Consider the following 56,805-nt stretch of genomic DNA (forward strand, 5'->3'; position numbering starts at 1 on the left):
CCAGGTCAGGCTCCCGGACAGGCAGCCAGACCATCGCGACGTCGACCCGGCCGGCACGCAGCCCACCGAACGGGTCGGTGGGGAGTATCTCGCGCATGCGCAGCTCGCACTGCGGATGCCGCTGCCGGAACAGATCGAGGACGCCCGCGATCCGATGGTGCCCGCTGGCCATCGTGCCAATGGTCAGGGTGCCGACCTGCCCGCGAGCGGCGGCCGCGGCCTCGTCGATGCCTGCCATGATCTCGCCGTAGCCCGCGTCGAGCCGGTCGCGTAAGCGCTCGCCGAGCGGCGTCAGTCGTACGCTGCGGCTGGTCCGCTCGAACAGGGCGCCGCCGATCCGGCGCTCCTGCTGCTTGATCGACTGGCTGACCCGCGCCTGTGAGATGCGCAGGCGTTCGGCCGTACGCCCGAAGTGGAGCTCCTTGGCCAGCGTCAGGAAGATCTCGATGTCTCGCAGCTCCACCCGGGCCGTCTCCCTCTGGTCACGACGCGCGCGGATCATCGTCCTGACCGGCGCAACCTGGAAGTTTACGGCCATGGCGACGGCCAGCCGCGACCTGTGGCGGCCACCCGTCGGCTCGAACGATAACCGGTGGGTTATGCGGCGATTCGATCTTTCGCATTGTTCCGCGCAGACGGTCCGGGCGATCGTGGGTGCCATGAGCAAACCCGTGATCGACACCGTGACGGTGTCGCATCACCTGGGGAGCTCGCAGTGGCAGGCTGTGTCACCAGGCGGCTCCGTGGTCGGGGTGGCCACCCTGAGGACGACCATCCCTCTCGGGCACGCTCTTCTGCTGCCTCCGGTCCGAGCCACGAAGCCGGCCGCCCCGGAGCTGAGCCTGTACGTGGAGCCGCGGTGGCGCCGCCGCGGGATCGGCTCCCTGCTGCTGGCCGCCGTCCGGCAACAGGTCAGCGAGCCACGTCTTGTCGCGGACGTACCCGAGGGCTCGCCGGGTGAGGCATTCTGCCGGCGGCACGGCTTCCGGCAAACCCGATCCAGGCGCCACGATCTGCTCACCTACGGCGATGTGCACCGGGCCTGGCTAGGTGAGCTGGTCGACGCCGAGCACCCCGGCTACCGCCTCACCCACTGGACCGGCGACCTGTCCGACGCACCCAATGTCGAAGAACTGCTGCGCAGCCCGGACCGCCCCGGCAACGCACTGCTCACCGCCGCGGACACCAACGGCGACCTGGCGGCCTACGCCGTGGCGGTCGTCGACGCGCTCTTCCAACCCCGAGCTCGCCAGTACGGACCGACCGTGCTTCCCGAGCATCGCGGACGGCGGCTGGGCCGTTGGGTCAACGCCGCTCTGATCCAGCGACTGCGCGAGGTCCACCCGTACGTCGACGAGATCGAAACCGCCGCCGAGGACGATCCCCACCTGGTCGCCCTACACGAGCACCTCGGCTTCCGCTTCTTCCGGCGAACTCACCTCTACGAACTCGCCCTGCCGTAACGCTCTCCTCGGGCCCGCACGACGGCCCAGCGTTCGTCAGCGCGTGAAAGCCGTGGTTGAGGTGGCCCGCCGGCTGCACGCGCGGGCCTATCGTGCCGGTATGAACGAAGACCCGCCGACGAGGACCACCTTCGACTTCGAAGCGTACGGTCGTCGAGTCCGTGAAGGACCATGCTTCGTCTGCGCCTTCGTCGCTGGCCGTCCCGACTACCAGCACCACAGCGTCTACGAGGATGAGCACACCATCGCGTTCCTCACCCGCTACCCGACGCTGCTGGGATACTGCCTCGTGGCACCGAAAGCACACATCGAGAGCTGGGTACATGAGATGGCGGAGCTGGAATTCCTCCGCTTCCAAAGCGTGGTCCACAAAGTTGCCCGCGCTCTGGCTGCCACGGTGCCTACCGAGCGGATGTACTCAATGAGCCTGGGCAGCCGACAAGGCAACGCCCATCTGCACTGGCACCTCGCACCCTTACCTCCCGGAGTGCCGTACCACCAGCAACAGTTCCACTCCCTCATGGCCGAAAACGGCGTTCTCGTAGTCGACGACGTCGCTCAGGCAGCGCTGGCACAGCGCATACGAGATCAACACTGAGGCGGGGGCACAGACCACCCGTCCTGGCGAACGCTGCTGACGCCTCGTCCGGTATGGCACCGGCGGCGCGGCACTTAGTTCGGGTTTCGCCGGCCTCCGCCCGGTCGGCGATCGCGGATAAGCGACGCGACGCCGTCGAGCAGGCGTTGCAAACCGAACTCGAACTGGTCCCCCGCGTAGGGTTTGGCGCCGGCGCGCAAGGCTCGTCGCAGGGCTGGATAGCGGTCGAAGTCGACCAGTTCACGCAGCGCGACGTTGCGCCGCTCGGCCTCGTCAGGTGTCACGTCACCGCCGCCGCGCTGGTGCAGTGTGGCCAGGCCCCTGACGTAGCCGTCCACGGACTCGATCACGGCGAGCTTCTCCGGGTCGGTGAGCCCGGTGCCGTCGAGGGCTTGGATGGCGGAGTCGAGCCAGCGCAGCATGTACGGGCCGGGCGCCGCGCCGAGGGCGGCGAGCTCGAGGACCCACGGGTGGTCTCGGTAGGCCGCCCAGTCGTCGCGGGCCCAGGCCGCCAGCTTGGCACGCCAGTCACCGGGCAGCTCGTGCGGAAGCGGCGCTTCGGCCATGGCCGCGTCGAGCATGAGCGCGGCCAACTCAGCCCGGCCGGGCAGGTACGTGTACAGCGATGCCGCGCCCACACCGAGCTTGGCCGCGACCTGGCGCATGGAGAGCGCCGCCAGGCCCTCAGTCGAGACGAGCTCGATGGCGGCGGCCACGATCGCCTCGACGGTCAACCCGCGTCGCGGTCCGCGGGATGGTCGGCCGGCGCTCGACCAGAGTAGGCGCAGCGCCCGTTCCTGCGCGCCCGGAGCGTCTTCCACCGGCTTCACCGTACGCGATGCCACTGGAAACTCCAAACGACGTTCGGTATTGTACGAACGGTGTTCGAAGTTCGTGTGGACGGCACATGACCACCCTCGACCCGACCGCCACCGCCCGAGCGCGCGGCCGCGAGAAGCGCACGCTGCTGGCTGCTGCCCTGACCAACGGGCCGAACGAGCTCATCGACTTCGTCCTGCCGCTGTGGGCCGGCGCCTCTCTGGGCATGAGCGGCGCCGCCATCGGCGTGCTGCTGGCCGTCGAGATCGCCGTCTCGGTGATCGTCCGGCCGATCGCAGGCGTCCTGGCGGATCGGCGGGAACGCCGCAACGTCGCCGGCGTCGGCGCGCTGCTCTACATGGTGAGCTGTCTCGGGTACGCGGTGGGTGGCGACCCGCTGGTCGCATATGGCGCCGCGGCGGTCGGAGGTGCCGGCGGTGCTCTGCTCTGGGTCAGCGTCCGGACCATTGTCAGCGAACGGCTGGAGCGGGACTCCGGGGTCTTCCCGCGACTGTTCAGCGCGCAGGAGACCGGCTCGTGGGTCGCCTTCGTCGCCGGCATGTCCCTGGTCGGCCCGCTTGGTTTCCGCGCCGTGTTCCTTGCCTGCGGCGCCGCCTGCGCGGCGGCAGCCGCGCTGCTGCTGACCGCTCCCCCGAGGCAAGGCGGCACGCCGGACACCGAAGGGCGGGCCACGGCCGGACTCCGCGCGGTGGGGCGCCGCCTGCGGCCGATGCTGTTCGCGGTCGCGATGACCATGATGGCCGAGGCCGCCGTCGCACTGCTGCTCATGCTGCACCTCCAGCGCGAGCTCGACTTGGAGGTCATCGAGGTCGCGCTGGTGTTCCTGCCCGGTGCCATCGCGATGAGCGCGGCCGCACCCTACCTGCACCGGTACACCGTCCGCTTCGGCCGCACCCGCGTCCTCGCCGCCGCCTCGCTGTCCAGCACCGCCTTCGTCGTCGGCCTGGCCTGGGCGCCGAACGCCTACACCATCGCCGCGCTCTGGATCCTCAGCGGCCTCGCCTGGGCAGCGGTTATGCCGATCCAGCAAGCCGTCGTGGCCGAGGCTTCCGGTGACAAGGTCGGCCGCGGCATGGGCGTGTACGAGTCAGCCAGCCTGATCGGCGCCTTCGTCGGCACCATCGCCGCCGGCGTGGTGTACGACCACGCCAGCTGGGTCGTGGCCTGCCTCGCCGCCGCCACGATACTGCTGGCCAGCACCGTCGTCGTGCCCCGCGCGGTCCGCCGTCTCGGCGTCGCCGAGTTTCCCCCACCCGCTCCGACCAGCCCTGCCCCAGACTCCGCACAACCCGCCGCGCCGGCGCCGATCGCCGACCCGAGCCCGGAGCAGGCAAGGCCGGAGCAGACCTCGGCGCGCAAGCGGGTCATCGACCTCGCCGGCCACCTCGGCCTGTACGCCGCCGCGCAGGTGGTACTCGCCTTCCTCGACCTGTCCTGGATCCACCACCTTTTCACTGACGACCCGCTCGAGGTGCTCAACGGCACCAACCGCGAACTCGGCGACGTCGCCGAGTTCGTCTACGGCGCGACCAGGGTGTGGGCCGTCATCCTCGTGATCGACGTCCTCTGGACACTCGGTACCGTGCTGACCCGCCGCCAACGCCGCGAACCCTCCTGAACCACGGCCACCAGATGCCGAGTGAACACCGACCGCGGACATGGACCTGGCCTTATACTACGCCACGTAGTAGATTGTGGTGGTGCGACGGCGTAGGGCGACGGTGGGTCCCACCCGCAAGGAATGCCGCGGAGTAGGCGCGGGCGGTGCGGCGCGTTCGCTGAGCGGTGGCCCGCGGACCGCGGCGGTCGTGCACGTGCTCGGTGCGTGCTTGCTGGTGGTGTGGCCGCGGCCGGGTCACGGTCGCGGATAACGGTCGCGAGCGGGCGGGTCACCCCTCATGCGGGTGGTCGCGGCGGCGAGCGATGACAGCGACCCGGTCGCGTTGTTCACCGTCGTGGACGGGGGTGCCGAGGTCGTCGAGCGCCGCGACGTACGCGTCGGTCCAGCCGGTGTCCGCGAGTGCGGCGAGGATGTCGGCGATGGGGTACGCGGTGTTGGTGATCGTCGTTTTGAAGGGCACGTGGCCGCCGGCGGCGTCGCGGACCGTGCCGGAGACGTGCAGTGGCCGGCGGTCGGTGGCGGGGTCGAGTGGCCCCCGGTTGACCGCGACCGACACGGTGTCGTCGTCCCGGCTGACCGGTGCGAGGTCGGACCGCAGGCCGCGCAGCGTGCACAGGTCGAAACCGAGCCAGCCGCCGGGAAGCACCGCCCGGTGGACGCTTCGCAGGTAGCCGCGCACCCGATCCAGCCCGCCCAGATGGTTGGGTATGTCGTATGTGGACAGTGCGAACGCGACCGGTCGGGGTATGGCGAAGTTGGTGGCGTCCGCTCGCAGCAGCGTTACCCGGTCGGCTGCCGGCGCCAGCCGTTCGCGGGCGCGGGCCAGCATCGCCGCCGACACGTCGAGGCCGACCACCTCGTAGCCGGCCGCGCAGAACTGCTCGGCGACGATGCCCGTGCCGCAGCCGACGTCGAGCAGGCTGCGTTGCGCGTCGGGTGCCACCCGCGCGTGGAACGCCAGCCAGGCCGCACCCATCCGGAGCGGGTACGGCGCCCAGAAGCGGTCGTAGGCGGTGGCGAAGTCCTCGACATATTCCGGCGTCATGTCAGCTCCTTCGGTCGGTATCGCCATACCTGCGGCGACAACAGTGCGGCCAGCCCGGCCACGGCGATCAGGCCACTGAGCCCGACCAGCAGCGTCGCGGCACCGGTCGTGGCGACGATCGGGCCCGCCGCCAGCAGCGCCACGGGTCCGAGGCCAATGGCGCCGATCCATTCGTACGCGCTGACCCGGGACAGCGCGGCCGGCGGCACCTCACGCTGGAACGTGGTCTCCCACAGGACACCGAAAACGTCGAACGCGACGCCGGCCAGGACGGAGGCGGCGACGACGAACGGCATCGGCGCCCCGGTGCCCAGCAGCAGCGCGGGCAGGCCGAGCGCGGTGGCCGCCAGCACCGCCGTGCGCAACGGGTGCGCCGGCCGCACCCGCATCGCGATCAGTACGCCGCCCAACGTGCCGGCCGCGTACCCGGCCAGGACCCAGCTCCACACGGCGGCGCCGCCGAGCCGGGTCTGCGCGAGCAGCGGCCCGGCGAGCCCGAACGTCACCCCGACCGCCGCGTTGATGAACGCCGCGGCGACCACGACCGTCCACAACCACTGCCGGCTCGCGAACTCCCGCCAGCCGTGCCGCAGGTCGCCGAGCAGGTCCCGGCGCGCCGTCCGGGCCGCCACCGGCAGCCGCAGCGCGACCAGCAGCACCGCGGCGAGCACGAACGTGGCGGCGTCCACGACCAGCGCCCAGCCGGCGCCGAGCCGTACGATCAGCACTCCCCCGACCAGGAAGCCGGCGATCATCGCGCTGTTCGTGCCGAGGCGCAGCAGCGCGTTCGCGGACTGCCGGTCCGGCTCGGGGACGACCTCGGCCACCACACCGGTCAGCGACGGCAGCAGCAGGGCCGACGCCGCGCCGGCGAACACCGCGCACACCGCCAGCGCGGGCACCGACGCCCAGCCGCCGAGCAGGAGTACCGCCATCGCGGCATAGGCGGCGCCGCCGGCGAGCTCGGCCGCGACAAGGACCCGGTACCGCGGCCACCGGTCACCGACCACCCCACCCAGCAGCAGCAACGCCAAACGGGGTATGGCCAGCGCGGCGAGGACCAACGACAGCGCGGTCGGCGACCCGTCGGGCAGGCCGAGGACCGCGAACGTGAGCGCGAGCGGGCCGAGGCCGTTACCGAACACCGAGATGGTCCGCGCGGCCACCAGCCGGACGAACCGCCGGTGGCGCAGCAGCTGGCCGGTGGTCACGGCCGGTCCGGTGCGACTCGCGGCCGCCATACCGTGCCGTCGGGCAGGTGCAGCGGCGGGCACCGGGCCACCACCGGACAGACGTGCGCGGGCAGGACCCGCAGCGGCCCACCGACTCGCGGGGTGCCGCTCGCATCAGTCATCCGCACGCCGGGCGCCCAGACCTGGTCGGCACCGGCCAGCAACTCGTCGGCATCGGTCGAGATGCTGCCATCCGGGGCCACCGCCGTGACCGCCGTCGTCACCGCGATCGCGACGTCCTGCGGCCGGCACGCGCCGAGCATGGCGTGGCCGCCGTCGAGCAGCGCGTACGCCCCGGAGCAGAGCTCGGTCACGCCGGGCACGCTGAGCGCACCGGGCGCGGTGACCGTGCCGCCGACGCTCACCACCTGGCACGGCAGCCCGGCATCGCGTACCGCCCCGGCGACGTCGACAAGTTGCCGCGCCACCCGCTGGCCGAGCGTGTACCGGTCGGCGGCGTCCCGAGCGGTCAGCACGGGCACGTAACCGGTGACCCCGTCCAGGCGCAGGCCGGGCGTGCTCGCGGCCGCCTTCGCCAGGGACACCACCTCCTCCGGTGCGACGCCGGTGCGGTGCAGGCCGGTGTCCACCTCGACCCGCACACCCAGCGTCACGCCCTGCTCGGCGGCGGCCGCGCTCAGCCCGGCCAACGCCTCGCCGCGATCGACGTGTACCGCCACCCGGGCGTGCCGGGCAAGCCGCGCGAAGCGAGGCCATCGCCAGGCGTCCCGCCACGGCCAGGCAATGACCACATCGGACACTCCGGCGTCCACATACCACCGCGCCTCGGCCGCCGAGTGCACAGCGATGCCCACCGCGCCGGCCGCGACCTGGCGGACGCCGATGGCCACCGTCCGGTGCCCCTTCACATGCGCCCGTACCACGACTCCGGCGGCACGCGCGGCCGCACCGAACCGGATCAGGTTGGCGTCGAGGCGTTCCGGGTCCACCGTCACCCTCGGGGTCATTCGCCGTACCCGTGCCAGGCATCCGGGGGAAACGAGAAGCCGGCACCGGCACCGGACCGCATCGCGCGTTGCCGGTCCCGCTCGGCCGGGTGCGGGACGCCGACACCGGTGACGCCGAGGAACACCTCGTCCGTCCAGGACAGCCCGAGCGCCTCCTCCACCATCGCGTCCCGGGTGGCCGCGGTGAAGAACACGCCGAGCCGCAGCGCGGCCGCGACAAGGTACACCGTCTGGCTCAGGTGGCCCAGATCCAGCAGCAGCGCCCGGTACGCGCGGCTCGACGCGTACTTCCACGTGGTGCGTTCCGGCACCGCGGTGTAGAGCAACAGGCACGCGGCCGAGCTGGCGTGCGGCTGCCCGCCGCACCACGCCTGGAGCGTGTCCGCGTCAACAGGTGCGGCGGTGAGGCGGGACAGCGCGTGCTCACGCGACGCGTAGTGATACACGCCGGGTGCCAACCCGTCGACGGCGCGGACCACCGGGTAGACCTCGATCGGATGCCGGGCGCCGCCGGACGGGGTCGTCTTCAACAGGGTCGGGCCGAGCCCGGGCACGTCGACCTCGTGGCGCACACCAGCCGTCCAGCGCAGGAGCGTGGCGAAGTCGACCACGGACATCGGCCGCTCGGCGTCGAACCAGCGGGTCGACCGCCGGCCCTCCAGCACCGCACCGAACGGCTCCGCCGGCAGCTCACCGTCGGGCAGCGGCACCCGCGGCCCCGCGTACTCCTTGACCGGACTCGGCTGTGGGGTCCGCACCGCCTTGGCACGCAGCACGGCGGCGTCCTCGACAGCCGTGCGGAACGAGTCGCCGGCCTGCGTGCGGCTGGCCAAGTGATAATGCGTAGCGGCCGGACCCATCGCGCGCCAGGCACCCAACCGCTCCTCCAGCGCGTGCTCCGGCGAACCCTCCGCGATCAGCACACCCGCGTCGAGTAGACGCCGAGCCAACGCGTCGCCATCAGCCAGGTCAGCCCACCGCGCATAGGATCGTAGCCGCCGCTCGGCCTCCGGGGTCAACGCGAGCTGCCGGTGGCGCACCGGATCGTCGCAGATCAGCTGGCCGTCACGCCACCAGAAAGCGACCAGCCGCGAAACGCGTACCCGCACGCCGTGCCTCCCCGAACAGACGTGAACCCCGGGCCAAACATCAGCCCGGGGCACTCATGCACCGACTCAGATGTCGATCGGTGGCTCCAGACAGGTGAGCTCCTGGTCGTAGTCGTCGTGCACGATTACCTCGAACGCCTCGTCCGCCTGCTCGGCCTGCATACCGCGCTCCCTCCCGTTGACTACAAAGGACACTCCACGGCGACCCTAACGACCACACCGACAACCGTCAATCGAGCCGAACCCGACGGGATACGGGGGGGCAGACCTACCTCGTCGCCTGTTCGAGGACCTCGGTCACGGTGGCGGCCAGGAGGTCCCGTTTGTACTCCGTCTGCGGCAGTCCGGTCGCACCGTCGGCCGCGCGGGCGCCCGCCTGGCCCAGCAGGTCGGGTGTGACCGTCGCCCCGGTGATCAGCGCCTCCACCGCCGGCAGGCGCAGCGGGATCGGCGCCACCGCGCCGACCGCGACCGCGGCGAACGCGATCCGGTCACCGTCCAGCACGACGCGGGCGGTCGCTTCGACAAGTGGCCATTCGGCGTAGCGGCGGCTGGTCGCCCGGTGATACGCGCCCCGCTCGCCGGTGCGGGCCTCGGGCAGGTGGACGGCGGTGAGCAGCTCCCCCGGGTCGAGTTGGTGGTCGCGGCGCCCGTCGCGACCGTCGCCGAACAGGTCGGCGACGCTCAGCTCGCGGCGGTCGGTGGTGACGGTGGCGTCGTACGTGAGCAGCGCCGCCCCGAGCGTCGACGGATGTACGGCGACGCAGGGCCCCAGGTCGAACAGCGCGCCGTATCGATGGTCGCCGGCCCGGGCCGGGCAGTCGTCGCCACCCTTCTTCAGGCAGCTGGTCTCCGGATGCCGGTAGTACCAGCAACGGTTGTGTTGAAGGAGGCTGCCCCCGACGGTGCCGACGCGGCGGATCTGCGGGGTGGCCAGCGCACCGGCGGCGAGGGCCAGCGCCGGGTACCGGTCGCGGACCGCTGGATCGGTGGCCAGGGTGTCGATGCTGACCAGGGCGCCGAGGGTGAGCCCGCCATCGGCGCGGCGGACGAGGTCGGAACCGGGAGCGTCCGGTCCGGTGCGGGGGACGTCGCGTACCTGGCCGCGGGACACGCCGGTGCGGCGGCGCTCGCTGAGATCGGTGCCGCCGGCGCGGTACTCCGCCAGGATGGGTTGGGTCGTGGCGCTCATGCGGTCACGGCTCCGGATAGGCCGGCCAGGACCCGGTCCGGCCGGATGGGCAGGTCATAGGGGCGAACCCCGGTGGCATCGCGCACCGCGTTGGCGACGGCGGCGGCGACCGGGATGGTGGCGACCTCGCCAAGCCCGACGCCGCCGCCAGGCACGTGGTCGAAGCCGTCGGTGTCGAAATGCAGGTCGATCTCGGGGGTGTCGGCGATCCCGGGTATCCGGTAGTCCTCCAGCCCGGCGGTCAGCACCCGGCCGGTGGTCGGGTCGAGGGCGCGCTCCTCGTACAGCGCCCATCCGATGCCTTGGATCACCGCGCCGCGGACCTGGGCCTCGGCGAGCCGCGGCTCGATGAGGCGGCCGGCCGCGGTGCCCGCGTGGTAGCGCAGGACACGCACGTGCCCGAACCGGGTGTCGACCTCGACCTCGGCCACGTGCACCGCGCCGGTCGATCCGCGACCGGCGTGCAGCTTGCTGGTGTAGCGCATCATCGTGCCGACCGCCAGCCCGATCAGTCCGGTTCCGGCGAACGGGCTGGCCACCGACCGGGCCCGCCGGCGGTCGTCCGGCGGTCGCGTGGCCGTGACCCGAAGCCCGTCGACACCGGCCAGCACGGCTCGCCAGTCGCCGGCTCGCCCGTCGACCAGGTCGCGGGCCCGTTGGTCCCGCTGGGCCAGGCGCTGTTGGAGCCGAGCCACGGCGGCCAGCGCCGCCGGGCCGATCGAGGCCGTGGTGCGGCTCCCGCCGGACAGCGGCCCGACCGGCAGGCGGGAGTCGCCGAGGCGGACCTCCACCTCGGCCGGGTCCAGTCCGAACGCGGTGGCCACGGTGCCGGCCAGCACGGAACGGCTGCCCGTGCCCATGTCCTGCGTCGCGCTGGCCACGACCAGCCGGCCGCGCTCGACGGCCAGTTCGACCGAGGTGCCGTGCTCCCACAGGTACAACCAGTTCGCGGCGGCGACGCCGACCCCGCGCCGGAAGCGGCCGGTGCGGGGCAGCTCTCCCCGGTCGCGCCAGGCCGGCAGGGTGGCCGCCCAGTCGTAGAGGCGCTGTCGCGGCGGATGCGGGTCCCACGTGCGGCGCAACACGATCGGGTCGCGGCCCAGCCTCCCGGCGACCTCGTCGATGCCCTGCTCCAGAGCGAAGCTGAGCAGCGGCCCACCCGGAGCGCGGAACGGCTTGCCGGGCGCCGTGTTGGTCACCACGTCGTAGTCGAGCAGTTCCTTGGCGTCGGCCGGATACATGAGCCGGGCGAGGCCGGCGACCAGGGTGCCGGTCGCGATGCCGGAGTCGGCGTAGGCGGCGACCCGCAGGGCCGACAGCGTGTCCCCGTCGCCGGCCAGCAGGGCCAGCTCGATCCGGCCCGGTGGCCGGTACCCGCCGTCGGTGAGCTCCTCCATCCGGTCGTAGGCGACCCCGACCGGCGCCTTGGCCGCTCGGGCCAGCAGCACGGCCGCGCGGGTCTCGGTGCCCATCGTGCCCTTGGCCCCGAAGCCACCACCGACGTGCTCGGCCCGCACGCGCACCTTGTCTTTCGGCAGACCGGTGAAGCGGGCCAGGTCGGCGGCGACGTGGGCGACGGCCTGGGTGGAGACCTGCACCTCGAGCGTGCCGTCGGGCCGGAACCAGGCGACCGTCGCGTGCGGCTCGAGCGTGGTGTGGCTCTGGGCGGCGGTGGTGAAAACAGCCTCGACCAGTCGGGGATCGCCCGCGGCCCGGGCGGCGTCGAGGCGCTGGCGGGCCTTGCGCCGGCCCACCGACAACGCGGCCGCCGGGCCGTGGACGTTGCCGCGCCACGGTGCCGGAGTCGCGCCCGCCCCTTCGCCGGCGTTCGGCGGGCGGCGACGGCCCGTCGCGTACACCTCGGCGGCCCCGGGCGCGCGGGCGGCATCGAGGCCGACCACGGCCGGCCGGCTGACGTAGCGGGGCGCGATGGCCGCCAACGCTCGCCGCGCGGTCGGCTCGTCGACCGCGGCGACGGCCGCGACCGGCTGCCCGACGTAGCGGAGCACGCCGTCCTCGGGCGCGAGCGACACGGCCGCGCGGACGCCGTCGATCGCCAAGGCCGGAGCCAGGTCGAGCCCGGACAGCTCGGCGTGCGGGTGCGGCGAGCGCAGGATGAGGCCGGTCAGCTGGCCGGAATAGCGAGTGTCCACTGTGTAGGCCGCCGCTCCGGTGACCTTGGCGCCAGCCTCACGGCGCGGGCCGGTCGGCGGGCCGGGGTCGTCGAAGCGACCGGCGCAGGCGGCCTGTACGGCCTCGACGATCTCGAGGTAGGCGCCGCACCGGCACAGGTGGCCGGCCAGTGCGGCCTCCACGGTGGCCCGGTCGGGAACCTCGCCCGGATGCTCGGCCCGCCACCGGTCGTGCAGCGCGGTCGCCTCGACCACGAACCCGGGGGTACAGAAGCCGCACTGTAGTGCGTTGTGCGCGGCGAACGCGCGGGCGACGGGGTGCTCGGCGGTGCCTTCGACGGTGGTGACGGCCCGATCGGCGAGCGCCCGGGCCGGCAGCAGGCAGCTGACCACCGGCTCGCCGTCGAGCAGCACTGTGCAGGCGCCACAAACCCCGGCCGCGCACACGACCTTGGTACCGGTGAGGCCCAGCTGCTCGCGCAGCACCTCGGCGGTCAGGGTGTCGTCGTCGACCCGCGCCGAGCGCGGCTCGCGGTTGACGAGGATCTTGATTTCGGCGTCGTTGGTGCGTGGTTGGTCAGCCATGCGGGTGTCCCTTTCCGCCGGACGCGCTCCAAACCCTGCGAATGAATGTTCATTCGCATCCGCGGAGCTGTCAAGGGCGGACTCAGGTCCGTCTCAGCTTCGGTGCGCGCCTCAGCCGTCAGCGCGCAGCATCGCCCAGACCGCCTCTTCGGCCTCGGCCACCAGAGCCGGGTCGGCGGCGGATCGCGGCGAGCCCGAGTCGCCCTGCCGGGTGAATCCGACCAGCGCACCGTAGGCCAGGGCGATGAGCATGTCGGGCGGCCCGGGCCGGATCTCACCGGCCTGTTGCCCGCGCACGACGAAGTCGCGGGCGAACGTGGTCAGCCCGTGGGCGGCAGCCTGCCCCGTCTCGTCGAGGTACGCCTCGTGCTGCTGGTACTCCAGGAACGCGAAGGCATCGGGGTGCTCGGCCGCGAAGCGGGTCAGCGCCCGCCAGATCTGCCCGAAGGCGGTCCGGCTCGGCGCCGCCGGGTCGACCGCGGCCACGGTCGCGCTCAGCGCGCGCCCCTTCCAGAGCTGGTACACCGAACTGCCCAGGGAATCCTTGCTGGGAAAGTGCCGGTAGATGCTCCCGACCGCCACCCCGGCCCGCTGCGCGACATCGGCCATCGAACTGCCCGCGAACGTGTTTTCGGTGAACGTGCGCAGAGCAGCGTCGAGGATGGCCTCCCGAGTCGCCGGTCCGTCCTTTTCCCTGCGCACGCCGCGATACTCGTTGGTCGCCCGCCGAGGTGTCAACGCGGCTGACCGCCGGTCCCGGCTCCAGCCGACCCGCCGCACGGCTGACGGCCCCGCTTGCCCCCTGCTGATGAAATCGACGTATGTCTCGTCCGATCCGGTTCAAGGACGCTGTGCGGCTGCTCGCCGGCGACGATGACGCGCTCCTGACGACCGTGGACCGGGTGCTCGACGTCGCGCTGACGGCCACCAAGATCACCCTCCAGATCGACCTGTTCGAACCGAAGAACGCCGTGATCGGGCTCCTGCGAGAGCTGCGTGGCCGAGCGGGTGAGCGGGCGGCCGGTGGAGCCCGCAAGGACCGCGCCGACGTCATGGTCGCGGCGCACACCGTCCTGGTGACCTCGGCGTTCTTCGACGAGCTGGCGACGTACGAGGAGTTGGCCACCGTCCGCTGGCGCGGCGAGGACCAGCGGATCCTCATCGCGTCACTGGTCGACGTCGAGCCGCCGGCTCCGTCGGCACACGTACCGCCGGAGCGGCTCGCGGTCGACCTCGCCGACTACTACGCGACGCTCGCGCGCAGGACCCAGCGGTTCCTGGCCGGGCTGGTGGTCTGGGACGAGCTGACCGAGTCCGCGCGGATCAGGGTCTCGGCGCGGCTGTCGGACGAGACACCCACCGCCGCGGTCCGGCGGTACGAACGAAACGTGCGCGAGCTCGCCGGCCAGGTGCCCGGGTTCGCCTTCTGGCTTGGGGTGTGGGACCACGCCGCGACGCGGGCGCGGGTCGGCGAGGTGCGGCAAGGGTTGGCCGAGGTCGCGCAGCGCCTGGCGGCCCAGGCACCGGCCGGTGACGTCGAGCGGCGGTGGCGGCAGCTCGCCCGTAGGTACGCGGCCGACCTCGACGCGCCGGTCATCGCGAGCGGCGAGCACGGCGCCCCACCGGACCTGGTGATCCCGTCGCTGGGTGCGGCCTACCTCGACCCGGCGTTTCGGGTGACCGTCGCCGGGCCGGTCAACAAGCTGGCCGAGGATCACTGGTGGGACGAGGCGACGGAGGCACGCGAAGACCTCGCCACCTTCCTGGTGCGGCACCTCAGCTCGCCGGAGGCCACCGTCCGGCCGCTGCTCGTGCTGGGACATCCCGGTGCCGGCAAGAGCGTGTTCACCCGGGCGTTCGCCGCGCGGCTACAGCACACCGGCTTCCGCCCGCTACGGATCGACCTGCGCCGGGTCTCGGCCGACGCGCCGATCGTCGACCAGGTCAGGGCGGCGCTGCGTGAAGCGCTCCAGAGCGACGTCGACTGGGCCGACCTGGCCGACGACAGCGGCGACGGCACGCCGGTGATCTTCTTCGACGGCTTCGACGAGCTTCTCCAGGGCGCCACCACGGGCCGGTCCGACTACCTGGAACGGCTCCGCGAGTTCCAGGACACCGCGCGGGTGACCCGTGACTGCCCGGTCGCCGTCGTGGTGACCAGCCGGACCGTGGTCGCGGACCGGGCGCGCATCCCGGCCGGCACGACGGCGGTACGGCTGGAACCCTTCGACGAGGGCCGGGTGTCCCGCTGGCTGGCGACCTGGAACGGCGCGAACGCGGAGTACCACGCGCGGCACGGCCTCACACCGCTGGGCGTGGAGACGCTCGCCCGCCACCAGCACCTCGCGGGCCAGCCCCTGCTGCTGCTCCTGCTGGCCCTCTACGACGCGACGGACAACGCGCTGCGCCGCGAGGTCGAGGCGCTCGCCGACGCCGACCTCTACGACCGGCTGCTGCGTTCCTTCGTCCACCGGGAGATGCTCAAGGGACACGAGCACGAAGACGACACCGTGGTCGCGGCCCTGGTCGAGCAGGAGATGGAGCGGCTGGCGGTCGCGGCGCTGGCGATGTTCAACCGGCGCAGCCGGCAGGTGGCCGACCACGACCTCGACGCCGACATCTCGGCCCTGATCGGCGCCGGCGACGACAGCGCTCGGCGCCTCGTGGGCCGCTTCTTCTTCGTACACGTGGCCGAGGCCCGGTACGAACGGGTCGTACGCACCTACGAGTTCCTGCACGCGACCTTCGGCGAGTACCTGGTGGCATGGTTCGTCGTCCGGGCCCTGCCGGAGCCCGCACCGCGGCGCGCGCTGGCCTCCGTCCGCTCCGAAGTGGACGATGCCCTGCTCGCGGCGGTGCTCTCCTACGACCTGCTCGCCTTCAGCACCCCGGCGCTGGAGTTCCTCGAACACATGCTCGGCGGCCTGCCCGACCGGCCGCGGACCCACGAGCTGTTGCTGGAGGCCTTCCGGCAGCGCTTCCTACACCTGCCGTGGCGCGGGTACGAGTCGTACCGGCCCACCGGCATCGACTTCATGGAGCGGGCCGCGGCCTACAGCACCAACCTCATGCTGCTCGTCCTCATGACCGCGGACGGTTGGTGCCTCCTGGCGGACCTGTTCGGGCCGGACACGCCCGACGAACTCCATCGGCTCTGGCGCCGGGAGGTGCGGCTGTGGCTGTCCCGGCACGGGCGCTCCAGCGTCGATGTGCTCGCCGGCCTTGTCGAGTACCACCGGGGCAACGCGCCGGCGCTGCGGATGATGTCGACGACGCCGGCGCCGGTGGACGACTCGCTCGGGATCCCCGTCGGCCGGCTCCAACGACGCAACCTGCTTGCCCCCGAGCCGGAGCTCACCGACCTGCTCAAGGCAGCGACGCCCGTCGTCGAAATCTTCCAGACCGAGCTGCAACCCTCCAGCACGAGCCGGATCGCACCCGCACACGCGCTGCTGAACGTGCTGTCGCAGCCCGCGCCGCAGGCGAGCGACTACATCAAGGCGGCCAAAGCGGCGGCCGGGTTGCCGCCGGCCCGCCAGCAGGTGTACGACCACCTGCTTCTGCGTCACCTTTCCGCCGCTTCACCGGAGGTGGGGTCGGTGGTACTGGAGACGCTGCTCCAGCTGAACCCGAAGGTGAGCATCGCCCACCTGCGATGCCTGGCCAGCTTGCCGCTGTCGCCCGCCGATCGCTTCCGCCTGGCGTCCGCCGCGGAATGTGATCTTGCCCTGGTCAACCGGGTCCTCAAGGATGCCGAGGCCGACCCACGACTCATCCCGATCGCCGTCGACATCTGGCAAGTCAACATATTCGACCGCAACGAGCCGTTGGGAGTCCGCCTTTCCGCTCTCCTTCGCGACCTACCCGACTCGATCCTCCGCACGATTCCGACAGAACGACTTCGAGAGCTCGGCTGGACCGTTCCCGCCGCGGTACTGGCCCGACGGGAAAGCCTCGCCGACCAGCCCTCGTAGACAGTCACCCGTATAGATGCTTGACGAATCTGAGCAGGGTGCCGCTGGGGTGTCGCGGTTGAACGTCCAGCTCGTCCGTAGCTTCGGCGATGATCGCCAGTCCGCGTCCGGACACGGTGTTCGCCGCCGGCATTGTCGGCTCCTGGTGGAGTGCGAACCCGGTGCCGGCGTCCGCGACTTCGACCAGACACGTCCCGTTCTGCACCCGCAGGTGCAGGTCGTAATGGGTCGCCGGGTCGGCGTGACGGACCGCGTTGCCGCACGCCTCGCCCAACGCGATCTCCACAGCGGTGCGGCAGTCATCGCCGGCCAGCGAACGGCGCAGGACATCGCGGAGTACACGGCGGGCCAGCGGCACGGTCCAGGTCTCCCTGGGCAGCGTGACCCGCAGGTCGATCGGACGCGGCCGAAGACCGCCGTGGTGGAGGACGCATGCCCGTCTCCGGCGACGGACATGGCCTGCGAGGGCGGTGTGGGGGGCCGTCAACGTCCGGTGCGGTGGGTGATTGCGAGGCATCCGCGCACCCCCTGTTCGTTGTCAGCGTTGGCATCGCCTGCGTCGTTGGTAAGTCAGTTCCCGACGCCGATGGACTGAAACCATCGAAGATCTTGCCGCCCGTAGAAGGAGTGGGCTCGGTGGGCTATGGCGCTGGTCCGGCGCGAGCTTGACGAGTGCGGTTTCGAACGCGAAGCGAGCTCCAAGCGCTCGAGGTTGTGTACGGCGGGCCTGGTAGGGTTGGCAGGTCGTTTTCTTGCGTGTTCGTGGTTGATCTATGAAGCTCGCGGATCAGGTCTCGCGGGCGTTGCCATCTCCCTTGGGCGGTGAGCTGCCGGCTGACGACGGCTAGCGCGGCCGCACCGTGCGGTCCCGCACTCCGAGGAGGAGACAGATATGGCACAGGGCACTGTGAAGTGGTTCAACGGCGACAAGGGCTTCGGCTTCATCACCGTCGACGGCGGCGACAAGGACGTCTTCGTCCACTTCTCCGAAATCGCCGCGGACGGATACCGCAGCCTGGAAGAGAACCAGCGGGTGGAGTTCGAGATCACCCAGGGCGCCAAGGGCCCCCAGGCCACCGCGGTCCGCGTCCTCTGACGCAATCCGATACCGGCCGGGCGACCGCAGGCACCCGGCCGGTACGGCTCGGACCGGCTGGCCGGGCATCAGCCGTCATCGGCAGGCTGCCCCGCCATCCCGGGCGGGTCGACGTTGGTCGATATCGACCACACTGGCAACTCGGTAGCATCGGCAGCGGGGTTCAGGCCCCAAACCGGAATCACCCCCATTGATTCCACAGCGATGGGGGTCCGGACCCGGCCGGGCCTCGGGAGATCACGCTCTGACGCGCCGGCCGCGGGGCCGAGCTGCGAGTCAGGCCCGGTAGTGGGGCGGACACGGCGCTAAGGCAGCCAGGGTACTTAGTGGTCGGTGGTGTGTGACTGGGCTTGCTCGTTGAGGCGCAGGGCTTCTTGAAGCTGGTCCTCCAGGACGATGATGCGGCACGCCGCATCCAGCGGGGTGCCCTGGTCCACCATTTCCCGGGCGCGGGCCGCCAAGCGTAGCTGGTAGCGGGAGTACCGGCGGTGTCCGCCGGTAGAGCGCAGCGGGGTGAACAGCTTGGCTTGGTCGAGCCGGCGCAGGAAGTCTGGTGTCGCGCCGATCAGCTCGGCGGCGGCGCCCATCGTGTATGCGGGGTAGTCCTCGTCGTCGAATCTGTCGTCGGGTTGGGCCATGTCACCTTCCACGGAGTCGAGGGCCCCGGCGCAGTCGTGCAAGCGCCGGGGCCCAGGGTTGTGGATCAGTACACCATTACCGGCGGCAACGCCGGGTTTCTTAACCGCGCCCGCCGTCCGAGAGACGGTTACCGGGGCGCTCAGATCGCATAAGCGTGACCGAAGACCACCTTTCGTGCGGGTGAAACCTGCGGTGTCCGCCCCGGCTCTGCGACGAGCCATAGGCGGGCGATCAAAACGGGTGTACAGCCCTCCCCTTCCTCTGCTTCCTCTGCTTCCACTTACCTATCGGTGTTCGGTGGTGCTGTCCGCCTGACGAAGCTCGTACGGCGGAGATGCCACACCACTGGCGGGGCTGAAACGGGGAGGTTAACCCTCACCTGCCTCGCCACGCCGGCACGGCATCCGGATCCCGCGGAGCGGAGCCCGCCAAATTGCTCGGGCCCCTGCTCCGCGACGCCCACTGACGGGGCGTTCGTCAGCGTCTCTTGCCGACCTCATTGCTCAACACGAGGAAGCCTAGCCAGTCATAACGACAATGTCTAGCGCCAACGCCACAGATTTTCTCCGCCGCTGGCCTGACCTTGGCCGTGCAATGACTGAAGGAACCCACCCGTTCTTCCAGCACACCGCGGACCACCAGATCCACGACTGAAGCGGTGCGCCATGCCGGACGCCATGCGAGCACGCCACCACGCCGCGCGATCGTCAGGGGTGCCCTGTTGGGTGTCGCCGCTGCGGCGATCGGCGCCGCCCCCGCCGGCCGGTGCGCTGTCCGGGCGCGGCTGACCTGGCTGCCGGACCATGGGCAGGTCAGCGGGACGCGGTCACCGCCAACTTGATCAGCGCGTCCTCAAATTCACCCTGCTCATGCGCGGCGATCAACAACCCGGCCAGATCGCGCAGCTTGGTGTTGCTGTTCTGCGACGACCGTTTCAGCGTGTCGAACGCGTGCTTGCTGTCGATATTGAACTGGCGCATCACCATGCCTTGCGCCCGGCCGACCAGCGACCGGGTATCCAGCGCGGCGCGCAGCTGCCCGACCAGCTTGCCGCTGTCGTGGTACAGCGCGGCGTTGTCGAACACGACGCCGGCGTGCAGGGTCAGCAGCAGCACCACGTCGTAGGCGGTGTCGGTGAACTGTCCCGGTGTCGCCGACAGCAGCGTGAGCACAGCCGTCTCGTCACCGCTGGTGCTCAATGGCAGCACCATGCAGCTGGCGAATCCGGCGCCGGCCAGCTGCGCGCTGAAACTCGGCCACCGCTGATCGACGGCCACATCGTCCAAGCGGCGCGGCTCGTCGAACGTCGCCGCCTCCACGATCGGACCGGCAGCGATCGGATCCAACCCCAGCCCTTCGATGTCCGTCACTGTCTCCAGGACGCCGCGCGACCGGACGGTAATCAGCGCCCGGTCGCAGCCCGGAATCGCGTGTACGACCCGGGTCACGAACCGGTCGAGTGTCGCGCCGAAATCATCGGCCTCCACCAGCCGGGTGATCTCCGCCAACTCATGCGCGATCGGCAGCAGGTCATCGCTCACCGTCCCAGTGTGATCGACGCGGCCCGCTACCGCAGCCGTGCCACTCACCCGCCATTGACGAGGCGGACTAAACTGCGTCTCGCTCACGGTTACGAAGTCAGCTGTGCGCCATCTTGACGTTCGCTGACCACCGCTCGCCGGCCCGTCGCGGCCCCGCGGTGCGTGGTTTGGCGTGACCTCGGAGGCCACCCTTGACGCACCCGGAGCCGGAGCCGCACCCCGACGACCGTTCCCGCCCACTGGTCCGTCCCATCTTGTTCACCGACAGCTACCGGCCACAGCCCGGCGTATCGGTCGTCACGATCCGCGGCGAAATCGACCTGTCCACCGAACCAGCCCTCCGCGCCGCGCTCACCCCGGCGATCACCGACCGGCGGATACACACGTTGGTCTGCGACCTGTCCGACGTGTACTACCTCTCGTGCGGCGGGCTGTCCGTCCTGGTTCAGGCCCGTGCCGATCTTCACCAGCGCGGCGCGACACTGCGGGTGGTGGCCCACCGGCAGCTCGTCGTACGTGTCATCACGCTCACCGGACTCGCCGAGCCGCTCGGACTGCGTCGCACATTGCCCGACACGATGTAACGGCCAGCCCACGTTGCCGATGACGTGCCGCAGTTCACAACCGTTCGCGCGGGAATCCCGATATTGTCCTGGGATACCCACCCGCCGGCGTTGTCGGGACAGTCGCTACGTCGGACGGTGACGCGTGAAGATCCTGCTTTTGACCAACGTGGAAAGCCGTGACGGGACGGATGCCCTTCCCGCGCTTGATCTGTTGCCACACACCGTCCGGTCTGCCTTGCGGGACGTGCCGGCCGCTATCGACGACGGTCCGTCGCCGGACGTGGTGGTGGTCGACGCTCGCGGCCAGCTGGCCGAGGCGAAGGCGACCTGCCGGATGCTTCGAAGCACCGGGCTGAGCGCTGCGCTGATCGCCGTCGTAACCGAGGCGGGCCTGGTGGCCGTGTCGGCCGATTGGTGCCTGGACGATGTCATCCTGGGCACCGCCGGACCCGCGGAGGTCGACGCCCGCCTGCGGTTGGCGGTGAGCCGCCTCGCCGTCACGGACCGGGCAGACGGTAACGCGACCGGCTACGGCGATCTGGTCATCGACTCGGACACGTACGCGGCGAGGTTGCGGGGCGAGCTACTCAGCCTGACCTACAAGGAGTTCGAGCTGCTCAAGTACCTTGCCCAGCATCCCGGCCGGGTGTTCACGCGGGAGCAGCTGCTGCGCGAGGTGTGGGGCTACGACTACTTCGGCGGTACCCGCACCGTCGACGTGCACGTGCGGCGGCTGCGAGCCAAGCTCGGCCCCTCCCACGAGGCGATGATCGGCACGGTCCGCCAGGTTGGCTACAAGTTCGTCACCCAGCCCGCACAGACCGCGGCGGCAACAGATCCCGTCGGTATCGCCGCGATGGCGCCGCCCCAACCAGAGCAGGCGGGCAGGCCCCGGGCCGCTGACCACATCCGCGTTCCCTAAAAGGGATCCGGCCACCACCGACGCCGTCGCCCACGGTGGACGGCACGCTGGGATCGTTGCTTCGACGCGGTCAGCCGGTGCTGTTCGGCACTGAAGCGCTCCGGCTTCCCTGCACGAGGTGGCAGGGCTGATCGCGTGTTTGGTGGACGTCCATCGGGTGTCCCTACAGTGGGGTGGCCTGCCGGCCGGGCAGGCGTTCTTCGGTGGGTGGTGTTCATGGACGTGGGCCGTGCGGTGCGCTCGTTGCTGGAGTCTGCTACCGGCGCCGGCGTGCAGGAGCTGCCTGGCCTGGTGATGCGGCTGGCGCCGGCCCTGGAGGCGGCCACCGTGCTCGTCTACGTCGTGGACTACACGCAGACCCGGCTGGTCCCGCTGCCTATCGCTGACCGTGCGGGCGGTGAGGCCTTGTCGGTGGATGGCAGCGTGGCGGGACGGGCCTTCGCCACCGAACAGGTCCAGGAGCAGGGCGGGCAGGCGTGCCGGCTGTGGGTGCCGCTGGTGCACGGCTGTGACCGGCTCGGTGTTCTGGAGGTCACGACCGCCCAGCCCGCTTCGCCGCACACCCGGGACGCGGCCGAGCAGGTCGCCGCAGCCGTGACCCAGCTCCTGATCAGCCGTCGCTTCACCAGCGACCTGATCGAACGGGTACGCCGGCGCGAGCCGATGCAGGTGGCGGCGGAGATCATGTGGGGCCTGCTGCCGCCGTTGAGTTTCGCTACCGACCAGGTTGTGGTCGCCGGCGTCCTGGAGCCGTGTTTCGATATCGGCGGGGACGCGTTCGACTACGCCATCAACGGTGATCTGCTCTCGTTCGCCGTGTTCGACGCCGTCGGGCACGGCACCCCGGCCAGCCTGCTCGGCACCCTGGCCATTGGGGCGTACCGCAACGCACGGCGGTGCGGCCTGGACCTCGCCGATACGGCACGCAGCGTGGACAAACATCTGCGCGCACACCAGCACGGCGCGTTCGTCAGCGCGGTGCTGGCCGAGCTCGATTGCGCCACCGGCCAACTCCGGCTGATCATCGCCGGGCACCCGGCGCCGTTGCTGCTGCGGGACGGCAGGGTGATCAAAGTGTTGCCCGGTCCGACCGCGTTGCCGCTGGGTCTGTGGCACCTTTCGGACAATGACCCCCGGATCGAGGTGGAGGCACTGCACCCCGGCGACCAGGTACTTGCATACACCGATGGGGTGATCGAGGCCCGGACCGAGAACGGGGAATTGTTCGGACTGGACCGGCTCGTCGACTTCCTCACCCGTGCGCTGGCCGACCAGCTTCCCCTGCCCGAGACGATGCGCCGGCTGGTACATGCCATCCTGGCCTACCAACACGACCAACTCCAGGACGATGCCAGCGCGGTCGTCGTGCAGTGGCGCACACCCCGCAACAGCTAGCCCTGGACTGTCGCCCTCAGCGCTAGCTTCTCCGCCGCCGACACCTACGACCGGCGCTCTGGAAATCGCTGGATCGCGCACCCACGCCTATACGTAGTCGCATTTCGGGTTCGGTCTCGACGTCAGGTCGATCATGTCGTTGAGCCTGTCCCGCGCGATCATCAGCTCGGCGATCTGCATGTTGATCCGGTCCCGCTCCGCTGCCAGCCGTTCCCGCGACTGCGGCGTGCTCACCTTGGCGTCAACGCACGGCAAGAGCTCCGCGATCGTCTTGCTGGCCAGTCCCGCGCCGTACAACTGCCGAATCAGCCGCACCCGGTTGACCGCCGCGTCCCCATAGAGCCGCTGCCCGCTCCGACTACGCGTCGAGGCCAGCAACCCCTGCTCCTCGTAGTAGCGCAGCGCCCGCACACTCACCTGCGTCCGGGTCGCCAGGTCCCCGATCCGCACAGTGACCCACCTCGCAATACTTGCCTCTGACGTCAACGTGAGGTTTTAGCGTAGCGGCATGCAGATCAACGGCACGAAAGCTCTCGTCACCGGCGCCAACCGCGGCCTCGGCAAGGCGTTCGCCGAGGCTCTCCTCGCCCGCGGCGCCGCAACGGTCTACGCCACCGCCCGCCGCCCCGACCGCATCGACGTCCCCGGTGTCATCCCCCTCCAGCTGGACATCACCGACCCGCCCTCCATCGAAGCCGCAGCAGCCGAGGTGGGCGACCTCGACGTCCTCATCAACAACGCCGGCATCTCCACGAACGCTCCCCTGCTCGGTCCCTCCACGGAAAACATCCGCCGCGAATTCGACACCAACTTTTGGGGCACCCTCAACGTCACCCGCGCCTTCGCCCCCAAACTCGCCGGCGGCGCCATCCTCAACGTCATCTCGGCGTTGAGCTGGTACACCTTCGCCCCCGCCAGCAACGGCTACGCCGCCTCCAAAGCCGCGGAATGGTCCCTCACCAACGGCATCAGACTCGAGCTGACCGACCAGAAAACTCAGGTCACCGCCCTGGCTCTGGCCATCGCCGACACCGACATGATGGCCGCCTACGACATCCCCAAACTCCCACCCCGCGAGGTAGTCGCCATGGCCCTGGACGGCTTGGAAGCGGGCAAACTCGAGGTGATCGCCGACACTCCCACCGCCAACGTCAAGGCCTCCCTGTCCCGCGACCCCGCCCTCTTCTACGCCGACATCGCCGGCGCCCTCTTCGGCTGACACCACACCTCTGATCCGCAGCAACATCCAGAGAGCCGGTGAGGGCTGTGTGTGGTCGACGCCTGTGGTCGAGGGCGGTGGTCACCGCGGCGACAGTTGGTTCGGGCGTCGTACCAGACCAGGGCGGTCTGGTCGTCGCCGAAGCGGTGCCCGCACGGCGTAGACAGCTGCATGCGGCCGGGTTACCGGCTGAGGAACCAGCCGGTCAACGCAATGCAGACCACCATCGCCGGCAGCGGTAGGAAGTAGAACAGCGGATCGAAGTCACCGTTCGGGGTCGCCCCGCCGAGCGTGTGCCGGAGCAGTCCGAGCAGGGCGGCGCATGCCGCGAGGACGAGCCTCGAGACGCGAGGCCGCCATGTGGTGCGCCATGGGTCCGTCGTCCGAAGGATGAAGGTCAGCACGCTACCGGCTAGCCAGCCGATGCCCAGGTATGGCAGTGGGTACCACCAGAGCGCGGAGGGTTCCAGAAGCAGGAACACCAGCGGGGTGGCGATGTCGAGAGTCGCGTACAGCAGGCTGCTGTAGCCGACGGCACCCAGCCACGTCTTGGGGTCCGGTAGTTGCACGAGGACAACCATCGCGACATGGTCTCAGATTTCCGCGGCAGCAGATCCGTCGCCCGCGGGATCACGGCAGTCTGCTCGCCCAGAGAGCCACGAAGCCGCTGCCTCGGCTTCCCTCGGCGGCAACTGTTTCACAAATCTACTCACCTCACGGAGTGCGTCAGTGTTTTCGACGTGGCCGAGTAGGGCGACGCCTACACGATCGTCGACGTCGACGGCGTGCTCGCGTAGCGCCCGTTCATAGGCACATGCCGCAGTTCGGGTCGGGATCGGAGTACACGACGAGCGGACGCGCCGGTATCTCGGCCGGCGGCACCAGCGACGCGACCAACTGGCCGGTGTCGCCGAGGACCCCCACCGCGAGGCAGGCGAGCCGGCCGTCAAGGGTGCGGTGCAGGCAGATGCCCGTGCCCGATGGAAACGCGTCGCTCGACGTACCCCAGTAGTCCGCGAACACGCGGAACGCGGTGGGTGCCGTCAACGACTCGTACCTCCGGAGCCCTGCCGGCGAGAGGGTGGCGTACATGCCGTATTTCACGATGGCGAATGTATTCGGCGACGTGCCGGCGCAGGGCTGGGCCCAGCCAGAAATCGCTATGCGAGTGTGGGTGGGCGGGCCCGGCTCCACGGTGACCGAGTACTCGGTGATCGCTCCGGTGGCACAGGACGACCACACCAGCCCGGGTGGGAGACCGTCGACGGGTGGGCGGGTGGCTGCGTTGGTGACTCCCGCGGGAACGGCGAGCTGAGCCGCCAGCACCGCCACGACGGCGAGCGACGCCAAGAGCAATCGACGCAGGCGGTGATCACGCGTCATAGCTCCCCCTCGTGGTCTGGCTGGGGCAGGGCGACGGCGTGCGCGGCGCCGAGAGCCAGGCCAAGCTGGAACCGGTTTTCCACACCAAGCCGGTCCATCAGGCGGCGCAGGATGTTGGCCACGGTCCGCGGGCTGATCAGCATGTCTCGCGCGGCGCTTGCATCGGTGTGTCCCTCGGCGAGCCGGGCCACCACGGCACGCTCTCGTGGATGGAGCGTCAGCCGCGCGGGAAGCGTCGGCGGGTCATCGGCCCGATGCCATTCCCGCTCGAACATCGCCACCAGCGCCGACACCATGGTTTCCTGCGCCACCTCCAGGTAGCCGCGCTCCGGGTTGTCCGGGGCGACCGGAAACACGGCCACCTTGCGGTCGACGATGATCAGCTTGGCCGGCACCCGACGGCTCATCCGGTAGGCGGGCTGGGGCGCTGCCGGAACGCTCGGAAAGCCGTCCGGGTCCACCGGCTGCACGCCCAGGACACGCATCTGGACTCCGCGTTCGAGCAGGGTCCGGTCCATCGGCGCGGCCGCCCGGCGCGTCTCCGCGTCGAAGGTCGGCTCGGGATGCATGGCGAGCTGCTCCTGGTGGGCCACCTCGGCCAGTCTCGCCAGCCGGGCGCGCGCGACCGCCCGGCTGGGCAGGTGACGCAGGTCGTCGCCGAGCGCTGTCGGCACGTCCGTCAGGAGCGCGAGAGGGCTGCTCGGGCGGCGGATCCCAGCGTTCGCCATGACATGCCGGACACGCATGCGCCGCAGCGTCTCGTTGACCTTGGCCGGTGGGCTGGCCCGCCAGACCGGCTCCTTCGCCACGGAGGGGAAGAAGGCCGTAGCCGCCTGGACCGACGCGAGCTCGTCGAGGGCGGTGGCCACCCGGCGACGTGGCATCCCCAGGTCGTGTTGAATCGCGCCGGGTGGCCGAGGCCCGTAACGGACGATGTACCTGTAGATCAGATCGGCATCTGGCGAACAACCGAAGCTGACCAGTGACGGGATAGATCCACCCGCAGCCGCCCCCATGGGCTGAGACATTGCCGTCACCTCCCCCGTGCCGGAAATACAACCAGATCATCGGCGACGGCGGTGCCGCTGTTATCGAATCGCGCCTTCATGATGCAAGATCCTGCAAGATCCGAATGCGGCTCCTGACGAGAAAAGATCTCTTTCCGCTTACTGCATCGCATCCTTCGCGATCTTGCAGGATTTTGGTGCCTTCCCGGCATTGCCGTTGATCGACCTGCTTCCAATCCCGGCCGCGACGTAATCATGTTCGGGTCGTCTTGGCACATGGCCCGTTGACCGCCATGGCCATTCCCATTCAGAAAGGTTTCACCATGAGGCGCTTGATCATTGCGGTGGCGATGGCACTGCTTCCCGTTGCCGGCATCGCCGTCGCGGCACAACCGGCTTCGGCCGACCCGGGCGGGTTCTGCAACAGTGGCCGTGTCTGCCTGTACGAGAACACCAACTACAACCGGAACGAGGGCAGTGCCGAGCACTGGATGAACTTCCTGACCAGCGACTCGTCCTTCAACAACAACGAGTGGCTGGACGAAAACCACGTGGCGACCGGTGACGGCATGAACGACGAAACGAGTTCCATGAGGAACGACCGTGGCTGCACCGCCGCGCTGTACCAGCACGCCGACTACAGCGGGGCTCGGACAAGCATCGCGCACGGTGGGGCATTCTCCAGCCTGAGCAGCCGGGACATTGGCGACAACCGAGGAAGCTCACTCAGGATCTTCTGCTGAGCACCAGGGTGCGGCCGCGGAGCCGACATCAGACGGCCGGCTCCGCGGTCGGACCGACCCTTTAGTCCGTCGACATCAAGGGGCGACGCGATGTGGAAAGCGCTCAAATTCGCCGGACTTTCCGTGGCCGCCCTGCTAATCGTCGGGCTAGCCCGGACAGACGCGAAAGGCCGCGACACTGACGACATTTGGTCGGACGCCGAACGCATCGTCCTGCCGTTCGACCAATACCGCCCCACCGCCGCGGAGCAGAACGTCGTCAACCGCGCGACGCACATCCTGGTAGACCGATGCTTGCATGCACGGGGCCGTCCGGACATCGCCGTGCCGGCCAGCCTGATCGGAGCCGTCGAGGCGATGCCGGACAACATCCGCCGATACGGCATCGTCGGCGAGCGCACGGCGCGCCGGTTCGGATACCACTTCCCCGCAGATCGAGACTCCGACGCGAGGGCCGCACATCTGGACGCCTGGCTGTCCAGCCTGGGCGGCGCCGAAAAAGCGGCGCTGTATGGCACCGCCACGCGCCCCGGTTGTCTGGACGACGCCGTCGCGGCGCTCTCACGCGGCGTGCCGGAGGTGGACACCAACATTCTCACCGAATTCGACTTCAGGTCTCTCGACCAATCTGAAGTCGATCCGAGAGTCATCGCTGCGGTCGCGTTCTGGCGACGGTGCATGAGCGAACGCGGACACCGTTACGAGGACCCGTACGACGCCGTCAGTGACCCCCGATGGGACCTCGACGCACCATATGTGTCCGAAGAGGAGTTCGCCACCGCGCTGGCCGACGCCGGATGCAAGAACAGGGTGGACCTCGTGCGGATCTGGGTCGCGGTAGAGACCGACATACAGCAGGGATTCATCGACGAGAACGGCGCTCGGTTCGCCGAGCTGGCCCGTGCCCACCGGGCAACACACGACAACGCGCTGAAGGCGATCGACGCTGCATCGCCAGCGGACTAAAGCCCATCTGATGGATCTTGTAGGTGCGGGGCGAGGTCCGGGGCGCCGCCGCCGGCGCGGCGCAGCAACGGCACCCGGTGAGGTTGACGTCGAGCACGTGCCGGAAACTCTCCGGGGGGCGCTCTCCTCGATCGTCGCCGAGCGGCTGAGGATGCCGGCGTTGTCCGCTGTCCCACGCCTGTAAGGGAGCCCATGCCGATGTCGTCCACAGCGGGCGAGCTCATTACCGAGTCGTTGGAGTACGACGGTGGGCGGCAGGTCACCGCCTACGTACCGGCGGCAGCGGCCGAGGCGGTCGTCTTCGCTGGCGACGGAGAACTGATCACGTCGTGGGGCAAGGATTTGGCGGCTGCCGATCTGCCGCCCACGATGATCATCGGCGCCCACCGCATCGAGGACGAAACACTGCGGCTGCACGAGTACTCACCGGGCCGTACCACGGCCGAATTCGCCTTCGATCCGCAACGGTTCGCGGCCCACGAGAAGTTTTTCGTCCAAGACGTCCGGCGATGGGCGGCGACCCGCCTGGCCGTCAGCCTGCCAGCCAGCCGAACCGCGGTGTTCGGTGTCTCCGTCGGTGCGGAACTCGCGCTGGCCATGGGGCTACGCCATCCCGACATCTACGGCACGGTCTTCTGCGCCTCACCCGGGGCAGGCTACCGACCGCCCGCCGCGCTACCCGGCCGGCTTCCGCGTACCTACCTCGTCGCCGGCACCGACGAACCGTTCTTCCTCACGAACGCCACCCGGTGGGCAGACGCGTTACGCGAGGTCGGTGGAGACGTTGTCATGACCGAACGGGCCGGCTCGCACGGCGACGCCTTCTGGAAACACGAGTTCCCGCTGATGGTGGCTTGGGCGTTCGGACACTGACCCAGGCGGCTCGTCCAGGTCGGCGCGGATCATTCGGACATCGAGCGGACCACCACCCGCTCGCTCGCGATGGCGCCAGCCGTGAGCCAGATCGGGTTGCGATGATGCCATTGTGGTGCCACTATGGCGCCATGGACTTGAGGCCGTACATCGACCAGCTGCGTACCGAGTTCGCCGTGGCCGCGGAGGGCGCCGACCCCGAAGGCCGGGCATTGGCCGAGCGGCTGGTCACGCAGTTGGAGGCGGCGACCCAGTTGACGTTGCTGGAGGCGCTGTCCGACGCGGCCGACGAGATCACCCGCGAGCTGGCCCCCGGGTCGGTCCACGTGCGACTACGGGGTCGGGAGCCCACGTTCGTGGTGGCACTGCCCTCCCCGCCGGACGAGGATCCGGCCGCGTCACCGGCCCTGGTGGCGGTGGCGGAGGGCGAGGACGGGGGCACCTCGAGGATCAACCTGCGCCTGCCCGACCACCTCAAGGCCAGCATCGAGCAGGCCGCCGGCCGGGCCGGGCTGTCCGTCAACGCGTGGCTCGTGCGGGCCGCCGCCGCGGCGGTCGAGGCCGGCGACCCGCGGCGACGGCCGCCGCGGCGTGCCGAGCCGGGCTCCGGCCAGCACTTCACCGGCTGGGCACGCTGACCGCACACCCCTCGCCGTATCCATCTGACCAGCAACGACATCCATCAGGCACATTTCGGGAGACCACCATGCCTGTTTTCGACACGCCAGAACCGATTGCCGTCCAGATCGACTTGCCGATCGGAGACGCGTGGATCACCGCGTCCGACCGTACCGACACCGTGGTGGAAGTGCGTCCGCGCAAAGCGTCGAACAAGGCCGACGTCAACGCCGCGGAGCAGACGGCCGTCGAGTACGCGGCGGGCCAGCTGACGATCAGGGCACCGAAGTCCTGGCGCCGATTCGCTCCCGGCAACAGCCCGTCGGTCGACGTCGTGATCGAGCTGCCCAGCGGATCGCGCATCCAGGCCGAGGCGTCGTGGGCGTCGTTTCGCTGCGAGGGGCGGCTCGGCGAGTGCCGGTTCAAGAGCGGAAGCGCCGTTCGGCTTGACCAGACCGGACCGCTGGAGGTCGACAGCAGCCACGGCGAGGTCGTGGTGCAGCAGGTCAGCGGCGCAGCCCGGGTCACGGCCTCCTCCGGCAAGGTGCGCCTCGGCGAGGTCGACGGCACCGTCGAGATCAAGAACTCGTCCGGCGACTGCTGGATCGGCCAGAGCACCGGGGACGTCCGGGTCAAGACCGCGTACGGCGACGTCACCGTCGACCGGGCGCTGGCCTCGGTGACCGCGCGCAGCAACCACGGCAGCGTCCGGATCGGTGAGGTCACGCGGGGATCGGTAGACGTGCAGACCGGCTACGGCGGTATCGAGATCGGTGTGCGCCCCGGCACCGCCGCGTGGCTCGAGCTCAGCTCCCGCCACGGCCGGGTGCACAACGCGCTCGAGACCACCGACGGGCCGGCCCAGGGCGACGACACCGTCGAGGTCCGGGCCAGCTCCAACTGGGGCGACATCATGATCCGCCGCGCCGCGTAAACCCGTTCGAGGAAACGAGGAACCCATGATCACCGTCACCGGGCTGCACAAGTCCTACCGCGACAAGGTGGTGCTCGCCGGCATCGACCTGCGAATCGCCGAAGGCACCATCTTCGCCCTGCTCGGCCCCAACGGCGCCGGCAAGACCACCACCGTGCAGATCCTGTCCACGCTGATCGGCGCCGACGGCGGCGAAGCCCGCATCCTGGGCCGCGACGTGGCCCGCGAACCCGACGCGGTACGCGCCCTGATCGGTGTCACCGGCCAGTTCTCCGCGGTCGACAACCTGCTCACCGGCCAGGAAAACCTCAACCTCATGGCCGACCTGCACCACCTGGACAAGCCGACCCGCCGCCGGCGCACCGCCGAGCTGCTCCAGCGGTTCGACCTGACACGGGAGGCCGGCAAGCCGGTGTCGACCTACTCCGGCGGCCTGCGCCGGCGGCTCGACCTCGCCATGACCCTGGTCGGCGATCCACGCGTCATCTTCCTCGACGAGCCGACGACCGGGCTCGACCCGCGCAGCCGCCGCGGCATGTGGGACGTCATCCGTGACCTGGCCGCCGCCGGCATCACCATCTTCCTCACCACGCAGTACCTGGAAGAGGCCGACCAGCTCGCCGACCACATCGCGCTCCTCGACCACGGACGTCTGGTGGCCCAGGGCACCCCCGACGAGCTCAAGCGCCGGGTCCCCGGCGGCCACGTCCGCCTCCAGTTCGCGGACGCCGACGAGTTCCAGTTCGCGTCCCAGGCCCTCGACGCACCGGTACGGGACGAGGCGGCCCTGGCCATCCAGGTGCCCCACGACGGCAGCGTGCGGTCCCTGCGCGCTCTGCTCGACCAGCTCGACCACGCATCCGTCGAAGCCGTCAGCCTGTCGGTGCACCAGCCCGACCTCGACGACGTATTCCTCGCCCTCACCGGCCAGCCCGACCGTGAAAGGACCACCGTGCGATGACCACCCTCACGCTCGCCGTCCGCGACTCCGGCACCATGCTGCGGCGCAACCTCCGGCACATGCGCCGCTACCCGTCCCTGACGTTCATGTTGGTCGGCATGCCGGTCGTGTTCCTGTTGCTGTTCGTCTACGTCTTCGGCGGCACGCTCGGCAACGGGCTCGGCGGAGCCTCCGGGGGCCGCGAGGCTTACGCCAACTACGTCGTGCCCGGCATCCTGTTGATGGCGGTGGCCGGGACGGCGCAGGGCACCGCGATAACAGTCGCCATGGACATGACCGAGGGCATCATCGCCCGGTTCCGTACGATGGCGATCTTCCGCCCGTCGGTGCTGACCGGCCACGTCCTCGGCGCCGTCATCCAGACCATGCTCGGCCTGGCGATCGTCGTCGGCGTCGCGCTGCTGGTCGGCTTCCGCCCCGACGCCAACCCGATCGAGTGGCTCGCCGCGGCCGCCGTGCTGGCCATGATCGCGTTCGCGCTCACCTGGCTGTCCGTCGCTCTGGGCCTGTTCGCCAAGACCGTCGAGTCGGCCAGCAACCTGCCCATGCCGCTGGTGCTCCTGCCGTTCCTCGGCAGCGGCTTCGTGCCCACCGACTCGATGCCCACCGCGGTGCGCTGGTTCGCCGAGTACCAGCCGTTCACCCCGATCATGGAAACCCTGCGCGGGCTGCTGCTCGGCACCGGCATCGGCAACAACGCCATCGCCGCGGCCGCGTGGTGCACCGCCATCACTGTGGTCGCCTTCTGGTGGGCCAAGAGGCTGTACAACCGCAACACCGCGCGCTGACCGCTGAGCCGCGGCCTACGCGGTCAGGGCTCCTGTTGGGCCGGCCGCGCCGCGAGGTGCAGGCGGTAGCCCATGCCCGGACCGGGATCCGGGTCATCGCAGGTTCTCCTGTTCGGTCGCGGGCCGCCGGCGCAGGCGTTCGACAATCGCCCGGTCGGCGACCTCGGCCGCTTCGGCCTCGGTGGCCGCGTCGCCGGCTGTGTTCCCGCTAGCCTCGGCTGACGGCAGGGTGAGGATCATGGTGAGGCCGCCGCCGGGCGTGGTGTCGGGCGCCAGGGTGCCGCCCATCGCCTCGGCCAGGCCGCGGGACAGGGCCAGACCGAGGCCGACGCCGCTGTGGTTGTCCCGGTCGCCGAGTCGTTGGAACGGCTGGAACATGTGCTCGCGGGCGCCTTCGGGGATGCCGGGACCATGGTCGATGACGCGTAGCTGCACCGTCCCGGCGTGTTCGCTGGCGGTGATCTGCGGGGGGTCATCGGGTGGGCTGAACCGCAGGGCGTTGCCGATGACGTTGACCAGGACGCGTTCGAGTAGTGCCGGGTCGACGTGGACCGCGGGCAGCTCGGGTGGGATGCGTACGCGGACGGCACGGGCGTGCGGGCCGAGCTCGTCCAGCGCCCGGGGCACGGCCTCCTCGACGCCGATCTCGGTGAGCGCGAGGCCGAGAACGCCGGCCTGGAGGCGGCTCATGTCCAGCAGGTTGGCGACGAGGCGCCCGAGCTTGTCCAGGGACTCGTCGGCGGTGGCGAGCAGCTCGTCGCGGTCGTCGTCGGAGAAGGCGACGTCGTGGCTGCGCAGGCTTGTCACGGCCGCCTTGGCGGAGGCGAGCGGGGTACGCAGGTCGTGGCTGACGGCGGCGAGCAGCGCGGTGCGCATCTTGTCCGCCTCCGCGAGGGGCCGGGCGCTGGCAGCCTCCTGGGCGAGGCGTTCCTGGCGCAGCGCGAGGGCGGCCTGGGCGGCGAACGCCTCGACGACGCGCCGGTCGGCGGCGGGCAGCGGATGCCCGCGCAGCACGAGGGCCAGGTCGTCGTCGATGGGTACGTCGGTGCCGCCTTCGCCGGGTGCGGCGCAGGGCTTGCCGCCGACGGTGGCCGCGATGCGCCAGGACTGCGGGTCGTGCGGCCGGTCCGGGCTGGGTGGTGCGTCGGGGCGGCGTTCGAGCAGGGTGACTGATTCCAGGCCGAAGGTCTCGCGGAGCCGTTCGAGCAGGGCGGGCAAGGGCCGGTCGCCGCGCAGCACGCTGCCGGCGACGGTAGCGAGGGTGGAGGCGTCCGCGCTGGCCTGGGCGGCTTCCCGGGTACGCCGGGCGGCGGTATCCACCACAGCGCTGACCGCGACCGCGACGACCAGGAAGACGACCAGGGACAGCAGGTTTTCGGTCTCGGCGATGGTGAACTGGTGGATCGGAGCTGTGAAGAAGTAGTTGAGCAGCAGTGACCCGGCCAGCGCCGTGAGCAGCGCCGGCCACATCCCGCCGACCAGCGCGACCAGGATGACCCAGGCCAGGTAGAAGAGGATGTCGCTGGCGAGCGCGAGGTCGCCGCGCAGTAGGTGAAGCATCAGCGTCAGCAGCGGCAACCCGAAGACCGCGAGCGCGAAGCCCGCGATCCGCCGCGGCCGGGACAGTGCGGCCTGCCCGGTGAGCACCGGCCGGCGGCGGCCCTGGCCGATCTGCTCGTGGGTGACCAGGTGCACGTCGATCGGCCCGGACCGGGCGGTGGTGCTCACCCCGATGCCGGCGGCGAAGATCTGGGCGAGCCGGCCGCGGCGGCTGGCGCCGAGCACGAGCTGGGTGGCGTTGACGCCGCGGGCGAAGTCCAGCAGGGCTTGCGGGACGTCGGCGCCGATCACCTGGTGGTAGGTGCCGCCCAGGCTCTCCACCAGCAGCCGCTGTTTCGCCAGTAGCGCCGGGTCGGCGCCGGCCAGCCCGTCCGAGCGGGCCACGTGCACGGCGAGCAGCTCGGCACCCTTGCTGCGGGCGGCGATCCGCGCGGCCCGGCGCACGAGCGTGTCGCCCTCCGGGCCGCCGGTGAGCGCGACCACGACCCGCTCCCGGGTCTCCCAGGTGCCGCCGATCCGGTTGTCGGCGCGGTACCGGTCGAGCTGCTCGTCGACCTTGTCGGCCAGCCACAGCAGGGCCAGCTCGCGCAGCGCGGTGAGGTTGCCGACCCGGAAGTAGTTGCCCAGCGCGGCGTCGATCTTCTCCGGCTTGTACACGTTGCCGTGCGCCATCCGCCGCCGCAGCGCCTCCGGCGTCATGTCGACCAGCTCGACCTGGTCGGCAGCGCGCACCACCGCGTCCGGCACGGTCTCCCGCTGTACGACGCCGGTGATCTGCTGAACGACGTCGTTGAGCGACTCAAGGTGCTGGATGTTCACGGTGGACAGCACGGTGATCCCGGCCGCGAGCAGCTCCTGGACGTCCTGCCACCGCTTGGTGTTGCGGGAGCCGGGCACGTTGGTGTGCGCGAGCTCGTCGACGATCGCGACCTCGGGGCGGCGGGCCAGGATCGCGTCGACGTCCATCTCCTCGAAGGTCGTGCCCCGATAGCTCACCTGCCTGCGCGGTACCACCTCGAGGTCGCCGACCATCCGCGCGGTGTGCGTGCGGCCGTGCGTCTCCACGAACCCGACCACGACGTCGGTGCCCCGGCCCTTGCGGCGGTGGGCCTCCTCCAGCATGGTGAAGGTCTTGCCCACCCCGGGCGCGGCGCCGAGGTAGACGCGCAACTGGCCACGTGCCATGACTCGATCTTCCTCCGCTACCGGGGGAACTCGCGGTCGAGGGCCAGGTTGAGCTCCAGGACGTTGACTCCCGGCTCGCCCATGAAGCCCAGCGCCCGCCCGTCGGTGTACTCCTCGACCAGCCGCTGGACGGTTGCGGTGTCGGTGCCCCGCTCGCGCGCGATCCTGGGTGCCTGGAGCCGCGCGTACGCCAGGCTGATGTGCGGGTCGAGGCCGCTGCCGCTGGCGGTGACCGCGTCGGCGGGAACTGCGGGCTTGCTCGGTGCGTCGCCGCGGACCGGGACGATCACGGCGCCTTCGGCGCGGTAGTCGATGCCGACCTGTGCGCTCTGCACCGGTACCCCTTCGTAGGCGGAGATGAACGGCATGCCCGTCTGGTTGACGCTGACCACGCGGGTGATCGGGCCGGTGAGCCCGTCGCGGTGGAAGACGGCCAGCACCGCGCCGACTCCATCCGGGGTGCAGTAGGGCCGGCGGCCGTCGACGCCTTCCAGTTGCCCGATGGCGAGGCTGCGCGCGCAGACCTGGGTCAGCAGGCTCTGCGTCGCGTCGTCCGGGTTGGCGGCGAGCGTGTCGACGATGCTTTCCGGGCCGAGGTTGCTGGCCGACGTCGCGGTCGGGTCGTAGCCGTCGCCGGCGGCCGAGGGCCGGGACTGGAAGTACACCGGGATGGGGTTGCCGTCCGCGTCCGTGAACGCCTGGCCGATGAGCTTGCTGCCGACCCTCTGGCCGGCGGCGTTTTCGACCAGCGAGCCCTTGGCGTTGTCCCGCAGCCCGGGCAGCTGCGCGACCGCCACCATGGCCAGCGGATAGGCGAGTCCTAACAGGACGGTGAAGACGAGCAGCGCGCGGAGCGCGGCGATGTGCTGGGTGAGCCAGCCGGGTAGGCGCATCACGAGATCCCTGGGACGAACTGGATGAGAAGGTCGATGAGTTTGATGCCGACGAACGGGACGATCACGCCGCCGAGGCCGTAGATCCACAGGTTGCGGGTCAACAGCTTCGATGCGCTGGACGGCCGGTACCGCACGCCGCGCAGGGCGAGCGGGATCAGCGCGATGATGACGAGGGCGTTGAAGATGACCGCGGACAAAATCGCCGAGGGCGGCGAGTGCAGCCGCATCACGTTCACGCCGTCCAGCGACGGGTACACGGCCGCGAACATCGCCGGGATGATCGCGAAGTACTTCGCGATGTCGTTGGCGATGGAGAACGTGGTGAGCGCGCCGCGGGTGATCAGCAGCTGCTTGCCGATCTCCACGATCTCGATCAGCTTGGTGGGGTCGGAGTCGAGGTCGACCATGTTGCCGGCCTCCTTGGCGGCCGACGTGCCGGTGTTCATCGCCACGCCCACGTCCGCCTGAGCCAGCGCGGGCGCGTCGTTGGTGCCGTCGCCTGTCATCGCGACCAGCCGGCCGCCCTCCTGCTCCTTGCGGATCAAGGCCATCTTGTCTTCGGGCTTCGCCTCGGCGAGGAAGTCGTCCACGCCGGCCTCGTCGGCGATCGCCTTGGCGGTGAGCGGGTTGTCACCCGTGATCATCACGGTGCGGATGCCCATCCGGCGCATCTCGTCGAAGCGCTCGCGCATGCCGGCCTTGACCACGTCCTTGAGGTGGATCACGCCGAGGGTGCGCGCGGTGGTGCCGCTCGGGCCGGTGACGCACTCAGCGACCACCAGCGGCGTGCCGCCGGTGGCGGAGATCCCGTCGACGATGGGACCCACCTCGTCAGTGGGGTGGCCGCCGCTGTCCCGTACCCATTTCATCACCGCGGCCGCGGCGCCCTTGCGGATCCGGCGGATCCGGCCGTCCTCGGTCAGGTCCACACCGGACATCCGGGTCTGCGCGGTGAACGGCACGAACTGCGCGTGCGGGATGATCCCGTCGTCCCGGGCCCGCAGCCCGTATGCAGTCTTGGCCAGCACGACCACCGAGCGGCCCTCGGGGGTCTCGTCGGCCAGGCTGGACAGCTGCGCCGCGTCCGCGACGCCGGCGGCGGTGACCCCGTCGACCGGGAGAAACTCGCTGGCCTGCCGGTTGCCCAGCGTGATCGTGCCGGTCTTGTCCAGCAGCAGGGTGTTGACGTCGCCGGCGGCCTCGACCGCGCGCCCGCTCAGGGCGAGTACGTTGCGCTGGACGAGGCGGTCCATGCCGGCGATGCCGATCGCGGACAGCAGCGCTCCGATCGTCGTGGGGATCAGGCAGACCAGCAGCGAGGCGAGCACGATGCCGGTGACGCCGTCGCCGTTGATCGCCTGGGTGTCCGGCGCGGCGGCCTGGAAGCCCTTCGCGAAGATGGCCATCGGCTGTAGCGTCACCACGGACAGCAGGAAGATGATCGTCAGCGCGGCGAGCAGGATGTTCAGCGCGATCTCGTTCGGCGTCTTCTGCCGGTTGGCGCCCTCGACGAGGGCGATCATCCGGTCGATAAAGCTCTCCCCCGGTTTCTGGGTGATCTTCACGACGATCCGGTCGGACAGCACCTTCGTGCCGCCGGTGACCGCGCTGCGGTCGCCGCCGGACTCCCGGATCACCGGCGCCGACTCGCCGGTGATCGCCGACTCGTCGACGCTGGCGATGCCCTCGACGACATCGCCGTCTCCGGGGATCACGTCGCCGGCCTCACAGACCACGATGTCGCCCTGCGCGAGGTCGACGGCGTCGACGCTTTCCTCGCGGACGCCGTCGGTCCCCCACCCGACCAGCCGGCGGGCGACCGCGTCCTGCTTGGCTTTGCGCAGGCTCGCGGCCTGGGCCTTGCCGCGGCCTTCGGCGACAGCCTCGGCCAGGTTGGCGAAGACCACGGTGAGCCACAGCCACACGGTGATCAGCCAGCCGAACACGGACGGGTCGGTGATCGCCAGGACGGTGGTGAACACCGCGCCGACCTCGACGATCAACATGACCGGGTTGCGCCAGAGCGTGCGCGGGTCGAGCTTGCGCAAAGCGTCCGGTGTGGAGCGCCACAGCTGCGTGGGGTCGAGCAGGCCACCGCCCACCGGCTTGGCCCGCTGGACCGGCGCCGGCGCCTCGGTTGTCACTGACGTGACGGTCATTTCAGACTTTCCTTTATCTCAGAGACCCTCGGCCAGCGGGCCGAGCGCGAGGGCGGGCAGGAACGTGAGCGCGACGAGAATGACGGTCACGCCGGCGACCATGCCGACGAACAGCGGCCGGTGCGTGGGCAGCGTCCCGGCCGACTCGGGTACCGGCTGCTGTCTGGCCAGGGAGCCGGCCAGGCCGAGCACCAGGACGATCGGCAGAAACCGGCCCAGCAGCATCGCCAGCCCGAGGGCGGTGTTCCACCAGGCGGTGTTGACGGTGATGCCGGCGAACGCCGAGCCGTTGTTGTTGGCCGCCGAGGTGAACGCATAGAGCACCTCGGAGAAGCCGTGCGGGCCCACGTTGAGCGCGGTCTCGTGGTTCTTCGTCGCCATCGCCGCCGCGGTGCCGATCAGGACCAGCGTCGGGGTGATCAGGAAGTACAGCGACGCGAACTTGATCTCGCGGGCGCCGATCTTCTTGCCCAGGTACTCCGGCGTGCGACCGACCATCAGCCCGGCCACGAACACGGTGATCACAGCGAGCACGAGGATGCCGTACAGGCCGGCCCCGACCCCGCCGGGCGCGACCTCACCGAGCATCATGTTGATCATCGGCATCATGCCGCCCAGCGACGTGTACGAGTCGTGGAAGGAGTTGACCGCGCCGGTCGAGGTGAGGGTCGTGGCCGCGGCGAACGTCGCGGAGTTGGAGACGCCGAACCGGACGTCCTTGCCCTCCATGGCGGCACTCACCGCCTGCGGGACGGTGCCGTCGCCGGAGAGCTCGAAAGCGTTGGTCAGCGCGATGCTGGCGATCGCCAGGCTCGCCATCACCGCGAGGATCGCGTAGCCCTGCCGGTTCTGACCGACCATCCGGCCAAAGACCCGGGGCAGGCTGAACGGGATCACGAAGATGAGGAAAATCTCGATCCAGTTCGTCCACGTGGTGGGGTTCTCGAAGGGGTGAGCCGAGTTGGTGTTGTAGAAGCCGCCGCCGTTCGTGCCCAGCTCTTTGATCGCCTCCTGCGAGGCGACCGGGCCGCCGGTGATGTGCTGGGCCGCACCGCCGAGCGTGGTGACGTCGGTGCCACCGGACAGGTTCTGCACCGCACCGCCGATGATCAGCGCGATCGCGGCGAGCACACTGATCGGCAGCAGGACGCGGATGGTGATCCGGGTCAGGTCGACCCAGAAGTTGCCCAGTTGATCGGTCCGGTGGCGGGCGAAGCCGCGCACCAGCGCGATCGCGACCGCGATCCCGACCGAGGCGGAGACGAAGTTCTGCACCGCCAGGCCGGCCATCTGCACCAGGTGGCCCATCGTGGACTCACCGGAGTACCACTGCCAGTTGGTGTTGGTCACGAACGACACCGCGGTGTTCCACGCGCCGTGGGTCATCACGTTGTCGAAGCCCAGCGACAGCGGCAGGTAGCTCTGTAGACGCAGGAACGCGTACAGGAACAGGATGCTCACCGCGGAGAAGGCCAGCACGCTGCGGGCGTACACGCCCCAGGTCTGCTCGCCGTTCGGGTTGACGCCGACCAGGCGGTAGATGCCCCGCTCGACGGCGGAGTGCTTCGTGCCGGAGACGACCCGGTACATGTAGTCACCCAGGAAGCGGTAGGCCACGGCGAGGGCGGCGATCAGGGTGGTGACGAAGATGAGGCCCATCAGAACCGTTCCGGGAAGAGCAGGGCCGCGACCAGGAAGATCGCCAGGCCGGCGGAAATGATCAGACCGATCAGGTTGACGGCGTTCACAGCCGCTCCACCGCCCGTACGACCAGGGCGAGGAGCGCGAAGAGCCCCACCGTCAACAGCACCAGGGCCACGTCAGCCACCGTGCTTCTCCTTCGTACTCCTGTTTGGATGCCCGACCACGTTGGTCGAGCTCTTCATCGAGGGCCCGGTGTGTCCGGGAGTCGGCGGATCCACCGCCGCCCGAGGCCCAACCCGACCACCAGGGAAAACGGTCAAATCCACACATGCTGGTTGTACCGTCCCAGGTAAGGTCGCCGAAGCGGTTCACCAGAAACCCGTCGAACAGCAGGCAGCCGAGTCCGGCCGTGACAAGCGCGGCCCAGGTGTCGGCCACGAGCGCGGCATACCCGCCGACCGCGAGCACGATCGCGAGCAGTCGCCCGGTCGCGTCGCTGTCCGGAAACAGCGTCGCGGCGGCCATCGCCGCGACGACCATCAGCGCAGCGCCAGCCGCCGCGTTGCTGCCCCGCCTCAGCGGACATTGCCTACTCCTGACCCTGGCCCGCGGTCGCCGTTCGACCGCGCCGGGCAAATACAAACGCGGGCCACGGCACGGCGACAGGGGCTTTGACGGGATCCATACGGACCGGCGGCGAATATTGACGCGCTCTTGACGCCGGCACGCGTACGGCGGCGGCAATCGGTCGGCCACACCCACGTGCACGCTCACCGCGGTGATCCGTCGCTGACCAATCCGGGTAACCCCGGCACGAGGAAACGTCTCGTTGAACATCAACGCCGGCTGCGACGTATCCGGGCCATGAACTTCCGTTTCGTGCTGCCACTGGTGACAGCTGTTCTGTCGATGGGTGTAGTCAGTCCCGTCTACGCCGGCCTACCGGCCAGCTACCACATTGTCAGCTCGCGGGCCGACTCGACAGGCGCCTCCTGGGTACTGACGGCGGACCCGGCCACGGCAACCGTAACCGTCGCGCCCGCCGCGTCGTCGTCTAGCTCCTTACAGCGGTGGCACCGCCGACAGCTTCCGGCTGGTCATCCCTTCGGCGGCTGGCAATTCGCCAATGTCGCCACCGGCTTGTGCCTGGCGGATCCGATGGATGAGTGGCCGCAGCGGCTGCGACTGTTGGATTGCACCTCCGCGGGCTACTTCACCGGATGGACAGGGCCCGCACCGCGGGACCCTGTGCCGTCGAGGTTGACGAGCACGCTCACCGGTCTGGTGGCGATGAGTGCCGCGGCGACGCCACCCGCGGTGGTGTCAGTGGTTTTGGCTCCGCCGCAGGACGCGGCTGCTGCTGGCGCAAACGCGATGTGGCGGCTGATTCCGGCACCGTAGCAACGGTAGGCCCGGGCACAGCCTCCTTGGCAGCGTCTCGGGCCACTATTCATATGCGCCGCAGGGGACGGCTGATACTCAAGGGATGAGGTTGGGTGTTTTCCCCGATTTGAAGCTCCGCCCGTGTGTGGATCCTGGCACTGGGCAGGAACGGCGGCCGGCGAACAGGACCTCGAGTCGACCATGTCAGGATCATTCATCCCACGAGCGTGCCGCCTGGAATGTGCGCGGCTGTGCACGTCAGCGGGTTTGGCTTCGGCGTATGCCGTGCATGCCGGTGAGCTGCTTGGGTTTTGCCGCAGGTCCCTGCGCGATTACGCGGCGGCTGAAGACGTGGTGCAAGAGGTGTTCATGCGGGCCTGGCGGCACTGCCACCGCTTCGAGCCCGGTGTTGCTAGTTTGCGTACGTGGCTTTTTGCGATCGCCCGTAACGCGGTCATCGACGTGGTGCGCGCGGGCAGACGACGGGCATGGCAACTGTTGGACCACCACGACCTGGGCCAGCTGCCTACGCCTGACCATGACCTCAACCAGTTGTTTGACTGGGAGTTGCTTGCCGCTGCCCTTGACCGGATTAGTGTAGACCATCGAACCATCATTGCTGGGTTTTATCTCCGCCAGCGCACGTATGAGGAGCTCGCCTCCGAATTGGGCATCCCGATGGGTACCGTGAAAAGCCGTCTCTACTACGCGTTGCGAACCCTGCGCGCAGCATTGGGTCAATAACCGGTGTGATCGGCATGGCCGGTGACCGCAACGCCCCGTCCGCGGCGCAGACCGAATGGGTGGTCCGGCCGAAGACCGGTCTCGGCCGTGCACGCCTCGACCATCCCACTCAACACGCTCACCGCCGACCGGGCGCGGGAAATGCGGTGCGGCGTGGCTCGTACGGTCGTGGATCCGACACCGGCCCGGCGACGACCGGCAGCTTGCCGGCAACTCGCGCCGCCAAGGTACCTCCCAGCGCCCCACGGCCCGCATCCTCGGGACGCGGCGGCGGGGCCTTTCCGCCGCGGACGTTGAGGGGGACATATGGCAACGATGGAGCGGCTGACCCGGCGTGAGTGGCAGGTCGCCGAGTTGGTGGCGGAGGGCCACACCAACCGGCAGATCGGCGGCCAACTTTTCCTGAGCGTGAAGACGGTGGAACGTCACCTGGCCCGGATCTTCGACAAGCTGGACATCACCGCCCGCGCGAAGCTCGCCGCGATGGTCGCCAGCGACCGGCTCTGAGATCGAGAGGTGGGCGGGGCGGAAAATGCTGCTGGAACGGCCGAGGGCGCTCGCGACCCGGCAGGCGGTCCTCTGGACGCTCCCGTGGAGAGAATCTCGCTGCGAGGATGGCTGGATGGCACAGGTCGTCTTCCTCAACGGCGCGTCGTCGGCCGGCAAGACCGGCCATCGCCGGCGCCGCATCAACGGCCGTAACCACACAGCCTCGTTCCAGAGCAGGTGCGTCCGAAGCACACTGACCACGAGTTCGCCCCGACTCCCGAGGACGGACATACCCACGTGCCTAGATAGGCATCATGGGTGTACATGTCCATCGTTGCTGTTGCGGAATAGAGGTTGGATCGGTTATTGCGCACGATCACCGCCGCCTGCACGGAGGTTCCACTTGCGGACCTGACCGAGCAGATTTGCGCGACCACATCGGTGGCGACCGGCCTGGTGTCGTCGCAACGCCATGTGCTGGGGCTGGAGCTGATCGGGTTTGTGTTGCCCTAAGCACGCCAGGTGCCGCTCTCCGCGGCTGCGGCGGGCCCGGCCGTTAGCACACTCAGCCCGAGAGCGGCGGTGATGATGGTGGCCAATCCTACGACCACTCGGGTAGCTCGCATGTTCGATCCCCTCCTTGCTCGACACCCTTGTATCGACGAGGTTTACAGGTCAGCACCCGTACAGGTTGTTTGGTAGCGGGTCCGCGGAGTAGACAAAGGCGGATGTAGTCGGCCACCGCCGGTTCGCCGGTCGCTACCGTGGTTGGCATGCCGCAGTCGCCGGGGTTGTCATGCGAGGTGCAGGTGCGCGGCGACGCGGTACACCTGATCGCGGTCGGCGAACTGGACCACCAGTCCCGCGACGTGTTCGACCAGACCGTACATTCGGTGTTGTCCGGCCGCCCGGCGATGCTGGTCCTGGACCTGACCGCGGTGACATTCCTGTCACTGGAGGGCGTCGCGGCCGTGGTCGATGCCGGCTACCGCGCCGTCAACGGCGGTAGCACGCTGGCCATCCGCCCGAGCTCGCAGGTCGCACGGCGCCTGCACAGCGTCGGGCTCACCGAGATCACCGCTGACGACGCCGACCAAGCCGGTCGGCCGACAGCGCCCCAGCCGACCGGTGATGGCAGCGGCCCGCTGGGCAGCCCGTGACAGCCCCGCTGCCTCGGTCGTCCGGCGACGGCGCCGACGGCTCGATATTCTGAGGCCCGTGCCCGTCCCGGACCCGTTGTCGTGCCACGTCGAGGAACGTGCGGATGGGACGCATTTGATCGTGACTGGCGAGATCGACCACAGCACCCACGACGCGTTCGACGCCGCGGTACGCGCGGTCCTGGCCGGCTACCCAGGCAGCGTGGTGTTGGACCTGACCGCCGTACCGTTCATCTCCTCCGAAGGCGCCAGCGCCCTCGTCGACGCCGGGCAGCGTGCCGCCGACGCGGAAACCAGACTGACGATCAAGACGAGCCACACGGTGTGGCGGCGTCTTGAACTACTCGGACTGACCCAGATCATGGATCTGACCGCCGTCGACCCGCCCCCGGCGGGGCAGGCTCCCGCCCCGGCGCCGGGACCGGCATAGGCTCACCGCCCCGCACCGCGACCGCACCCGTCCTGGCGAAAATCCCCACCTTTGGCCGCGGGTTACATGATCACAGAGGGGCCAGGGGTGTGCCCAGTCCTCGCTCCGCGCCCATGGGTCGTCTGGGCAGGATGGCCACTGAAATCCCGATGGCTGTCGCGGCACCGTCGTTGACCGGGTCGTCGCCTACCATCAACGTTTCGGCCGTGTGGACGCCGAGGTTGGCGCAGGCGACGCTGAATAGTTGTGTGTCGGGTTTCTCGGTTCCGTGTTCGCAGGACAGAACGAATGAGTCGACGAGGCTGGCGAGGCCGTGGTACTCGAAGAGTGGGCGAATGTTCCAGCCCACGTTGCTGACGATCGCGACGGGAATGCCGCGCTTGTGAAGCCTCGTGATCGTATCGGCTGTGTCGGCGTAGGGAATCCATGCGGTAGTGCCGGTGAGCTGGTTGTAGAGGGCTTCGGCCAGCGGTGGGTCGATGCCGGCGTGTTGAAACCAGGCAGTGTGTGCGCGTCGGTGTTGTTCGGGTGAGCGTTGGCATCCGGTTTGTTGTGCGCGTATGTCTGGGTGCTGTCGTGCGTGCTCCAGCCGATGGTGCAGGGCAAGAACCTCGTCCGGCGGGAGGTCGCGGTGCAATGTGGACAGCGCTGTGCGGGGCCATCGCACGCTGTCGTCGAAGGCGAAGAGCGTACGGTCGAAGTCTAGGAGTACGGCGCTGAACCGGTGCGGGTGTGGCATGGGTGGGCTCCTGGCTGTGGCGGGACCGACCGCGCGGCGGCGGCGGCAAGACGGCCGCCGCGGCGGGCTGCGTAGGCGTCGGCGAGCTGGCGCCCCAACCACCGGTGGGGGTCGGAGCTTTCCACTGATGCCCGCATGGTGCGTGCCCGCCGGGCCCGTTCGAGCGGGGATGCGCTCAGTGCCGCGGCCAGGAGGTCGGCTGTCTCCTCCACGTGTCTGGGATGTCGCAGTGTCATGGCGTCGGGAAGCAGGTCGCTGGCGCCGGTTTGCGATGACAGGATGAGTGCTCCGTCCCGGGTGTTGAGCACTGGCCCTTCCTGTGCGACAAGGTTCATGCCGTCGGCTACGGCGTTGACGAGTAGGACGTCGTATTCACGCATGATGCCGAGGGCGCGGGCGCGGTCTTCGCCGTGGTGGACGGCGATGGCGCCGGGAAACCTTGCGTTGATGTGTTCGATCTGTCTGGTGACCGCTTCCGCATACTTCCGGTATGCGGGAATGCGCTCGCGGGAGGGTATCAGGCAGGCGACAAACCGGGTGCGCTCTGCCAGGTCCGGCTGGCGGTGTAGCAGCAGGCTGTAGGCCTCGAATCCGCGGAGGGCGTTCTTCGTTGGGTCGAGACGATCCACGCGCAGGATGAGCTGCCGGCGGTCGCCCGCCCGGACTCGTTCGGCCCATCGGGTGGCTGGTGGCTGGCGCGCCGCGGCGCGAAGGCTGTCGACGTCCGCCGGCACGGGATACGTGCGGACCCACGTGCGCCGGCCGGCTCGCTCGACGCAGGCCTGCTGGTAGTCGACCGCCCCGATACCCCAGCGGTGACACGACCGCAAGAACCGATGAGCCCAGCGTCTACTTTGGAATCCGAGAACGTTCGCCCCGAGCATTCCGGTCAGCAGCTCAAGGCGGAGCGCGGCGGGTAGGAGGGCGAGTGTGTCCGGCTCGGGGAAGGGAGTATGGCTGAAGTGCACGATCGCCACGTCGGGCCGGGCGCCGCGGACCATGGCGGGCATCAACAGGAGTTGGTAGTCCTGGATCGCGACGACGGCGCCGGCCGCCGCGGTGCTCGTGGCCCGTTCGGCGAGGTGGCGGTTGACGAGACGGTACGCCGCGATGGCGGCGGGGTCACACCGGATGGGAATGTCGTCGTGAACGCCGTGCCAGATGTTCCAGATCGCGCACACGCCCGCGTCGTCGTAGTAGGCCCGGTAACGCTCGGCCTCGACGTGCACCGTCACTGGTCGGTAGCCCAGGTCGGTTTCCAGCTGGTCGAAGCGTCCTTCTTGTTGCGCACGCTGGTCCTGCGGCGACGTCGACGGCGCGATCCATTCTGTCGGCGCGGCGAGGCTTCCGGCGACGCCGTCGAGCAAGGCGGTGACGCTGCCGTGCCGGCGGCGTGGTTCAAGCGTCCGGGCCTTGGCGGCGAACTCGATCGGACCGCGGTCCGAGACGAGGACGACGTGAGCGGCGGCGCCGGCCGCGCTCCGACCGACCGGCCCAGCCTTCGTCACGGCCGGCTCTTTCCTCGCGCGGCCGACATATGGCCGATCGGTGTCAGCGTCACGTGGTGGCCGTCACTGGCGCACGGTGGCGTACTTCCGCTGTCGGGTTCGCGGAGCGCACGGGCAAGGGCGTGGACGACGCCGACGTGGACTGTCTCGATGACCCCTGCGTCGGAGGACTCGACGTTGAGGGCCAGGTCGGCGAGCGCGGTGGCGGGCGCGCGCCGCGGGCCGAGCAGCCCGATGGTGTACATGCCGCACGCTCGGGCGGATCGCATCGCGGCCAAGATGTTGGGAGAGTTTCCGCTGGCGCTGATGACGATCAGTATGTCGCCGGGGTCGTGGTGTGCCCGTACCTGCCGGGCGAGCGCCTGGTCGTAGCTCACATCGTTCGAATAGGCGGTGAGCGTGGCGGTGTTGTCGACCAACGCGAACGCTCGTAACGTCCGTTCGGTCGCTCGTTCGGCCGTCTTGGTGAGATCGCACACGAGGTGGCTCGCGGTGGATGCGCTTCCGCCGTTGCCGGCGACGTATACCCGGCTGCCGCGGGCGCGTGCCGCGTGTAGGGCGCGTTGAGCCGAGGCCAACGCGACGAGGGAAAGACCCTCGATGCCGGCGATCACGTTGGTGATGAAGCTTTTGTTGAGTCGGTCCCGACCGTTGGGCGCGGATCCGTTCGCGGAGCCAGGCAGCATGAGTTCTCCTCGTTGAGGTCATCCGTACGTGGGTGTCTGTGGTGGCGGCGCGCTAGCTGTGATCGATCTGGTAGCCGAAGGTGGCGGCGACGGCGACGGTGGAAGGCGTGGAGAACAGCCGCGCCAGCGGCGGAGTGATCCACCGCCGCCATTCGCCTGGCTCGCCCTTCCGCATTATTCGGGGTTCAGCGGTCGCGTTCCTACGAACGGCTTGCGGGCCGGCGGATGCCGGCAGCTCGGTACCGCTGATCAGATCTTCGTGGGCGCGCATGGTTTCGTAGCTGCTAGCTTGGACCGCCGCCTGTAGCTGCGGCGCCGTCGGGCGGATGTCGACGGATTCAAGTGCCGAACGCATCGTTGCGGCGGTGTCTGCCTTGAGATCCTCGAACCGGATGACGACGCCCCGCCTCATCTGGGTCAGCCTTTCGTACCAGTGCTCGTAGAACGAGCTCCAGTCGTCGATGGGCGATCGCCCGGTGTAGTCGGGTGCCCGCAGAAACTGCTCGAACTCCTCTGGCGCCTTGTCCCACACATCCTCGGCGAAGCCGAGACGCCATTTGTGCCACGAGTACAGCGCGTCCCGCGGGTCTCTGACCAGTAGCCATACGCCTCCGTAGGTGCACCCGTGGAAACGTTCGAGTGGTAAGTGCGTCTTGACGAACCGCGGCCACGGTCGGAAGGGTCGGGTGTCCGGGGCAGCCGTATCGTGCTGGTGCGTTGCGGCCAGCCGGCGGCGGTACTCGGTGTATTTGGCGCTGGCGGCAGAGCCTCCATCCGGCTGCAACTTCTCGGTGTACGGGTCGACGTAGTTGAGCCCAAGGTTGAGCAGTACGTTGCCGACCAGGGCTTGGCCGGCGCCGCCGTAGCTGGCGAGCACGATGTCGTTGGCGCTGAGCACGTGCAGGTTCTCTTCCTTGAGCGGACCGCCGATCAGGCGCCGACGCTCGGCGACGGACGGTTCCACGAGGACACTCCCTTCGGGTGCGGTCAGCTACGTTCGTAAAGCACGCCGTCGGACCAGATGTACGGAACGCGGCCCCACTCGGCGGCGCTGCGCAGGTCCGGGAAGAAGCCGGCGCCGCCGCGGTTCGCGCTGGTGTTGCACAGGAGGGGGATTCCGCTCAGGTCCGCGTAGTGGGTGAGTAGCGCGTGTATCTCGGGGCTTTGGCGGGGATTGACCGTCTGGACGCGTGCGGTGCCGTCGATGTGGCAGATCGCCGGTACGCGGCTGCGCCATTCGGGTCTCACATCGTGATCGAAGAGCATGTATGGATCGGCCGTGCCCGGGTCGAACACGTCCGCGGCGCGGTGCTCCAGGCAGATCGGGGCGACCGGCCGGTACGCCTCGCGTCCCTTGGCCTCGTTCAGGCGGTCCTTCATGACCGGGTCGACCGCGGGTGCGAGGATGCTGCGATGTCCCAGCGCCCGCGGCCCGAGTTCAGCCCGGCCGTGGAGGAACAGCACTGGTTCACCGGTGTGGTGCAGGAAATGGGCTAGATCCTCGATGGTGTGTGCCTTGGCCGTCCAGCGGTCGTCCAGTTCCGAGGGCTTGAGGTCCGGTCCGGCGTACACGTCCCAGTCCAGCTGCGCTCTTCCGGTTTCCATGAGGGCGCAGCAGGCGGTGCCGATCGCGCTTCCGGCATCGTTCGGGAACGGCGGCACCCATACATCCGCGCACACGCCGCTGTCACGGATCTGCCGGTTCCATTTGATGTTCAGGGCGCAGCCGCCTACCAGGGTCAGGTTTTGACTCTGTCGCCCGTCTGCCGCGATCGCGGCGGCGAGCGCGTCTACCAGTTTGTCGCCCATGAACGCCTGAAGGGACGCGAGCATGTCGTCGGGATGGACGTCGACATCGTCCAATGCCTCACGCATGGTGCCCAACACCCGCTGGCCGTTGCGGTGACTGCACTGCTCGTCGTGTACCACGCCGTCACCGAAGACGACCCGGATGGCGTGGCGGTACGCCTCGTCGAACATTTTCCGGCCGGCGTCCGCTGGGCTGCCGTTGGCCACGTACGCCATAATCTTGCCCGGTAGGGACATGGTCTGCGGATACTCGATGTCCAGATCGAACGGCGGGTACGCCATCGCGATGCTGTGATAGCAGTTGCCGATCATGTAGTGCAGCGGGCCGAGGCTGCGGACTTTTCCGGTCGGCAGGTCGTAGTGGTACAGGTAGGGAAAGGCCGCCCCGTCCCAGCACAGCACATAGCTGCTTTCACCGCGGGCCGTGGCCGGGCTGGTGCACAGCCCGCTGGCCAGGTGACCGGCATAGTGGTGGTAGCTGGTGTACTCCAGATCCAAGGTTCGTAGGTGATAGGACCGCAGCAGATCGGTATCCAGGAGCCCGCGCCGGTACGGCGCCAACTCGATCCGTACCTGCTGGTCTCCCCACGGCTTGATCCGTTCCGTCTTCCACCAACCGTCGAACACGAACCGATCGACCTGCCCAGGGTCGTATCCGTGCTCTCTCAACAGTTGGAAGATGAGGTCGAGGTCGTGGATGTTCGAGTGCCGCGGGTTATTGTCGATCTTCTCGGTTTCGACGCTGAATACCAGACGGTTTCCGTCGATCAGCGCCACCGCTCCGTCGTGGGTGAGCTTTGCGCCACAGATGATCACAGTACCGCTCCTCGCCGGGCTATAGAGATCGCCGCCTCATGGGGTACGCCGGATCCAGGTCCGGAACAGCAACCGCTTCGCGCCCGGGTCGGAGTCGTCCTGGAACGTGGTCCGTCCGTGCAGAAGCCGTTTGTTGTTGAACAGCGCGAACTCGCCGGGCGCCAGCTTTCCTTCGATGGCGTTGGGTGACTGGTTCAGGATGCGGTCGAGCAGGTCCAAGGCGTCGCGCTGCTTCTCGGTCAGGGGTGGAACCCCGGGCTGGCTGTGTCCGACCTCGATGTACTCGCGTAGGTAAGTGACGCCAAGCCCGTCGCCGTCCTCGAACAGAACCGGCTTCTGCGTGGTGGGTGACTCGCCCGGGCCTTGGTCGCCGCGCCGGTCGAAATGGAACGGGCGGCGCAGCTCTTCAAGGAGGTCTGCTCTGCTCGACATCCCGCGCACGACTTCTTCGACATGTACGAGCCGCAGGGCACCGCCGACCGGCGCCTGCCGTACACACAGGAGAGCGAAACAGTCAGGGACCGGCATGGGGCTCTCGGCGCCGTCGGTGTGCAGGCTGCCGCCGTGCCGGGAATCGGCGTATCGCGCCGAGGCCCCCTCGCCGATCTGAGTGCCGCGGTCGGCGACCTCACGCAGCCGTGTGCCGGATGAATCCTGGGCGAGCACCGTGCCGATGGACGAGGACAGCCGCAGGCACACGTCGCGCAGGACGGCATCGTCGCCATCCAGTCCGGTCAGGACGAGATAGCCGGCTCCGTGCTGGATGTTCTTCTCGACGAGCTCCGCGAGCCAGCCGTCGTCGACGTCGACGGTGTCGCCGGCGGACAGCTGTCGCCGCAGGTCGGACGGGACGGGAACGCGCTGAGGGTCGAACGAGTTCGGTGTGGTCACGATGATTCCTTTCTCAGGTCGCGGTGTCCGTGCTTGTCGATGTGGGAGGGTGGGTTGCCCGGACTACCTGTGTCCAGGCTCGATGAATGCGATCCGCGGCCGACGTCGGTGTTTCCGGCGGATGGTTGGCGATGACCAGGTGCGGCGCGTTCGGGAACTCGGCCGGCAAGGCCGCGCCGACGATCTCGCCATTTGCGCCACCAGCGCCATAGATCCCTTTCGGATCACGCCTGTGGAGCTCGGGCATAGGTACGTCCAAGAGCACTTCGACATATCCGGGCAGGTGGGCGCGGTTCCACGAATGGACGTCGTGGAACATCGCGATCGTCGCGCAAACGACGATGTGGCCCTGGTTGGCGAGCGACTCACATAGCCGCGCATAGACAAACGCACGTTGCCGGCGACTGGCCAGGTCGAAGGCTCCCGTGACGCCGAGGACGTAGCGCAGATCGTCCCCGTCAAGGAGGATCGGACGGCAGCCGCCGGCATGTAGACGTCGCACCAGCTCACGGGCCACTGTGGTCTTTCCAGCTCCGGAAAGGCCGGTGATCCAGATGACCGATGCCCGCGGACCCATTGACGCATGCCACTTCTGGCCGCCGGTGTCCGTAGCTGTCCTGCTCGGTTCAACGGAGATCATTTGCTGCACCTTCGAGACGTCGGAACAACACCGGCGCTACCCGGGAGGCGGAGTGGTAAACATCCGATTGCGCCACGACAAAAAGGATCTTGCCAACGGATGTATCACATGCTGAACAATCCCGCGCCGGCAGATCTCCCGATAGCCCTTGACGACTCATCGGCCGATCAGTTATTGCGCTTTCCCCCACCTTGATCGGAGCAGCCAGAAAGAGATGTTGGCACGCCGAGAATTGATCTTCGACTATTTTTCGCGACTCGGAATTAGTTCGTTTGAGCACGGCGGACCGGGGTACGAGCCGCCCAACGTTCACTCTCCATACGCCTAGGTGTCACTCGGAGGAGGCGCTGGGGTTGCTTTGCGGCCCACGCCGACGATCGTGCTGGCATCGCCGTCACAGACCGGGGATCTGATGATGAGTTTGCACACGACCTCGTTGACAGAGGCCGCGAGCCCGCGTTCGCTGCACGCGCTGTTCGCGGAAGGTGGCCTGGTGCGCGCCGCTGGCGCGCACAGCGCGTTGGGTGCGTCTCTTGTGGAGAATGCGGGCTTCGACGCCGTCTGGGCCTCGAGCTTCGAGATCTCCGCGGCGCGTTGCCTGCCCGACGCGAGCCTGCTGACAATGACGGACTACCTACAGGCGGCCGTCCAGATGCAGGAGGCATGTGGTATCCCGGTCGTGGCCGATGTGGACACCGGGTTCGGCGGCACGATGAACGTGGCGCACATGGTCCGCGAGTACGAGCGCGAAGGTGTGACCGCCGTCTGCATCGAGGACAAGGTCTTCCCGAAGATGAACAGCTTCGTGTCCACCGACCACACCCTCGTCGACGTCGAGACCTTCTGCCGGAAGATCGAGGTGGCCAAGAGCGTCCAGCAGGGAGCGGACTTCCACGTCATCGCCCGCACCGAGGCGCTGATCGACGGCCACAGCGTCGACGAGGCGCTGCACCGCTGCGAACGCTACGCCGAGGCCGGCGCGGACTCGGTGCTCGTGCACTCGAAGTCCAAGTCGAACGAGCCGATCCTGGAGTTCCTTGCGGGCTGGGACCGCAGGGTGCCGGTGGTGATCGTTCCCACGACGTACCCCAATTGGGACGCCGGTGACGCGCACCGCGCGGGCGTATCCATGATCATATACGCGAATCAGTCGCTGAGAGCGACGGTCAGGTCAGTGCGCGAGGTGCTGGAGACGATTCGCCGGCACGGCAACTCCGCACCGGTGGAGGACAAGATCGCGTCAGTGTCCGAGATCTTCGCGCTGCAACGTCTCGATGAGTGGTTGGAGGTGGAGGAGTGATATCGACCGATCGCCTCCTGCGGGCGCTGGACGAGCGTGAGTTCGGCTTTCACACCGGCGTGCCGTGCTCCTACCTCGCCGGCCCCATCGCCGAACTGACCGGACAGAAGCGGTACGTGTCCGCGGTGAACGAAGGTGCCGCCGCGGCGGTAGCCGCCGGCGCGGCCGCGGCCGGCATCCGATCCGCCGTCTGGGCGCAGAACTCGGGACTGGGCAACCTGCTCAACCCACTCACCTCCTTGCTCATCCCGTACCACCTTCCAGTGCTGGTGTTCATGAGCCTGCGCGGTTGGCCCGATCCGAACCGGGACGAGCCGCAGCATCGGGTCATGGGCGAGGCCACCCACGCACTGCTGGACGCCGTGGGCGTCAAGCACCAGACGCTGCCGGCGACGGCCGGCGATATCAGCGAGGTGCTCGACCGGGCGGTGGCGGAGATGACCGCGGGACGGCCGACGTTCGTTCTGGTGGAGAAGGGCGCGATAGCCCCGCCGCCAACTCCCCCGGTCGACGGCCGGCCCGCCGAACCGTGGCGGATGACCCGCGTCGAGGCGCTACGAACGGTCCTGGACGGCATTCCCAACGCACTCTTCGTGTCGACCACCGGCTACACCTCTCGGGAGCTGTTCGCCCTGGAGGACTCCGAACGGATCTTCTACATGCAGGGTTCCATGGGTCACGCGTCCGCGTTCGGTCTTGGCGTGGCCCTCACGGCTGGCACGAGAGTGGTCGTTCTGGACGGCGACGGGGCCGCGCTCATGCACCTCGGCACGCTGTCAACCATCGGCGCGACCGCGCCGGAAGGCCTCGTCCACGTCGTCTTCGACAACGGCAGCTACGACTCGACCGGTGGACAGAAGACAACCTCCGAGCACACCTCACTCGCCGAGGTCGGCCTCGCCGCCGGATACCGCACCGCCGTACGCTGCCGCAGCCGTGAAGAACTCACCCGTGCGGTCGCCGGCGCCTCGAATGCCCCTGGACCGCACCTGGTCGTGGCCGACGTCGCCAGCCTTCGCGGCGACCCGCCGCCGCGGGCAACCTCGGCGATCTCCGCTCCCCAGATCCACGCCCGGTTCGCGCGAGCCGCCCGAGTCCACAGTTCGGTGAGGTCATGAAGAGCCCCGCCTTCGCCCCAGATGCGGCGCCCGCGCAGGTGTCGATCGCCCTCGGTGCGCGCCACCAGCTTCGCGCGGTGCTGGCCGCCAGAGCCGTCAATCGGGTCATGGTGGTGGCCAGCGAGCGCACAGCCGGCTCCGGCGTCGTGCGAGCCATGCTCGACCGCACCGCTGCCCGCTTCCTCATTCGCTTCACCGCCTTCACACCCAACCCTCGCATCGAGCAGACCCTGGCGGGCAGCGCCCTGCGGGAGCATTGGCAGCCGGACATCATTGTCGCGATTGGCGGCGGAAGCGCCATCGACACCGCCAAGCTCCTCAGATCACTGCCCCCGCGGCGAGAGACGGCCTTGCGGGTACTCGCCGGCGACGAGGCGCCCGTGCCTCATCCGGTGCCCCTGGTCGCGGTACCCACCACGGCCGGCACCGGAAGCGAGGTGACACGGTTCGCAACCGTCTACGTCGGCGACGTCAAAGCCTCCCTGGACCATCCGACCGTCCTTCCAGAACATGCGATCGTGGATCCGGAACTGCTGCGCACGTGCCCCACCACGCTGATGTACAGCGCCGCGTTCGACACACTCTGCCACGCGTTGGAGTCCTACTGGAGCCGACGCTCGACCGCCCCGTCGCGCGCGTTGGCACTACCAGCGCTGCGCCAGACCATCGAGATCCTCGCCCGAGACCTCGAAGTCGTCGGCGACAACGAGCGGCTCGCCTTGGCGTCCGCCGCGACCGCCGCCGGCCGGGCCATCGACCTGACCCGCACCACAGCGGCCCACGCCTTCTCCTATCCCCTCACCGCCCACTTCGGGGTACCGCACGGCGTGGCGTGCCTGCTCAACCTGCTCTGGCTCGTGGACTACAACAGCGAACGCATCGCACACCGCACCCCGGCCGCGACGCGGGTGTCCACGGTACGAGCCGCCCTGCGACGCCTTGACCCGCGCTCGGCGCCGGCGCAGGCGGTGAGATCTTTGCTGGTCCGTGCCGGCCTCCCCGATCGCCTGAGCGACTACGGCGTACGCCACGCCGACGTCTGCCACCTCGTCGACGCGGGGCTGGGCTCCACCCGATCCGGAAACAACCCGGTCCCCCTGGACCACGGCGCCGTCTCGGCTCGCATCTACAGCCTGGTCTAACAGAAACCGAGGCGCTCTAAGAAAGGACACGTCGTGCGCGTCATCATCCCCGCCGCGGGCCAGGGACGCCGGCTACTGCCGCACACCACGGACATGCCGAAGGCGATGCTCCCCGTCGGTGGCGTACCGATCATCGAACGGCTCTTGGGCCAACTGCACGACGCACAAGCAACCGACGTGGTCTGCGTCGTCGGACACCAGGCCGCCAAACTGAAGCAGCACGTCCAGCGGATCTCCAAGCGCCCACCCGTCGCCTTCGTCCACAATGCACACTACGCCCGCGCGGACAACATCATGTCGCTGCTCGCCACGGCGCCGTACTGGGATCGAGAAATCGCCATCATCGATTCCGACGTGCTCGTCTCCGCCCGGATCGTCGAGCAGATCGTCCGCGACACCGGAGACACCATGGTCATCGACACCTCCCGGAAACCCGACACCATAGACATGGCTGTCGAACTGCGCGACGGCGCGGTATGGCACCTTGCCAAGCAGATGCCGCCAGCCAAAATCGGAGGGGAGTTCTTCGGCGTTTCGCGATGGAGCAAGGCGAGCGGTTTGCAGCTCCTGAAGACCATGCGTGACATGGTCGACGCCGGCACAACGGATACATGGTACGTGTTCGCGATCCGCGAGCTCGCCAAGCGGCTGCGGATACCGCCGCTCTACGCCCAGCCGGACGAGTGGATAGAAGTAGACACCGCCGACGACCTCGCCACCGCCAACGCCGCGCATCAGGCCGGCGTGGCTTGGGCGCGATGACCCCGTACCCAGACACGACCCACCCGGCCACCCACAACGAAAGGAAGACCATGAAAGGCGACAACAGCAGGACCGGCCAACTGGAGTGGGACTACACACACCTCGCCGCCACCTACTCCATGCGGCCGCCCTACGCGCCCGGCGTCGTCGACCAAATCGTCGCCGCCAGCGGGCGCCCCAATCCACGCACCGCCGACATCGGCGCCGGAAACGGCCATCTCACGGTGGATCTGCTGGACCGCGGCTGCGTCGTCGACGCCGTCGAACCCAACCAGGCCATGCGGGACATCGGCGTACGACGTACAGCGGGACGTCCCCACATCAGCTGGTCCGTCGGCATCGCCGAGGACAACGGCCTGCCCGCGGACACTTACGACCTCGTCGCCTACGGATCGGCATTCAGCACCACGGACCGGCCCCAGGCCCTCCAGGAAACCGCGCGGATCCTGCACACCGGCGGCTGGTTCGCCTGCATCTGGAACCACCGCAGGCTCGACGACCCACTGCAAGCCCAGATCGAGGCCTACATCCACCGACAGATTCCGAACTACACCTACGGAAGCCGGCGGGAGAACCAACAACCGCTGATCGAAGCAAGCGGCAGGTACGGGCCGGTAACCAAGCTGGAGGAACAGATCGTGCACCGCGTGCCGGTTGTCGACTGGATAGACGCCTGGCGCTCCCACGGCACTCTTCAGCGTCAGGCCGGCGACGCGTTCGAGGATATTATCGACGCGATCGAGCGGATGGTGGGCGAAAGATTCACGGATCAGATCGACGTGCCATACACCACCGTCGGCTGGATGGCCGCCAAGTCTTGAGCCAGCATCGCCCGGACAGCCGCATCCCAATCCACGGCATGAGAACACCGTCCAGTGGGTAGAACCATCCACAGGCGCCAGCAGAACGGGAGCGACGAAAGGTGACGCGGACACCCATCGCATCCGCCGCACGCCGGTGGACCGCGGCACTGGTGCTCAGCGGTGCCGTATTCCTGGTCGTGTTCGACAGCCTCTCCGTGGCGACCGCGCTGCCGTCGATCGGGTCGCAACTTCAGATGAGCCCGGTCCAGCTGAGCTGGGTCGTCAACCTCACCTCCCTGATCATCGGTGGTCTGCTCCTGCTCGGCGGCCGGGTCGCCGACCTGTGGGGGCGCCGCCGGATCCTGGTGGCGAGTCTGGCGCTGTTAACCGCGGGCTCCCTCGTGGCGGGCACCGCGACGAGCATGCCGATGCTGCTGACCGGGCGGGCGCTGCAAGGGCTGGCCTCCGCCTTCGCGCTGCCGACCGCACTGGCCTTGACCGGGGCGCTGTTTCCCGAGCAACCATGGCGCA

General features: G+C 69.3%; 57 protein-coding genes (2 of these 57 cut by a window edge). 28 read left to right on the forward strand and 29 right to left on the reverse strand.

Annotated elements, in window-relative coordinates; all coding sequences use genetic code 11:
• Positions 1-661 carry the 5' portion of a LysR family transcriptional regulator gene (locus AC5L36_RS12530; protein ID WP_441215625.1) on the reverse strand. Its footprint begins 425 nt before the window's first position, so 661 of the gene's 1,086 nt are visible here — the first part of the coding sequence; it begins with the start codon at positions 659-661; its stop codon lies off the left edge, out of view.
• Between AC5L36_RS12530 and AC5L36_RS12535 the strand changes: the two genes are divergently transcribed.
• Together AC5L36_RS12535 and AC5L36_RS12540 are read left to right on the forward strand one after the other, a co-directional pair.
• Positions 660-1,463: a GNAT family N-acetyltransferase gene (locus tag AC5L36_RS12535; protein ID WP_441215626.1), complete on the forward strand. Its 804-nt coding sequence runs from the start codon at positions 660-662 to the stop codon at positions 1,461-1,463. The two genes, AC5L36_RS12530 and AC5L36_RS12535, sit on opposite strands and share 2 nt — an antisense overlap.
• Positions 1,464-1,563: 100 nt before the next feature.
• Complete coding sequence (locus AC5L36_RS12540; protein ID WP_441215627.1) at positions 1,564-2,061, forward strand: HIT family protein; 498 nt, start codon at positions 1,564-1,566, stop codon at positions 2,059-2,061.
• 74 nt (positions 2,062-2,135) lie between these two features.
• Here AC5L36_RS12540 and AC5L36_RS12545 read toward each other — a convergent pair whose 3' ends face one another.
• Complete coding sequence (locus AC5L36_RS12545) at positions 2,136-2,882, reverse strand: TetR/AcrR family transcriptional regulator (protein ID WP_441215628.1); 747 nt, start codon at positions 2,880-2,882, stop codon at positions 2,136-2,138.
• A gap of 86 nt (positions 2,883-2,968) precedes the next feature.
• Between AC5L36_RS12545 and AC5L36_RS12550 the strand changes: the two genes are divergently transcribed.
• Positions 2,969-4,519 carry an MFS transporter gene (locus AC5L36_RS12550; RefSeq protein WP_441215629.1) on the forward strand — a complete coding sequence of 517 codons (1,551 nt, stop codon included), beginning with the start codon at positions 2,969-2,971 and terminating at the stop codon, positions 4,517-4,519.
• Between the two features lie 271 nt (positions 4,520-4,790).
• On the opposite strand, the gene AC5L36_RS12555 is transcribed toward AC5L36_RS12550, so the two are convergent.
• From AC5L36_RS12555 to AC5L36_RS12585, 7 genes are all read right to left on the reverse strand, one after another.
• Complete coding sequence (locus tag AC5L36_RS12555) at positions 4,791-5,567, reverse strand: class I SAM-dependent DNA methyltransferase (protein ID WP_441215630.1); 777 nt, start codon at positions 5,565-5,567, stop codon at positions 4,791-4,793.
• A complete protein-coding gene (locus tag AC5L36_RS12560) occupies positions 5,564-6,778 on the reverse strand; it encodes an MFS transporter (RefSeq protein WP_441215631.1) in 1,215 nt (404 codons plus the stop codon). The genes AC5L36_RS12555 and AC5L36_RS12560 overlap by 4 nt, the downstream gene beginning before the upstream one ends.
• Entirely contained in the window at positions 6,775-7,767 is a 993-nt protein-coding gene (locus AC5L36_RS12565) for an alanine racemase (RefSeq protein ID WP_441215632.1), read from the reverse strand. The genes AC5L36_RS12560 and AC5L36_RS12565 overlap by 4 nt, the downstream gene beginning before the upstream one ends.
• Positions 7,764-8,876, reverse strand: coding sequence for a SagB family peptide dehydrogenase (locus AC5L36_RS12570; protein WP_441215633.1), 1,113 nt, complete (start codon positions 8,874-8,876; stop codon positions 7,764-7,766). Before AC5L36_RS12570 ends, AC5L36_RS12565 begins: the two co-directional genes overlap by 4 nt.
• 268 nt (positions 8,877-9,144) lie before the next feature.
• Complete coding sequence (locus AC5L36_RS12575; protein ID WP_441215634.1) at positions 9,145-10,068, reverse strand: FAD binding domain-containing protein; 924 nt, start codon at positions 10,066-10,068, stop codon at positions 9,145-9,147.
• Positions 10,065-12,785 (reverse strand): molybdopterin-dependent oxidoreductase, encoded by a 2,721-nt coding sequence (locus AC5L36_RS12580; protein ID WP_441215635.1) that lies wholly within the window; start codon positions 12,783-12,785, stop codon positions 10,065-10,067. The genes AC5L36_RS12575 and AC5L36_RS12580 overlap by 4 nt, the downstream gene beginning before the upstream one ends.
• A 111-nt stretch (positions 12,786-12,896) precedes the next feature.
• Entirely contained in the window at positions 12,897-13,487 is a 591-nt protein-coding gene (locus AC5L36_RS12585) for a TetR/AcrR family transcriptional regulator (RefSeq protein WP_441215636.1), read from the reverse strand.
• 119 nt (positions 13,488-13,606) lie between these two features.
• On the opposite strand from AC5L36_RS12585, the gene AC5L36_RS12590 reads away from it, so the two are divergent.
• Positions 13,607-16,759, forward strand: coding sequence for an NACHT domain-containing protein (locus tag AC5L36_RS12590; RefSeq protein ID WP_441215637.1), 3,153 nt, complete (start codon positions 13,607-13,609; stop codon positions 16,757-16,759).
• Between the two features lie 4 nt (positions 16,760-16,763).
• On the opposite strand, the gene AC5L36_RS12595 is transcribed toward AC5L36_RS12590, so the two are convergent.
• The gene (locus AC5L36_RS12595; protein WP_441215638.1) at positions 16,764-17,117 is read right to left on the reverse strand and encodes an ATP-binding protein; all 354 of its coding nucleotides are present in this window, start codon (positions 17,115-17,117) and stop codon (positions 16,764-16,766) included.
• Between the two features lie 534 nt (positions 17,118-17,651).
• Here AC5L36_RS12595 and AC5L36_RS12600 point away from each other — a divergent pair.
• On the forward strand, positions 17,652-17,855 hold the full coding sequence (locus AC5L36_RS12600; protein WP_441215639.1) for a cold-shock protein: 204 nt from the start codon (positions 17,652-17,654) through the stop codon (positions 17,853-17,855).
• Positions 17,856-18,178: 323 nt separating this feature from the next.
• On the opposite strand, the gene AC5L36_RS12605 is transcribed toward AC5L36_RS12600, so the two are convergent.
• Both AC5L36_RS12605 and AC5L36_RS12610 read right to left on the reverse strand, forming a co-directional pair.
• Positions 18,179-18,493: a MerR family transcriptional regulator gene (locus AC5L36_RS12605; protein ID WP_441215640.1), complete on the reverse strand. Its 315-nt coding sequence runs from the start codon at positions 18,491-18,493 to the stop codon at positions 18,179-18,181.
• An 813-nt stretch (positions 18,494-19,306) separates the two neighbouring features.
• Positions 19,307-20,035 (reverse strand): GAF and ANTAR domain-containing protein, encoded by a 729-nt coding sequence (locus AC5L36_RS12610; RefSeq protein ID WP_441215641.1) that lies wholly within the window; start codon positions 20,033-20,035, stop codon positions 19,307-19,309.
• 191 nt (positions 20,036-20,226) lie between these two features.
• Here AC5L36_RS12610 and AC5L36_RS12615 point away from each other — a divergent pair, with 191 nt between their 5' ends.
• The 3 genes from AC5L36_RS12615 (at position 20,227) to AC5L36_RS12625 (ending at position 22,918) form a co-directional block, all read left to right on the forward strand.
• Entirely contained in the window at positions 20,227-20,619 is a 393-nt protein-coding gene (locus tag AC5L36_RS12615) for an anti-sigma factor antagonist (protein WP_441215642.1), read from the forward strand.
• A 124-nt stretch (positions 20,620-20,743) separates the two neighbouring features.
• Positions 20,744-21,523, forward strand: coding sequence for a winged helix-turn-helix transcriptional regulator (locus tag AC5L36_RS12620; RefSeq protein WP_441215643.1), 780 nt, complete (start codon positions 20,744-20,746; stop codon positions 21,521-21,523).
• 294 nt (positions 21,524-21,817) lie between these two features.
• Positions 21,818-22,918, forward strand: a complete 1,101-nt coding sequence (locus AC5L36_RS12625) for a PP2C family protein-serine/threonine phosphatase (RefSeq protein WP_441215862.1) — start codon at positions 21,818-21,820, stop codon at positions 22,916-22,918.
• Between the two features lie 87 nt (positions 22,919-23,005).
• On the opposite strand, the gene AC5L36_RS12630 is transcribed toward AC5L36_RS12625, so the two are convergent.
• Positions 23,006-23,368, reverse strand: coding sequence for a MerR family transcriptional regulator (locus tag AC5L36_RS12630; RefSeq protein WP_441215644.1), 363 nt, complete (start codon positions 23,366-23,368; stop codon positions 23,006-23,008).
• 58 nt (positions 23,369-23,426) lie between these two features.
• Between AC5L36_RS12630 and AC5L36_RS12635 the strand changes: the two genes are divergently transcribed.
• Positions 23,427-24,137, forward strand: a complete 711-nt coding sequence (locus tag AC5L36_RS12635) for an SDR family oxidoreductase (protein ID WP_441215645.1) — start codon at positions 23,427-23,429, stop codon at positions 24,135-24,137.
• Between the two features lie 182 nt (positions 24,138-24,319).
• Here AC5L36_RS12635 and AC5L36_RS12640 read toward each other — a convergent pair whose 3' ends face one another.
• From AC5L36_RS12640 to AC5L36_RS12650, 3 genes are all read right to left on the reverse strand, one after another.
• Positions 24,320-24,718 (reverse strand): hypothetical protein, encoded by a 399-nt coding sequence (locus tag AC5L36_RS12640; protein ID WP_441215646.1) that lies wholly within the window; start codon positions 24,716-24,718, stop codon positions 24,320-24,322.
• Positions 24,719-24,941: 223 nt separating this feature from the next.
• Positions 24,942-25,520, reverse strand: a complete 579-nt coding sequence (locus tag AC5L36_RS12645) for a hypothetical protein (protein ID WP_441215647.1) — start codon at positions 25,518-25,520, stop codon at positions 24,942-24,944.
• On the reverse strand, positions 25,517-26,404 hold the full coding sequence (locus AC5L36_RS12650; RefSeq protein ID WP_441215648.1) for a helix-turn-helix transcriptional regulator: 888 nt from the start codon (positions 26,402-26,404) through the stop codon (positions 25,517-25,519). Before AC5L36_RS12650 ends, AC5L36_RS12645 begins: the two co-directional genes overlap by 4 nt.
• Positions 26,405-26,850: 446 nt before the next feature.
• On the opposite strand from AC5L36_RS12650, the gene AC5L36_RS12655 reads away from it, so the two are divergent.
• The 7 genes from AC5L36_RS12655 to AC5L36_RS12685 all read left to right on the forward strand — a co-directional run bounded on the left by AC5L36_RS12655 (position 26,851) and on the right by AC5L36_RS12685 (position 32,410).
• Positions 26,851-27,270 carry a peptidase inhibitor family I36 protein gene (locus AC5L36_RS12655; RefSeq protein WP_441215649.1) on the forward strand — a complete coding sequence of 140 codons (420 nt, stop codon included), beginning with the start codon at positions 26,851-26,853 and terminating at the stop codon, positions 27,268-27,270.
• 90 nt (positions 27,271-27,360) lie between these two features.
• A complete protein-coding gene (locus AC5L36_RS12660) occupies positions 27,361-28,236 on the forward strand; it encodes a hypothetical protein (protein ID WP_441215650.1) in 876 nt (291 codons plus the stop codon).
• A gap of 198 nt (positions 28,237-28,434) precedes the next feature.
• The gene (locus tag AC5L36_RS12665) at positions 28,435-29,109 is read left to right on the forward strand and encodes an alpha/beta hydrolase (RefSeq protein WP_441215651.1); all 675 of its coding nucleotides are present in this window, start codon (positions 28,435-28,437) and stop codon (positions 29,107-29,109) included.
• 131 nt (positions 29,110-29,240) lie between these two features.
• Positions 29,241-29,747: a hypothetical protein gene (locus tag AC5L36_RS12670; protein ID WP_441215652.1), complete on the forward strand. Its 507-nt coding sequence runs from the start codon at positions 29,241-29,243 to the stop codon at positions 29,745-29,747.
• 170 nt (positions 29,748-29,917) lie between these two features.
• Positions 29,918-30,661 (forward strand): DUF4097 family beta strand repeat-containing protein, encoded by a 744-nt coding sequence (locus AC5L36_RS12675; RefSeq protein ID WP_494908055.1) that lies wholly within the window; start codon positions 29,918-29,920, stop codon positions 30,659-30,661.
• Between the two features lie 25 nt (positions 30,662-30,686).
• Positions 30,687-31,622, forward strand: coding sequence for an ATP-binding cassette domain-containing protein (locus AC5L36_RS12680; protein ID WP_441215654.1), 936 nt, complete (start codon positions 30,687-30,689; stop codon positions 31,620-31,622).
• Positions 31,619-32,410, forward strand: a complete 792-nt coding sequence (locus AC5L36_RS12685) for an ABC transporter permease (RefSeq protein WP_441215655.1) — start codon at positions 31,619-31,621, stop codon at positions 32,408-32,410. The genes AC5L36_RS12680 and AC5L36_RS12685 overlap by 4 nt, the downstream gene beginning before the upstream one ends.
• 93 nt (positions 32,411-32,503) lie before the next feature.
• Here the strand turns inward: AC5L36_RS12685 and AC5L36_RS12690 are convergent, their stop codons facing one another.
• Genes AC5L36_RS12690 through AC5L36_RS12715 form a run of 6 tightly spaced genes read right to left on the reverse strand, consistent with a single transcriptional unit; the run spans position 32,504 to position 40,394 of the window.
• Complete coding sequence (locus AC5L36_RS12690; RefSeq protein ID WP_441215656.1) at positions 32,504-35,155, reverse strand: DUF4118 domain-containing protein; 2,652 nt, start codon at positions 35,153-35,155, stop codon at positions 32,504-32,506.
• Between the two features lie 17 nt (positions 35,156-35,172).
• Positions 35,173-36,048 (reverse strand): potassium-transporting ATPase subunit C, encoded by an 876-nt coding sequence (locus AC5L36_RS12695; protein WP_441215657.1) that lies wholly within the window; start codon positions 36,046-36,048, stop codon positions 35,173-35,175.
• Positions 36,048-38,210, reverse strand: a complete 2,163-nt coding sequence (gene kdpB / locus AC5L36_RS12700) for a potassium-transporting ATPase subunit KdpB (protein ID WP_441215658.1) — start codon at positions 38,208-38,210, stop codon at positions 36,048-36,050. The genes AC5L36_RS12695 and kdpB overlap by 1 nt, the downstream gene beginning before the upstream one ends.
• A gap of 18 nt (positions 38,211-38,228) precedes the next feature.
• Positions 38,229-39,869, reverse strand: coding sequence for a potassium-transporting ATPase subunit KdpA (kdpA, locus tag AC5L36_RS12705; RefSeq protein ID WP_441215659.1), 1,641 nt, complete (start codon positions 39,867-39,869; stop codon positions 38,229-38,231).
• On the reverse strand, positions 39,869-39,958 hold the full coding sequence (gene kdpF / locus AC5L36_RS12710; RefSeq protein WP_441215660.1) for a K(+)-transporting ATPase subunit F: 90 nt from the start codon (positions 39,956-39,958) through the stop codon (positions 39,869-39,871). The genes kdpA and kdpF overlap by 1 nt, the downstream gene beginning before the upstream one ends.
• A gap of 52 nt (positions 39,959-40,010) precedes the next feature.
• On the reverse strand, positions 40,011-40,394 hold the full coding sequence (locus AC5L36_RS12715; protein WP_441215661.1) for a hypothetical protein: 384 nt from the start codon (positions 40,392-40,394) through the stop codon (positions 40,011-40,013).
• 174 nt (positions 40,395-40,568) lie between these two features.
• Here AC5L36_RS12715 and AC5L36_RS12720 point away from each other — a divergent pair, with 174 nt between their 5' ends.
• The 6 genes from AC5L36_RS12720 to AC5L36_RS12745 all read left to right on the forward strand — a co-directional run bounded on the left by AC5L36_RS12720 (position 40,569) and on the right by AC5L36_RS12745 (position 44,060).
• Complete coding sequence (locus AC5L36_RS12720) at positions 40,569-41,255, forward strand: hypothetical protein (protein WP_441215662.1); 687 nt, start codon at positions 40,569-40,571, stop codon at positions 41,253-41,255.
• 249 nt (positions 41,256-41,504) lie between these two features.
• Positions 41,505-41,981: an RNA polymerase sigma factor gene (locus AC5L36_RS12725; RefSeq protein ID WP_441215663.1), complete on the forward strand. Its 477-nt coding sequence runs from the start codon at positions 41,505-41,507 to the stop codon at positions 41,979-41,981.
• A gap of 306 nt (positions 41,982-42,287) precedes the next feature.
• Positions 42,288-42,488, forward strand: coding sequence for a helix-turn-helix domain-containing protein (locus AC5L36_RS12730; protein WP_441215664.1), 201 nt, complete (start codon positions 42,288-42,290; stop codon positions 42,486-42,488).
• Positions 42,489-42,836: 348 nt separating this feature from the next.
• On the forward strand, positions 42,837-42,983 hold the full coding sequence (locus AC5L36_RS12735) for a hypothetical protein (protein ID WP_441215665.1): 147 nt from the start codon (positions 42,837-42,839) through the stop codon (positions 42,981-42,983).
• Between the two features lie 260 nt (positions 42,984-43,243).
• Positions 43,244-43,630, forward strand: coding sequence for an STAS domain-containing protein (locus tag AC5L36_RS12740; RefSeq protein WP_441215666.1), 387 nt, complete (start codon positions 43,244-43,246; stop codon positions 43,628-43,630).
• Positions 43,602-44,060, forward strand: coding sequence for an STAS domain-containing protein (locus AC5L36_RS12745; protein WP_494908061.1), 459 nt, complete (start codon positions 43,602-43,604; stop codon positions 44,058-44,060). Before AC5L36_RS12740 ends, AC5L36_RS12745 begins: the two co-directional genes overlap by 29 nt.
• A gap of 70 nt (positions 44,061-44,130) precedes the next feature.
• Here AC5L36_RS12745 and AC5L36_RS12750 read toward each other — a convergent pair whose 3' ends face one another.
• The 7 genes from AC5L36_RS12750 to AC5L36_RS12780 all read right to left on the reverse strand — a co-directional run bounded on the left by AC5L36_RS12750 (position 44,131) and on the right by AC5L36_RS12780 (position 51,149).
• Positions 44,131-44,799, reverse strand: a complete 669-nt coding sequence (locus AC5L36_RS12750; protein ID WP_441215668.1) for an HAD family hydrolase — start codon at positions 44,797-44,799, stop codon at positions 44,131-44,133.
• A complete protein-coding gene (locus tag AC5L36_RS12755; protein ID WP_441215669.1) occupies positions 44,763-46,307 on the reverse strand; it encodes a trehalose-6-phosphate synthase in 1,545 nt (514 codons plus the stop codon). Before AC5L36_RS12755 ends, AC5L36_RS12750 begins: the two co-directional genes overlap by 37 nt.
• The gene (locus tag AC5L36_RS12760; protein ID WP_441215670.1) at positions 46,304-46,921 is read right to left on the reverse strand and encodes a D-sedoheptulose-7-phosphate isomerase; all 618 of its coding nucleotides are present in this window, start codon (positions 46,919-46,921) and stop codon (positions 46,304-46,306) included. The genes AC5L36_RS12755 and AC5L36_RS12760 overlap by 4 nt, the downstream gene beginning before the upstream one ends.
• A gap of 124 nt (positions 46,922-47,045) precedes the next feature.
• Positions 47,046-47,957 (reverse strand): sulfotransferase domain-containing protein, encoded by a 912-nt coding sequence (locus tag AC5L36_RS12765; protein WP_441215671.1) that lies wholly within the window; start codon positions 47,955-47,957, stop codon positions 47,046-47,048.
• Between the two features lie 23 nt (positions 47,958-47,980).
• Entirely contained in the window at positions 47,981-49,618 is a 1,638-nt protein-coding gene (locus AC5L36_RS12770) for a carbamoyltransferase N-terminal domain-containing protein (RefSeq protein WP_441215672.1), read from the reverse strand.
• Positions 49,619-49,654: 36 nt separating this feature from the next.
• Positions 49,655-50,509 carry a TauD/TfdA family dioxygenase gene (locus AC5L36_RS12775; RefSeq protein WP_441215673.1) on the reverse strand — a complete coding sequence of 285 codons (855 nt, stop codon included), beginning with the start codon at positions 50,507-50,509 and terminating at the stop codon, positions 49,655-49,657.
• 13 nt (positions 50,510-50,522) lie between these two features.
• Positions 50,523-51,149 carry an adenylyl-sulfate kinase gene (locus AC5L36_RS12780; RefSeq protein WP_441215674.1) on the reverse strand — a complete coding sequence of 209 codons (627 nt, stop codon included), beginning with the start codon at positions 51,147-51,149 and terminating at the stop codon, positions 50,523-50,525.
• A 415-nt stretch (positions 51,150-51,564) separates the two neighbouring features.
• On the opposite strand from AC5L36_RS12780, the gene AC5L36_RS12785 reads away from it, so the two are divergent.
• From AC5L36_RS12785 to AC5L36_RS12810, 6 genes are all read left to right on the forward strand, one after another.
• Entirely contained in the window at positions 51,565-52,449 is an 885-nt protein-coding gene (locus AC5L36_RS12785; RefSeq protein ID WP_441215675.1) for an isocitrate lyase/phosphoenolpyruvate mutase family protein, read from the forward strand.
• Positions 52,446-53,567, forward strand: a complete 1,122-nt coding sequence (gene aepY / locus AC5L36_RS12790) for a phosphonopyruvate decarboxylase (RefSeq protein WP_441215676.1) — start codon at positions 52,446-52,448, stop codon at positions 53,565-53,567. The genes AC5L36_RS12785 and aepY overlap by 4 nt, the downstream gene beginning before the upstream one ends.
• The gene (locus AC5L36_RS12795; RefSeq protein WP_441215677.1) at positions 53,564-54,709 is read left to right on the forward strand and encodes a phosphonoacetaldehyde reductase; all 1,146 of its coding nucleotides are present in this window, start codon (positions 53,564-53,566) and stop codon (positions 54,707-54,709) included. Before aepY ends, AC5L36_RS12795 begins: the two co-directional genes overlap by 4 nt.
• Positions 54,710-54,742: 33 nt before the next feature.
• Entirely contained in the window at positions 54,743-55,471 is a 729-nt protein-coding gene (locus AC5L36_RS12800) for a phosphocholine cytidylyltransferase family protein (RefSeq protein ID WP_441215678.1), read from the forward strand.
• 50 nt (positions 55,472-55,521) lie between these two features.
• A complete protein-coding gene (locus AC5L36_RS12805; RefSeq protein ID WP_441215679.1) occupies positions 55,522-56,292 on the forward strand; it encodes a class I SAM-dependent methyltransferase in 771 nt (256 codons plus the stop codon).
• 101 nt (positions 56,293-56,393) lie between these two features.
• Positions 56,394-56,805, forward strand: partial view of an MFS transporter gene (locus AC5L36_RS12810; protein ID WP_441215680.1) — the 5' end (the start) only. 1,043 nt of this gene lie beyond the right edge of the window; the window shows 412 of its 1,455 coding nt (coding positions 1-412); its start codon is at positions 56,394-56,396; its stop codon lies beyond the right edge, outside the window.

This window comes from Phytohabitans sp. LZ39 (genome assembly GCF_059359075.1).

Coding starts and splice junctions, on each gene's coding strand:
- AC5L36_RS12535 (WP_441215626.1), top strand. CDS start 660: ATGAGCAAACCCGTGATCGACACCGTGACGGTGTCGCATCACCTGGGG.
- AC5L36_RS12540 (WP_441215627.1), top strand. CDS start 1,564: ATGAACGAAGACCCGCCGACGAGGACCACCTTCGACTTCGAAGCGTAC.
- AC5L36_RS12550 (WP_441215629.1), top strand. CDS start 2,969: ATGACCACCCTCGACCCGACCGCCACCGCCCGAGCGCGCGGCCGCGAG.
- AC5L36_RS12555 (WP_441215630.1), bottom strand. CDS start 5,567: ATGACGCCGGAATATGTCGAGGACTTCGCCACCGCCTACGACCGCTTC.
- AC5L36_RS12565 (WP_441215632.1), bottom strand. CDS start 7,767: ATGACCCCGAGGGTGACGGTGGACCCGGAACGCCTCGACGCCAACCTG.
- AC5L36_RS12575 (WP_441215634.1), bottom strand. CDS start 10,068: ATGAGCGCCACGACCCAACCCATCCTGGCGGAGTACCGCGCCGGCGGC.
- AC5L36_RS12580 (WP_441215635.1), bottom strand. CDS start 12,785: ATGGCTGACCAACCACGCACCAACGACGCCGAAATCAAGATCCTCGTC.
- AC5L36_RS12590 (WP_441215637.1), top strand. CDS start 13,607: ATGTCTCGTCCGATCCGGTTCAAGGACGCTGTGCGGCTGCTCGCCGGC.
- AC5L36_RS12600 (WP_441215639.1), top strand. CDS start 17,652: ATGGCACAGGGCACTGTGAAGTGGTTCAACGGCGACAAGGGCTTCGGC.
- AC5L36_RS12605 (WP_441215640.1), bottom strand. CDS start 18,493: ATGGCCCAACCCGACGACAGATTCGACGACGAGGACTACCCCGCATAC.
- AC5L36_RS12625 (WP_441215862.1), top strand. CDS start 21,818: ATGCGGCTGGCGCCGGCCCTGGAGGCGGCCACCGTGCTCGTCTACGTC.
- AC5L36_RS12635 (WP_441215645.1), top strand. CDS start 23,427: ATGCAGATCAACGGCACGAAAGCTCTCGTCACCGGCGCCAACCGCGGC.
- AC5L36_RS12640 (WP_441215646.1), bottom strand. CDS start 24,718: ATGGTTGTCCTCGTGCAACTACCGGACCCCAAGACGTGGCTGGGTGCC.
- AC5L36_RS12645 (WP_441215647.1), bottom strand. CDS start 25,520: ATGACGCGTGATCACCGCCTGCGTCGATTGCTCTTGGCGTCGCTCGCC.
- AC5L36_RS12650 (WP_441215648.1), bottom strand. CDS start 26,404: ATGCCACGTCGCCGGGTGGCCACCGCCCTCGACGAGCTCGCGTCGGTC.
- AC5L36_RS12655 (WP_441215649.1), top strand. CDS start 26,851: ATGAGGCGCTTGATCATTGCGGTGGCGATGGCACTGCTTCCCGTTGCC.
- AC5L36_RS12660 (WP_441215650.1), top strand. CDS start 27,361: ATGTGGAAAGCGCTCAAATTCGCCGGACTTTCCGTGGCCGCCCTGCTA.
- AC5L36_RS12665 (WP_441215651.1), top strand. CDS start 28,435: ATGTCGTCCACAGCGGGCGAGCTCATTACCGAGTCGTTGGAGTACGAC.
- AC5L36_RS12670 (WP_441215652.1), top strand. CDS start 29,241: ATGGACTTGAGGCCGTACATCGACCAGCTGCGTACCGAGTTCGCCGTG.
- AC5L36_RS12680 (WP_441215654.1), top strand. CDS start 30,687: ATGATCACCGTCACCGGGCTGCACAAGTCCTACCGCGACAAGGTGGTG.
- AC5L36_RS12685 (WP_441215655.1), top strand. CDS start 31,619: ATGACCACCCTCACGCTCGCCGTCCGCGACTCCGGCACCATGCTGCGG.
- AC5L36_RS12690 (WP_441215656.1), bottom strand. CDS start 35,155: ATGGCACGTGGCCAGTTGCGCGTCTACCTCGGCGCCGCGCCCGGGGTG.
- AC5L36_RS12695 (WP_441215657.1), bottom strand. CDS start 36,048: ATGCGCCTACCCGGCTGGCTCACCCAGCACATCGCCGCGCTCCGCGCG.
- kdpB (WP_441215658.1), bottom strand. CDS start 38,210: ATGACCGTCACGTCAGTGACAACCGAGGCGCCGGCGCCGGTCCAGCGG.
- kdpA (WP_441215659.1), bottom strand. CDS start 39,869: ATGGGCCTCATCTTCGTCACCACCCTGATCGCCGCCCTCGCCGTGGCC.
- AC5L36_RS12715 (WP_441215661.1), bottom strand. CDS start 40,394: ATGGTCGTCGCGGCGATGGCCGCCGCGACGCTGTTTCCGGACAGCGAC.
- AC5L36_RS12730 (WP_441215664.1), top strand. CDS start 42,288: ATGGCAACGATGGAGCGGCTGACCCGGCGTGAGTGGCAGGTCGCCGAG.
- AC5L36_RS12740 (WP_441215666.1), top strand. CDS start 43,244: ATGCCGCAGTCGCCGGGGTTGTCATGCGAGGTGCAGGTGCGCGGCGAC.
- AC5L36_RS12745 (WP_494908061.1), top strand. CDS start 43,602: ATGGCAGCGGCCCGCTGGGCAGCCCGTGACAGCCCCGCTGCCTCGGTC.
- AC5L36_RS12750 (WP_441215668.1), bottom strand. CDS start 44,799: ATGCCACACCCGCACCGGTTCAGCGCCGTACTCCTAGACTTCGACCGT.
- AC5L36_RS12780 (WP_441215674.1), bottom strand. CDS start 51,149: ATGATCTCCGTTGAACCGAGCAGGACAGCTACGGACACCGGCGGCCAG.
- AC5L36_RS12785 (WP_441215675.1), top strand. CDS start 51,565: ATGAGTTTGCACACGACCTCGTTGACAGAGGCCGCGAGCCCGCGTTCG.
- AC5L36_RS12795 (WP_441215677.1), top strand. CDS start 53,564: ATGAAGAGCCCCGCCTTCGCCCCAGATGCGGCGCCCGCGCAGGTGTCG.
- AC5L36_RS12805 (WP_441215679.1), top strand. CDS start 55,522: ATGAAAGGCGACAACAGCAGGACCGGCCAACTGGAGTGGGACTACACA.